The sequence below is a fragment of the Stutzerimonas tarimensis genome, assembly GCF_042648805.1.
Taxonomy (GTDB): domain Bacteria; phylum Pseudomonadota; class Gammaproteobacteria; order Pseudomonadales; family Pseudomonadaceae; genus Azomonas; species Azomonas tarimensis.
In genome coordinates this window covers 513,572-570,772 of sequence record NZ_JBHRXZ010000022.1, presented here as the reverse complement: position 1 = coordinate 570,772, position 57,201 = coordinate 513,572, and the positions used below count along the sequence as shown (strand labels likewise).

51 protein-coding genes and 1 tRNA gene (1 of these 52 running past the window's edge) are annotated in these 57,201 nt (G+C 63.6%); 26 read left to right on the top strand and 26 right to left on the bottom strand.

Annotated features, from left to right (window positions below; all coding sequences use genetic code 11):
• The 14 genes from ACFOMF_RS11810 to ACFOMF_RS11745 all read left to right on the top strand — a co-directional run.
• Window positions 1–1,365, top strand: the 3' portion of a protein-coding gene (locus ACFOMF_RS11810) for a conjugal transfer protein TraG (protein ID WP_386365032.1). The gene continues 636 nt to the left of window position 1, outside the view; the window shows 1,365 of its 2,001 coding nt (coding positions 637–2,001); its start codon lies off the left edge, out of view; it ends in the stop codon at window positions 1,363–1,365.
• Window positions 1,362–1,838: a CopG family transcriptional regulator gene (locus ACFOMF_RS11805; RefSeq protein ID WP_386365030.1), complete on the top strand. Its 477-nt coding sequence runs from the start codon at window positions 1,362–1,364 to the stop codon at window positions 1,836–1,838. The genes ACFOMF_RS11810 and ACFOMF_RS11805 overlap by 4 nt, the downstream gene beginning before the upstream one ends.
• Entirely contained in the window at window positions 1,835–2,881 is a 1,047-nt protein-coding gene (trbB, locus tag ACFOMF_RS11800; RefSeq protein ID WP_386365028.1) for a P-type conjugative transfer ATPase TrbB, read from the top strand. The genes ACFOMF_RS11805 and trbB overlap by 4 nt, the downstream gene beginning before the upstream one ends.
• Entirely contained in the window at window positions 2,878–3,261 is a 384-nt protein-coding gene (locus tag ACFOMF_RS11795; RefSeq protein WP_386365026.1) for a TrbC/VirB2 family protein, read from the top strand. The genes trbB and ACFOMF_RS11795 overlap by 4 nt, the downstream gene beginning before the upstream one ends.
• Window positions 3,258–3,527, top strand: coding sequence for a VirB3 family type IV secretion system protein (locus ACFOMF_RS11790; protein ID WP_104644398.1), 270 nt, complete (start codon window positions 3,258–3,260; stop codon window positions 3,525–3,527). The genes ACFOMF_RS11795 and ACFOMF_RS11790 overlap by 4 nt, the downstream gene beginning before the upstream one ends.
• Before the next feature lie 12 nt (window positions 3,528–3,539).
• Window positions 3,540–6,008, top strand: a complete 2,469-nt coding sequence (gene trbE, locus ACFOMF_RS11785) for a conjugal transfer protein TrbE (protein WP_386365024.1) — start codon at window positions 3,540–3,542, stop codon at window positions 6,006–6,008.
• On the top strand, window positions 6,005–6,733 hold the full coding sequence (gene trbJ / locus ACFOMF_RS11780) for a P-type conjugative transfer protein TrbJ (RefSeq protein ID WP_386365022.1): 729 nt from the start codon (window positions 6,005–6,007) through the stop codon (window positions 6,731–6,733). The genes trbE and trbJ overlap by 4 nt, the downstream gene beginning before the upstream one ends.
• A gap of 12 nt (window positions 6,734–6,745) precedes the next feature.
• Complete coding sequence (gene trbL / locus ACFOMF_RS11775; protein ID WP_386365020.1) at window positions 6,746–8,122, top strand: P-type conjugative transfer protein TrbL; 1,377 nt, start codon at window positions 6,746–6,748, stop codon at window positions 8,120–8,122.
• A gap of 18 nt (window positions 8,123–8,140) precedes the next feature.
• Window positions 8,141–8,845, top strand: a complete 705-nt coding sequence (gene trbF / locus ACFOMF_RS11770) for a conjugal transfer protein TrbF (RefSeq protein WP_386365019.1) — start codon at window positions 8,141–8,143, stop codon at window positions 8,843–8,845.
• Window positions 8,842–9,834: a P-type conjugative transfer protein TrbG gene (gene trbG, locus ACFOMF_RS11765; protein WP_386365018.1), complete on the top strand. Its 993-nt coding sequence runs from the start codon at window positions 8,842–8,844 to the stop codon at window positions 9,832–9,834. The genes trbF and trbG overlap by 4 nt, the downstream gene beginning before the upstream one ends.
• Window positions 9,835–9,836: 2 nt before the next feature.
• A complete protein-coding gene (locus ACFOMF_RS11760; RefSeq protein WP_386365016.1) occupies window positions 9,837–11,129 on the top strand; it encodes a TrbI/VirB10 family protein in 1,293 nt (430 codons plus the stop codon).
• Window positions 11,126–11,350 (top strand): DUF2274 domain-containing protein, encoded by a 225-nt coding sequence (locus ACFOMF_RS11755; protein WP_386365014.1) that lies wholly within the window; start codon window positions 11,126–11,128, stop codon window positions 11,348–11,350. Before ACFOMF_RS11760 ends, ACFOMF_RS11755 begins: the two co-directional genes overlap by 4 nt.
• 117 nt (window positions 11,351–11,467) lie before the next feature.
• The gene (locus ACFOMF_RS11750) at window positions 11,468–12,100 is read left to right on the top strand and encodes a DUF5677 domain-containing protein (RefSeq protein ID WP_386365013.1); all 633 of its coding nucleotides are present in this window, start codon (window positions 11,468–11,470) and stop codon (window positions 12,098–12,100) included.
• Window positions 12,101–12,139: 39 nt separating this feature from the next.
• The gene (locus ACFOMF_RS11745) at window positions 12,140–12,679 is read left to right on the top strand and encodes a hypothetical protein (protein WP_386365011.1); all 540 of its coding nucleotides are present in this window, start codon (window positions 12,140–12,142) and stop codon (window positions 12,677–12,679) included.
• 438 nt (window positions 12,680–13,117) lie between these two features.
• Here ACFOMF_RS11745 and hisF read toward each other — a convergent pair whose 3' ends face one another.
• The 4 genes from hisF to hisB all read right to left on the bottom strand — a co-directional run bounded on the left by hisF (window position 13,118) and on the right by hisB (window position 16,029).
• Window positions 13,118–13,888: an imidazole glycerol phosphate synthase subunit HisF gene (hisF, locus tag ACFOMF_RS11740; protein WP_386365009.1), complete on the bottom strand. Its 771-nt coding sequence runs from the start codon at window positions 13,886–13,888 to the stop codon at window positions 13,118–13,120.
• A gap of 102 nt (window positions 13,889–13,990) precedes the next feature.
• Entirely contained in the window at window positions 13,991–14,734 is a 744-nt protein-coding gene (hisA, locus tag ACFOMF_RS11735; protein WP_386365007.1) for a 1-(5-phosphoribosyl)-5-[(5-phosphoribosylamino)methylideneamino]imidazole-4-carboxamide isomerase, read from the bottom strand.
• A 63-nt stretch (window positions 14,735–14,797) separates the two neighbouring features.
• Entirely contained in the window at window positions 14,798–15,436 is a 639-nt protein-coding gene (gene hisH / locus ACFOMF_RS11730; protein ID WP_386365004.1) for an imidazole glycerol phosphate synthase subunit HisH, read from the bottom strand.
• On the bottom strand, window positions 15,436–16,029 hold the full coding sequence (hisB, locus tag ACFOMF_RS11725) for an imidazoleglycerol-phosphate dehydratase HisB (protein ID WP_386365002.1): 594 nt from the start codon (window positions 16,027–16,029) through the stop codon (window positions 15,436–15,438). The genes hisH and hisB overlap by 1 nt, the downstream gene beginning before the upstream one ends.
• A gap of 117 nt (window positions 16,030–16,146) precedes the next feature.
• Between hisB and panM the strand changes: the two genes are divergently transcribed.
• The 6 genes from panM (at window position 16,147) to ACFOMF_RS11695 (ending at window position 21,749) form a co-directional block, all read left to right on the top strand.
• Window positions 16,147–16,545, top strand: a complete 399-nt coding sequence (gene panM / locus ACFOMF_RS11720; protein WP_386365000.1) for an aspartate 1-decarboxylase autocleavage activator PanM — start codon at window positions 16,147–16,149, stop codon at window positions 16,543–16,545.
• A gap of 51 nt (window positions 16,546–16,596) precedes the next feature.
• Window positions 16,597–18,795 carry an AsmA family protein gene (locus tag ACFOMF_RS11715; protein WP_386364998.1) on the top strand — a complete coding sequence of 733 codons (2,199 nt, stop codon included), beginning with the start codon at window positions 16,597–16,599 and terminating at the stop codon, window positions 18,793–18,795.
• Window positions 18,792–19,859 (top strand): A/G-specific adenine glycosylase, encoded by a 1,068-nt coding sequence (gene mutY / locus ACFOMF_RS11710; RefSeq protein WP_386364995.1) that lies wholly within the window; start codon window positions 18,792–18,794, stop codon window positions 19,857–19,859. Before ACFOMF_RS11715 ends, mutY begins: the two co-directional genes overlap by 4 nt.
• Window positions 19,856–20,128, top strand: coding sequence for an oxidative damage protection protein (locus ACFOMF_RS11705; RefSeq protein ID WP_386364993.1), 273 nt, complete (start codon window positions 19,856–19,858; stop codon window positions 20,126–20,128). The genes mutY and ACFOMF_RS11705 overlap by 4 nt, the downstream gene beginning before the upstream one ends.
• A 185-nt stretch (window positions 20,129–20,313) precedes the next feature.
• Window positions 20,314–20,389, top strand: a tRNA-Phe gene (locus ACFOMF_RS11700).
• Window positions 20,390–20,831: 442 nt separating this feature from the next.
• Complete coding sequence (locus ACFOMF_RS11695) at window positions 20,832–21,749, top strand: DUF389 domain-containing protein (RefSeq protein ID WP_386364992.1); 918 nt, start codon at window positions 20,832–20,834, stop codon at window positions 21,747–21,749.
• 234 nt (window positions 21,750–21,983) lie between these two features.
• On the opposite strand, the gene ACFOMF_RS11690 is transcribed toward ACFOMF_RS11695, so the two are convergent.
• The 9 genes from ACFOMF_RS11690 to ACFOMF_RS11650 form a co-directional block, all read right to left on the bottom strand.
• On the bottom strand, window positions 21,984–24,002 hold the full coding sequence (locus tag ACFOMF_RS11690; RefSeq protein ID WP_386364990.1) for a polysaccharide biosynthesis protein: 2,019 nt from the start codon (window positions 24,000–24,002) through the stop codon (window positions 21,984–21,986).
• A gap of 59 nt (window positions 24,003–24,061) precedes the next feature.
• Window positions 24,062–25,087 (bottom strand): MraY family glycosyltransferase, encoded by a 1,026-nt coding sequence (locus ACFOMF_RS11685; protein WP_386364988.1) that lies wholly within the window; start codon window positions 25,085–25,087, stop codon window positions 24,062–24,064.
• Entirely contained in the window at window positions 25,084–26,040 is a 957-nt protein-coding gene (locus ACFOMF_RS11680) for a UDP-glucose 4-epimerase family protein (RefSeq protein WP_386364985.1), read from the bottom strand. The genes ACFOMF_RS11685 and ACFOMF_RS11680 overlap by 4 nt, the downstream gene beginning before the upstream one ends.
• A gap of 200 nt (window positions 26,041–26,240) precedes the next feature.
• Window positions 26,241–27,503: a lipid IV(A) 3-deoxy-D-manno-octulosonic acid transferase gene (gene waaA, locus ACFOMF_RS11675; protein WP_386364982.1), complete on the bottom strand. Its 1,263-nt coding sequence runs from the start codon at window positions 27,501–27,503 to the stop codon at window positions 26,241–26,243.
• A gap of 51 nt (window positions 27,504–27,554) precedes the next feature.
• Window positions 27,555–28,991 carry an oligosaccharide flippase family protein gene (locus tag ACFOMF_RS11670; RefSeq protein ID WP_386364980.1) on the bottom strand — a complete coding sequence of 479 codons (1,437 nt, stop codon included), beginning with the start codon at window positions 28,989–28,991 and terminating at the stop codon, window positions 27,555–27,557.
• A complete protein-coding gene (locus ACFOMF_RS11665; protein ID WP_386364978.1) occupies window positions 28,988–30,547 on the bottom strand; it encodes a hypothetical protein in 1,560 nt (519 codons plus the stop codon). Before ACFOMF_RS11665 ends, ACFOMF_RS11670 begins: the two co-directional genes overlap by 4 nt.
• A 101-nt stretch (window positions 30,548–30,648) precedes the next feature.
• Window positions 30,649–33,786 carry a hypothetical protein gene (locus ACFOMF_RS11660; protein WP_386364975.1) on the bottom strand — a complete coding sequence of 1,046 codons (3,138 nt, stop codon included), beginning with the start codon at window positions 33,784–33,786 and terminating at the stop codon, window positions 30,649–30,651.
• Between the two features lie 164 nt (window positions 33,787–33,950).
• The gene (locus tag ACFOMF_RS11655) at window positions 33,951–34,940 is read right to left on the bottom strand and encodes a glycosyltransferase (protein WP_386364972.1); all 990 of its coding nucleotides are present in this window, start codon (window positions 34,938–34,940) and stop codon (window positions 33,951–33,953) included.
• 66 nt (window positions 34,941–35,006) lie between these two features.
• Window positions 35,007–35,963: a glycosyltransferase family 2 protein gene (locus tag ACFOMF_RS11650; protein WP_386364970.1), complete on the bottom strand. Its 957-nt coding sequence runs from the start codon at window positions 35,961–35,963 to the stop codon at window positions 35,007–35,009.
• Window positions 35,964–36,406: 443 nt separating this feature from the next.
• Between ACFOMF_RS11650 and ACFOMF_RS11645 the strand changes: the two genes are divergently transcribed.
• The 4 genes from ACFOMF_RS11645 to ACFOMF_RS11630 all read left to right on the top strand — a co-directional run bounded on the left by ACFOMF_RS11645 (window position 36,407) and on the right by ACFOMF_RS11630 (window position 39,892).
• Entirely contained in the window at window positions 36,407–36,739 is a 333-nt protein-coding gene (locus ACFOMF_RS11645) for a DMT family transporter (RefSeq protein ID WP_386364968.1), read from the top strand.
• Window positions 36,740–36,874: 135 nt separating this feature from the next.
• The gene (locus ACFOMF_RS11640; RefSeq protein ID WP_386364966.1) at window positions 36,875–38,047 is read left to right on the top strand and encodes an FAD-dependent oxidoreductase; all 1,173 of its coding nucleotides are present in this window, start codon (window positions 36,875–36,877) and stop codon (window positions 38,045–38,047) included.
• The gene (locus tag ACFOMF_RS11635) at window positions 38,044–38,850 is read left to right on the top strand and encodes an aldo/keto reductase (protein WP_386364964.1); all 807 of its coding nucleotides are present in this window, start codon (window positions 38,044–38,046) and stop codon (window positions 38,848–38,850) included. The genes ACFOMF_RS11640 and ACFOMF_RS11635 overlap by 4 nt, the downstream gene beginning before the upstream one ends.
• A gap of 136 nt (window positions 38,851–38,986) precedes the next feature.
• Window positions 38,987–39,892, top strand: a complete 906-nt coding sequence (locus ACFOMF_RS11630; RefSeq protein ID WP_386364962.1) for a metal ABC transporter ATPase — start codon at window positions 38,987–38,989, stop codon at window positions 39,890–39,892.
• 109 nt (window positions 39,893–40,001) lie between these two features.
• Here the strand turns inward: ACFOMF_RS11630 and ACFOMF_RS11625 are convergent, their stop codons facing one another.
• Together ACFOMF_RS11625 and hldE are read right to left on the bottom strand one after the other, a co-directional pair.
• Window positions 40,002–40,940 carry a ketoacyl-ACP synthase III gene (locus ACFOMF_RS11625; protein WP_386364960.1) on the bottom strand — a complete coding sequence of 313 codons (939 nt, stop codon included), beginning with the start codon at window positions 40,938–40,940 and terminating at the stop codon, window positions 40,002–40,004.
• 189 nt (window positions 40,941–41,129) lie between these two features.
• The gene (gene hldE, locus ACFOMF_RS11620; protein WP_386364958.1) at window positions 41,130–42,551 is read right to left on the bottom strand and encodes a bifunctional D-glycero-beta-D-manno-heptose-7-phosphate kinase/D-glycero-beta-D-manno-heptose 1-phosphate adenylyltransferase HldE; all 1,422 of its coding nucleotides are present in this window, start codon (window positions 42,549–42,551) and stop codon (window positions 41,130–41,132) included.
• A 199-nt stretch (window positions 42,552–42,750) separates the two neighbouring features.
• Here hldE and ACFOMF_RS11615 point away from each other — a divergent pair, with 199 nt between their 5' ends.
• A complete protein-coding gene (locus ACFOMF_RS11615; RefSeq protein ID WP_386364956.1) occupies window positions 42,751–43,917 on the top strand; it encodes an O-antigen ligase family protein in 1,167 nt (388 codons plus the stop codon).
• Here the strand turns inward: ACFOMF_RS11615 and ACFOMF_RS11610 are convergent.
• The 3 genes from ACFOMF_RS11610 to ACFOMF_RS11600 form a co-directional block, all read right to left on the bottom strand.
• The gene (locus ACFOMF_RS11610) at window positions 43,885–44,856 is read right to left on the bottom strand and encodes a polysaccharide pyruvyl transferase family protein (RefSeq protein ID WP_386364954.1); all 972 of its coding nucleotides are present in this window, start codon (window positions 44,854–44,856) and stop codon (window positions 43,885–43,887) included. The genes ACFOMF_RS11615 and ACFOMF_RS11610 overlap by 33 nt on opposite strands.
• A gap of 31 nt (window positions 44,857–44,887) precedes the next feature.
• Complete coding sequence (locus tag ACFOMF_RS11605) at window positions 44,888–45,832, bottom strand: glycosyltransferase family 2 protein (protein WP_386364953.1); 945 nt, start codon at window positions 45,830–45,832, stop codon at window positions 44,888–44,890.
• A 442-nt stretch (window positions 45,833–46,274) separates the two neighbouring features.
• On the bottom strand, window positions 46,275–46,532 hold the full coding sequence (locus ACFOMF_RS11600; RefSeq protein WP_386364951.1) for a DUF6625 family protein: 258 nt from the start codon (window positions 46,530–46,532) through the stop codon (window positions 46,275–46,277).
• 71 nt (window positions 46,533–46,603) lie between these two features.
• On the opposite strand from ACFOMF_RS11600, the gene ACFOMF_RS11595 reads away from it, so the two are divergent.
• The gene (locus ACFOMF_RS11595) at window positions 46,604–47,203 is read left to right on the top strand and encodes a phosphotransferase (RefSeq protein WP_386365821.1); all 600 of its coding nucleotides are present in this window, start codon (window positions 46,604–46,606) and stop codon (window positions 47,201–47,203) included.
• A 9-nt stretch (window positions 47,204–47,212) separates the two neighbouring features.
• On the opposite strand, the gene msbA is transcribed toward ACFOMF_RS11595, so the two are convergent.
• From msbA to rfaP, 8 genes are all read right to left on the bottom strand, one after another.
• Window positions 47,213–49,033 (bottom strand): lipid A export permease/ATP-binding protein MsbA, encoded by a 1,821-nt coding sequence (gene msbA / locus ACFOMF_RS11590; protein WP_386364950.1) that lies wholly within the window; start codon window positions 49,031–49,033, stop codon window positions 47,213–47,215.
• A gap of 228 nt (window positions 49,034–49,261) precedes the next feature.
• Window positions 49,262–50,158 (bottom strand): DUF6625 family protein, encoded by an 897-nt coding sequence (locus ACFOMF_RS11585; protein WP_386364948.1) that lies wholly within the window; start codon window positions 50,156–50,158, stop codon window positions 49,262–49,264.
• A gap of 41 nt (window positions 50,159–50,199) precedes the next feature.
• On the bottom strand, window positions 50,200–51,321 hold the full coding sequence (locus ACFOMF_RS11580; RefSeq protein WP_386364946.1) for a glycosyltransferase: 1,122 nt from the start codon (window positions 51,319–51,321) through the stop codon (window positions 50,200–50,202).
• A complete protein-coding gene (locus ACFOMF_RS11575; RefSeq protein WP_386364944.1) occupies window positions 51,308–53,062 on the bottom strand; it encodes a carbamoyltransferase family protein in 1,755 nt (584 codons plus the stop codon). The genes ACFOMF_RS11580 and ACFOMF_RS11575 overlap by 14 nt, the downstream gene beginning before the upstream one ends.
• A 101-nt stretch (window positions 53,063–53,163) precedes the next feature.
• A complete protein-coding gene (locus tag ACFOMF_RS11570) occupies window positions 53,164–54,624 on the bottom strand; it encodes a lipopolysaccharide kinase InaA family protein (protein ID WP_386364942.1) in 1,461 nt (486 codons plus the stop codon).
• On the bottom strand, window positions 54,621–55,367 hold the full coding sequence (locus ACFOMF_RS11565; protein ID WP_386364940.1) for a lipopolysaccharide kinase InaA family protein: 747 nt from the start codon (window positions 55,365–55,367) through the stop codon (window positions 54,621–54,623). Before ACFOMF_RS11565 ends, ACFOMF_RS11570 begins: the two co-directional genes overlap by 4 nt.
• A complete protein-coding gene (locus ACFOMF_RS11560) occupies window positions 55,364–56,098 on the bottom strand; it encodes a lipopolysaccharide kinase InaA family protein (RefSeq protein WP_386364938.1) in 735 nt (244 codons plus the stop codon). Before ACFOMF_RS11560 ends, ACFOMF_RS11565 begins: the two co-directional genes overlap by 4 nt.
• A complete protein-coding gene (gene rfaP, locus ACFOMF_RS11555; RefSeq protein WP_386364936.1) occupies window positions 56,098–56,904 on the bottom strand; it encodes a lipopolysaccharide core heptose(I) kinase RfaP in 807 nt (268 codons plus the stop codon). The genes ACFOMF_RS11560 and rfaP overlap by 1 nt, the downstream gene beginning before the upstream one ends.
• Window positions 56,905–57,201: the final 297 nt, after the last annotated feature.

The window sequence follows — 57,201 nt, the reverse complement described above, 5'->3', positions numbered from 1 at the left end:
CTGGAAGTTCGGCGCGGCGCGCATGAAGTGCGCGACGTGCAGAACGTGGCGGACATTCTGGTCGATCCCGATGGCGCGCTCGAACGCAGGAACCATTGGGAAAAGACCAGTCACGCGCTGCTGGTCGGCGCCATCCTGCATGTGCTCTATGCCGGCACCGACAAAACCCTGCGCGGGGTGGCGAATTTCCTGTCCGATCCGGCGTGCCCGTTCGAGCTGACGCTGCACCGGATGATGACGACCAAGCACCTGGGCGATGCACCGCATCCCGTCGTCGCATCCGCCGCCCGCGAGGTGCTCAACAAGTCGGACAACGAGCGTTCCGGCGTGTTGAGCACCGCCATGTCGTTTCTCGGCCTGTACCGTGATCCGACCGTCGCCGCAGTCACGTCGCGCTGCGACTGGCGCATCGCCGACCTGATCGCGTCCGCATCTCCTGTGTCGTTGTATCTGGTGGTGCCGCCTTCGGACATCAGCCGCACCAAGCCGCTGATCCGGTTGATCCTCAACCAGATCGGACGGCGGCTTACGGAATCGCTCGACGGCTCCGACGGTATCGAGCGCCGTCACAAGCTGCTGCTGATGCTGGACGAGTTCCCCGCGCTGGGCCGGCTGGACTTCTTCGAGACGGCACTGGCCTTCATGGCGGGCTACGGCATCCGCAGCTTCCTCATCGCGCAGTCGCTCAACCAGATCGACAAGGCGTATGGCCAGAACCACTCCATCCTCGACAACTGCCACGTCCGGGTGACGTTCGCCACGAACGACGAACGCACAGCGAAACGGATCTCCGAAACGCTGGGCACCGCCACCGAGCTGCGCGCGCAGCGGAACTACGCCGGCCACCGGCTCGCGCCGTGGCTGGGCCACCTCATGGTGTCGCGCCAGGAAACGGCGCGGCCGCTGCTGACGCCGGGCGAAGTGATGCAGCTTCCGCCCGATGAATCCGTGGTGATGGTGTCCAGCGTCGCACCGATCAAGGCGAAGAAGCTGCGCTACTACGCGGACGCCAATTTCAAGCGGCGCGTGCTGCCGCCGCCCGTGCTGGCGGCAGCACGCTATGCCGACGCACCACCAGCCCGCGCCGACGACTGGAGCGGCTTGGCGATCCCGGCCGTACCCGCCGCACCGGCGACGGTATCCGCCGATGCCCTGGGCGGCCCCGATGACGGCGGCCCGCGCCGCCAGCCGGAGCTAACCGAAGTCACCGAATACAGCCCCGAACCGCTGTCCGCAGGCAACGACCTGGGGCTGCTCGATGACGACGACGACTTGCCGCTGCCGCTTCCCGGCCAGCTCGACCCGGCCATGCAGCGCACGGCCCGGCTGGCATCGCTGAACCCCAACGACGGAATCGACCTATGAGCCAGTACCGCCTCAATCTGTTCATCCAGCACGAACACGCCAAACGCCTCGACGAACTGGCCGCCAAGAAAGGCGTGTCGAAGTCCAGCATCGTTGCCGCCGCCCTGGCGTCCTGGCTGTCTCCTGACGCGGGCGATCAGCGCGAGGCCGCCATTGCCAAGCGGCTGGATCGCCTGTCGCGGCAGACCGAACGCCTGGAGCGCGACCAGAACATCCAGATCGAGACACTGGCGCTGTTCATCCGCTACTTCCTGACCGTCAGCACGCCAGTGCCCGAGGCGCATCAGGACGCAGCCCGCGCCCAAGGCAAGGCACGCTTCGAGCAGTTCGTTGAACAGCTCGGCCGCCATCTGCTACGTGGCCGCAGCCTGGTGCGCGACGTGGTGGAAGAACTGCATCCCGACCCGATGCGGATGGATGACGCGGGGGCGCTGGCCGAAGCCCATGAACGTGCTGCGGAGCGTGCCTCATGAACGCCGTTCCGCAGATGCCGTCCGAGCCGCGTTCGTCGGCCGCGACTTCGCTGGATCGCCGTATCCAGATGCTGCGCACGGCAATGGGGCCGCTGATCGCCACCGCGCTGGAAGACCCGGACGTGGTGGAAATCATGCTCAACCCCGACCGCACCCTATGGGTGGATCGGCTGTCGTCGGGCCGCTCGCCGCTGGGCGTGGAGCTGCCCGAGGCCGATGGCGAACGCATCATCCGCCTGGTCGCGGCCCACGTCGGCGCGGAAGTGCATCGCGGCCAGCCGCTGCTGACTGCCGAGCTGCCCGAGACGGGCGAACGCTTCGAGGGCATCTTGCCGCCGGCCGCACCGGGGCCGGCGTTCGCGCTGCGCAAGCGCGCCGTGAGCATCATCGGCCTGGATCGCTATGTGGCCGACGGCATCCTGACCGCCGGCCAGGCGGACTTCCTGCGCCGCGCCGTGCGCGAGCGGCAGAACGTCCTGATCGCGGGCGGCACCAGCACCGGCAAGACCACCTTGGCGAATGCGCTGCTGGCCGAGATCGCCGCCACTGGCGACCGCGTGCTGGTGCTCGAAGACACCATCGAGCTGCAATGCGCGGCGCGTGACCATGTGCCGCTGCGCACCCGCGCGGGCGTGGTGTCGATGCACGAGCTGGTGCGCGCCACGATGCGCCTGCGACCCGACCGCGTGATCGTGGGCGAGGTGCGCGGCGGCGAAGCCCTCGACCTCATCAAGGTGTGGGGCACCGGCCATCCGGGCGGCATCGCCACGATCCACGCCGGTTCCGCGCTGGGCGCGCTGCTGCGCCTCGAACAGTTGATTCTCGAAGTGGCGGTGAACCCGCCACGGGCGCTGATCGCCGAGGCGGTCAACGTCGTCATCCACATCGCCGGCCGTGGCCGCAAGCGCCACGTCAAAAGCATTGCTCGCCTCAATGGCTTCGACGCTGCCGGCTACCGCCTGGCGGACGCGCTGGAAACGCCGTTTCCCGCGCTGGCGCCGCCTTCTTCCCCGTCCCCTGACCACCCTGGAGAACTGCCATGACGCAGATGAACGCTGTCGCTTTCCGTTTTTCCGTAAATCCGGCCTCAATCCTTGCGCGCCTGTGGCGCCTGGCCGCGCCGGCACACCACGGCCTGCTGCTGGCCGCCGTCATGCTGATGACGGCCGGCACGGCGAAGGCCGCCGGTTCCTCGATGCCGTGGGAAGGCCCGCTGCAATCCATCCTCGATTCCATCCAGGGGCCGGTGGCGCGCATCGTCGCGGTCATCATCATCATCGCCACGGGTCTGGCGCTCGCTTTCGGCGACACGTCGGGCGGCTTCCGAAAGCTCATCCAGATCGTGTTCGGGTTGAGCATCGCGTTCGCCGCGTCCTCGTTCTTCCTGTCGTTCTTCAGCTTCTCCGGCGGGGCCGTCGTATGAGCACGGCCAGCGATCTTCCGGGCTTCGAGGTGCCGCTGCATCGCTCGCTGACCGAGCCGATCCTCATGGGCGGTGCGCCGCGCACCGTGGCGATTGCCAACGGCACGCTGGCCGCCGCCGTCGGGCTGGGCCTGCAACTGTGGATTCCTGGTGCGGTGCTGTGGATCGTCGGTCATTCGCTGGCGGTCTGGGGCGCGCGCGTCGATCCGCAGTTCATGCAGGTCTTCGCCCGGCACATCAAGCACAAGCCGCTGCTCGACGTGTAGGGGGATGCCGCGATGCTGAACCTTGCCGAATACCGCCAGCGCCCGGCCTTGCTCGCTGACTGGCTGCCGTGGGCCGGGCTGGTCGCGCCCGGCGTCGTTTTGAACAAGGACGGCAGTTTCCAGCGCACGGCACGATTCCGCGGCCCCGATCTGGACAGCGCCACGCAAGGCGAGTTGATCGCCGCGTCTGCACGGCTCAACAACGCGCTGCGCCGGCTGGGTTCTGGCTGGGCCTTGTTCATCGAGGCAGAGCGCCAATCCGCCGCCGACTATCCGCATTCCGACTTCCCCGAACCGTTGTCCTGGCTCGTCGATGAAGAACGCCGCGCCGCCTTCGAGGAATCGGGCCATCACTTCGAGAGCGCCTATCACCTGACGGTGGCTTTCCTGCCGCCGGAGGAATCCCGCGCCCGCGCCGCCAAGCTGCTCTACGAGAACTCGCCCGGCGATGGCGTGGATTGGGACGGCCGCCTCGATGCCTTCGTGGCGGAAACCGATCGCGTGTTCGACCTGCTCGACGGCGTGATGCCGGAAATCGCCTGGCTGGACGACAGCCAGACGCTGACCTACCTGCACGCGACCGTCTCGACGCGGCGCTATCGCATCGGCGTCCCCGAAGTGCCTTTCCATCTGGACGCGCTGCTGGCCGACTCCGCGCTCGTCGGTGGCCTGGCGCCCACGCTGGGCGACCAGCACCTGCGTGTGGTGTCGGTGCGCGGCTTTCCGACCTCGACCTGGCCGGGCCTGCTGGACGACCTCAACCGGCTGGGCTTTGGCTACCGCTGGAGCACGCGCTTTCTTTGCATGGACAAGGCCGAAGCGGAAAAGGAACTCGGTCGCCTGCGTCGCCAGTGGTTTGCGAAACGGAAGAACGTCGTCGCGCTGCTGCGCGAAACCATCTTCCAGCAGGAAAGCCCGCTGGTCGATACAGACGCCAGCAACAAGGCGGCCGACGCCGATGCCGCCTTGCAGGAGCTGGGCAGCGATCAAGTTGCTTTCGGCTACCTCACTGCCACGGTGACAGTGCTCGACGCCGACCCGGACGCAGCCGATGAAAAACTGCGCATGGTGGAGCGCGTCATCCAGGGCCGGGGCTTCGTGACCATCCCCGAAACGCTCAACGCGGTCGATGCCTGGCTGTCGTCCATCCCCGGCAACGCCTATGCGAATGTGCGCCAGCCTATCGTTTCCACGTTGAACCTGGCGCACATGATGCCGCTGTCTGCGGTATGGGCCGGCCCGGAGAAGAACGACCACCTCGACGGCCCGCCGCTGATCGTCACCCGCACCGATGGCGCGACGCCGTTCCGGCTGCCGCTGCACATCGGCGATGTGGGCCATACGCTCGTGGCCGGGCCGACAGGCATGGGCAAGTCGGTCTTGCTCGCCATCCTGGCGATGCAGTTCCGACGCTACTTCGGCTCGCGCATCTTCGCCTTCGACATGGGGCGCTCGATGCGCGCCACCATTCTCGGGCTGGGCGGCGAGCACTACGACTTTGGGGCCGATGGCGCAGGCCGTGCAGACGGCTCCGCCGTGGCCTTTCAGCCGCTCGTCCGCATCGAGCAGGAGGGCTACCGCACCTGGGCGGCCGAATGGGTGGAAGGCCGTCTGCTACATGAAGGTGTGACCGTCGGCCCGGACGAGAAAGCGGCCATCTGGTCGGCGCTGGGGAGCTTGGCCGGTGCGCCGGTGGAACAGCGCACGATGACGGGGCTTTCCGTGCTGCTGCAATCGAATGCGCTGCGGCAGGCGCTCTCGCCTTATGTGCTCGGCGGTGCCCACGGCAAGCTGCTGGACTCGGACGCCGACCGCCTGGGTGCCGGCGACGTGCAGGGTTTCGAGATGGAAGAACTGATGCACAGCCCTGCCGCCGTGCAAGCGGTGCTGCGCTACCTGTTCGCCCGCTTCGACGAACGCTTCGACGGCGCACCCACACTGCTGATTCTCGATGAAGCGTGGCTGTTCCTCGATGAGCCGTCCTTCGCCGCACGTATCCGGCAATGGCTCAAGACGCTGCGCAAGAAGAACGTCAGCGTCATCTTCGCCACGCAGAGCCTGGCGGACATCAAGGATTCGACCATCGCCCCGGCGATCATCGAGAGCTGCGCGAGCCGGATTTTCCTGCCCAACCCGCAGGCCACCGAGCCGCAGATTCGCACGATCTACGAGGGTTTCGGCCTCAACAGCCGGCAGATCGAAATCGTCGCCACCGCGCAGCCCAAGCAGGACTACTACTACCAATCGCGCCTGGGCAATCGCCTGTTCGACCTCGACTTGGGGCCAGTGGCGCTCGCCTTCGCGGGCGCATCCACGCCGCAAGACCAACGCGACATCGACCGCGTGCTGATGCAGGCCGGAGCTTCCAGCTTCGCCGGTGCGTGGCTGCGCCATCGCGGCCTCGATTGGGCCGCCGACCTGCTGCCGTCCTCGCCGGCGGCGGCTTCCTTCCTGTCCCCACCACCGGAGAACCAACCATGAAAAAGCGTCTTCTCGCCGCCACCGTGGCGGCCATGCTCTGCACCGCTTCCACCGTCCAGGCGCAGTGGGTCGTGGTCGATCCCACCAACCTCGTGCAGAACACGTTGACGGCAATCCGCACGATGGAGCAGATCAACAACCAGATTCAGCAGCTCCAGAACGAAGCGCAGATGCTGATGAACCAGGCGCGCAACCTGGCGAATCTGGACTTCAACATCGTCAACCGCCTGCGCTCCACGCTCGCCACCACCGAACGCCTGATCGCCGAGGCGCAGGGGCTCGCCTACGACGTGCAGAACCTCGATCGTGATTTCGCACGGTTGTACCCGGAGCAGTACGCGGCCACCGTCAGCGGCGATCAGATGTTCCGCGATGCCCGCGAGCGGTGGAAGAACACGCTCGACGGCCTGCACACCGCGATGCGGATGCAGGCACAGGTGTCGCAGAACCTGGCGCAAGACGAAAGCGCACTGGCCGACCTCGTGAGCCAGAGCCAGTCCGCGACCGGCGCGCTGCAAGCGATGCAGGCGACGAACCAGCTTCTGGCCTTGCAGGCCAAGCAGTCGATTCAGTCGCAGCAGCTCCAGATCACGCAAGACCGCGCGGCCTCGCTCGAACTGGCGCGGCAGGCGGCGGCCACCGAGCGCGCCCGCGAAGTGCGGCGGCGCTTCCTGGGTGAAGGCACGCCGTACACGCCACACCGCGTGGATTTCTACGGCAACTGACGGAGCCAGATCATGAACGACGTGACGGTCATCGACCGCTTTCTGGATACGTTCTCGCGCTACATCGACTCCGGGTTCGGGCTGCTGCAAGGCGAAGTGGCGTTCCTGACCGCCACGCTCATCGTCATCGACATGACCATCGCCGGTTTGTACTGGGCGATGAGCCACGCCACCGGCCAGGGCGAGGACGTGATCGCCAAGCTGCTGCGCAAGGTGCTCTACGTCGGCGCCTTCGCCTACATCATCGGCAACTTCAACTGGCTGGCCGGCATCGTGTTCCGGTCGTTCGCCGGGTTGGGGCTGACGGCCACCGGCTCGGCCATCACGATGGAGAACTTCCTGCAACCGGGCCGGCTGGCGAAGGCCGGCATCGACGCGGCCGCGCCGATTCTGGAGCAAGTCGGCGACATGGCCGGTTTCCCCGAGGTGTTCGTCAATCTCGATGCCATCGCGGTGATGTTCTTCGCCTGGCTGGTGGTCGTCCTGTGCTTCTTCGTCTTGGCGATCCAACTTTTCATCACGCTGATCGAGTTCAAGCTGACCACGCTCGCCGGCTTTGTGCTGGTGCCGTTCGCACTGTGGAACAAGACCAGCTTCCTCGCCGAGAAGGTGCTGGGCAACGTGGTGTCGTCGGGCATCAAGGTGCTGGTGCTGGCCGTCATCGTCGGCATCGGTTCGGGCCTGTTCGCCGAGTTCCAGGTGCATCCCGACGAACCATCCATCGACCATGCGCTGGTCATCATGCTGGCGTCGCTTTCGCTGCTGGCGCTGGGGATCTTCGGGCCGGGCATCGCCACCGGCCTGGTGTCCGGTGCGCCGCAGCTTGGCGCGGGCGCGATGGCCGGTGCCGCTGTCGGCGCTGCCGGCACGGCCGTCGCCATCGGCGCCGCCGCGACCGGCGTAGGCGGTGCCGTAGCCGCCGGGGCGCGCATGGCGCCAGCCGCCGCGAAGCTGGCCGGCAGCGGCGCGCGTGCCGCGACTTCTGCTGCCGGCAGCGCCGGTGCGGCATTCCGGGCCGGTTCCGCCGCTGCGGGCGGCGGGGCCAAAGGGGCGATGGCTGGTATGGGCAACGTCGCCAAGACCGGCGCGCAGGCGGCGGGCCGCCGCGCCGCGTCCGGCGCTTCCGCTGCTGGGCAGAAGATGGCCGGCCCTTTCCGCGCCGGATGGAACGGCGCGGAGGCCGACGGCGGCGCAGGGGCCACATCCGGCGCCGGTGCAGCCGCAGACGATGCCGCCGGCTCGCAGAAGCAGGAGCAGCCCGCCTGGGCCAAGCGGATGCACCGCCGCCAGCAGATCACCCATGCCGCCACCACCGCCGCCCACACGCTGCGCGGTGGCGACGGCGGCGGCTCCGGGCAAGGCCCGAGCCTGCGCGATTCCGACACCTGACCTTCAAGGAGAACACCCATGCGATTCAAACGACCGCAGGTGCGCTACGCCGACACGCCGCAGCCTACCACTCCCTATCAAGCCGCCGCGCAGGTGTGGGACGACCGTATCGGCTCGGCGCGTGTGCAGGCGAAGAACTGGCGGTTCATGGCCTTCGGCTGCCTGGTGCTCGCGCTGCTGATGGCCGCCGGCCTGGTGTGGCGCTCGGCGCAGTCCATCGTCACGCCCTATGTCATCGAGGTCGATCAGGCCGGGCAGGTGCGCGCCGTGGGCGAGGCCGCCACGCCGTACCGGCCCGCCGACGCGCAGATCGCGCATCACCTGGCGCGCTTCGTGACGCTGGTGCGTTCGCTGTCCATCGACCCCATCGTGGTGCGGCAGAACTGGCTCGATGCCTACGACTACACCACCGACAAGGGCGCGGCGGTGCTCAACGACTACGCCCGCACCAACGACCCCTTCACCCGTGTCGGCAAAGAAACGGTGACGGTGCAGATCACCAGCGTCGTGCGCGCAAGCGACACGTCGTTCAACGTGCGCTGGACGGAACGCCGCTACGTCAACGGCGCGGCCGCCGGGCTGGAGCGGTGGACGGCCGTGGTGTCCATCGTGCTGCAAACCCCGCGCACCGAAGAACGCCTGCGCCGCAATCCCCTGGGCATCTACGTCAATGGTCTGTCGTGGAGCCGAGAACTGGATTCTTCCGATGGAGCCAAACCATGAAATCGCTTATCCGTTTTTACGCTTTCCCTTTGATGCTGGTGGCCCTGGCGGGCTGCGCCACGCAGGGCAAGCCGCCGCCCGTGATCCCCCTCGACGAGCCGGTGGAAGCGCAATTCATTCCCGAGCCACCGGCGCCGGTGGAAGTCGTCGCCTTGCCCGAGCCGTTGGCGCTGCCGGCGCAGTTGAAGCCGCTGCCGGATGGCGAGGACGCCGAGCCTGCACCGGAACCGGCCGACGAAACCGTGCGCGTGTCCAAGGCCAACAGGGAGGCGCGCGTCGCGCCCACACGCGAGGGCTATGTCAATGCGATTCAGGTGTGGCCCTTCACCGATGGCGCGCTGTACCAAGTTTATGCCGCGCCGGGGCGTGTGACCGTGGTTTCGCTCCAGCCGGGCGAGGAACTGGTGACGGTGGCCGCCGGCGATACCGTGCGCTGGATCGTCGGCGACACGTCCAGCGGTGCCGGCGACGAACTGCGCGTCAACGTGCTGGTCAAGCCCGTGCGTTCGGGCCTCAAGACCAATCTGGTCATCACCACCAACCGTCGCACCTATCTGCTGGAGCTGACTTCGACCGAGCGCGCGTGGATGGCATCCGTCTCTTGGGATTACCCGCGCGACCGGATGCTGGCGTTGCAGCGCCAGGCACAGGCCGCTCAGACGGCCGCGCCGGTCGATACCGGGCTTTCGCTGGAGCGCATCCGCTTCCGTTACGCGATCAGCGGCAGCAATCCGTCATGGAAGCCGCTGCGCGCCTTTGATGACGGCGAGAAGGTCTATATCCAGTTCCCGGCAGGCATCGCCCAGGGCGAGCTGCCGCCCTTGTTCGTCATCGGCGCGCAAGGTGACGGGCAACTGGTGAACTACCGTTTCCGCTCGCCGTACTACATCGTGGATCGCCTGTTTGGTGCGGCCGAACTGCGCCTGGGCGGGGACAAGGGCGACGTGGTGCGAATCGAACGCACCGATGGCGTGGCGCGGAGGAATTGAGCATGAGCCAGGACGACACTCCCGACCTTGCCATCCCGCAGGCGGACAAGGTGGCCCCGGAAACGGTGGCGCTGCGCGCCCAGCCGCGCTCGGTCACACGGTTGAACCGGCGCGTGCTGGCGATCATCGCCGGCGGCTTCTCGGTCGCCGTGCTGGGCGCGCTGATGTGGTCGCTGCAACCACAGCGGCGCGGCTCAGGCGAATCCACCGAGCTGTACAACGTGGATCGCGTCTCGCGCTCCGAAGGGCTGGAGCGGCTCCCAACCGACTATTCCCAACTGCCGCCCGCCTTGCCTCCCGAGGTGCCGGAACTGGGGCCGCCGCTGCCGGGCGATCTTGGCCCGGCCATCGTCAATGCGCAGCAGCAGCCGGCCGCCGGCTATGCGCCCCCCGGCCACGACCCGGCCGAGGCCGAGCGCCTGGCCCGCTTGAAGGAGGCCGAGGAAGCGGCCGCATCATCCGTGTTCTTCCGCTCGGGCACGCAAGGCGCCGCGCCGGTGGCCCAGTCGCAGGTCGCCGCTGCGCCTGGCTTCTCTGCCAATGCGGCCTTCGATCCGATGGCCGCCGGGCCGGCCTCGACGGCGGCCCAGCCCGCCGATCCGACCGCCATGCAGAACCGGCAGGAGCAGAAAGAGGCGTTCCTGCAAGACGCTTCTACGGAAACCCGTAATTCCGGCAACCTGACCCTGCCGGCCTCGCCGTATCAGGTCATGGCCGGAACGGTGGTCGCCGCTGCACTGGTGACGGGTATCAAGTCGGACTTGCCGGGCGACGTGATCGCCACGGTCACGGAGCCGGTCTATGACACAGCCACCGGCAAGTTCCTGCTGATCCCGCAGGGCTCGCGCATCCTCGGCCGCTACAACAGCCAGGTGAGCTACGGGCAAAGCCGGGTTCAAGTCGTCTGGAACCGGATCATCCTGCCGGACACGTCTTCGCTCACGCTCGACAACCTGGTGGGCACCGATCCGGCCGGCTATGCCGGGCTGGAAGACGACGTGGACTGGCATTGGGATCGGATCTTTGCCGGCGCCGTGCTGACCACGCTGCTGGGCATCGGCGCCGAGCTGGCCGCGCCGGAGAACCGTCAGGACGGCGATCGCATCATCATCGCCGGGCGCGACAGCGCGCAGGACAGCATCAACCAGGTCGGGCAGGAGATGACCCGCCGCAACATGAACATCCAGCCGACCTTGAGCGCAAGGCCCGGCTTGCCGGTGCGCATCATCGTCAACCGTGGTCTGGTGCTGCGGCCATACCAGCCGCTGTTCTTCAACAAGGGGACTTCCAGATGAGCACGACCAGGAAACTGCGGCTGGGGCCGCTGCCCAAGACCGAGAACGTCAAGCTGACCTTTGCCTGCCCGGCCAGCCTGAAAACCGACCTCGACCGCTACGCCACGCTACACGCACAGGCATATGGCGAGGCGGTCGATGCCACGACGCTGATCCCGCACATGCTGGAGGCGTTCATGGCGGGGGATCGGGGATTTAAGAGAACAAGCACCAAGACCTGAATTGGTTGATATTTTAGTATAGTGAAACACCTGAAATACAGGTGCCGTTAACCGAATGAACACATATTGCGAGACCAATAGTGCCAGAGGGTATTTTTAATACAGGTAGAAGTTTAAATGACAGACGAAACCCCAGAAGCGCTCACACACGATGAGATAGTTGACTTCTCCTCCTTGGGTGGTAAGCCAAGCGATGACTACATGCGCGTTGTCGATATGCTGGACAATGTTGTTCGAGAGTGTATGTACGTGTCACGGAGCTATAGTGGCGTAGCATCCCCAAGTGCCAAGCACTACGATTCGTCGGTCTTGTTCACGGCACTTGTGACCAAGGGAGTGACTCTTGCTCAGATCATGCCCTTCACTCCTTGGGTGGATAAAAAAATCGAGCACTGGGATTACGCTTCTGCTGCTGGAATTACTCGAACGATGCTGGAGCTTCGGATCGCGTTTTACTATTTGTGCACTGAAGAATGTGACGAAAAAGAATGGGAGTGCCGTTGGAATATATTTAATCTCCACGACTGCACCTCTCGCATCCGCATGTTCACAGCAATTGAAAACAATGAAGAAGTAGAAAAGTTGTCGCAGGCGGCCGACGAAATACGTGAGCGAATCAGGGTGAACCCATTCTTTGATACCCTGCCAGAGAAAAAGAAGAAAACTGCATTGCATGGGCAATCAGCTTATCTTTTTCCGCTTGAGGATATAGCTGAGAAGGCTGGAATTGAGAAGGCCCAATTTAGGTGACTGTACGTTCTCCTTTCATCTCACGTCCATGCGTTGCCGATGTCTTTCTTTCGTATCGGTGAGGAGCGGGGCAGAGGGTTGCCAACGCCTGTAGAGGAAGGTTATACGTCAATATGTTTGTCACTTGCATCCACATTCCTCGTGAAAACACGTGATGAGGTTCATTCCTTATTCCGAGATTACAAAGCAAGGGCTGATGAAATAATTGAGCGCGAAAACCGGGAAGCCATAGAGGCCATAGAAACCTTGGAGGCTAAGACAAAGGTCGCAGCTTCTGACGGCATGAAGGTTGGCGAGACGAAATTATTGCTCTCCACTGAGACTATGACCATTGAAGCCACTCTGGTACAGGAGGACACAGTAGAGGTACGTTACCGAGATGCTAAAACAGGGGCGATTGTGCTGCAAAGTACCGAGTCGGAAGCGGGAACATATCTCGATCTTTACGATCTCTACTACTGGACGTTTATGCTGAATGGCGAGCGTGTAACTAACGACCAAATGAGCTTCATGGACGGAAACGATTTTGCGTTCAAAGCTGACCCACACACTAGAACGCTACATTTCAAGCACGGCTAATAACCAAGGCTCCCATGCCCCTTTGTGGTAGGGGCTAGTGAGGAACTTGGTTTAACGTCTGATGACAGCATGCGCATAGGTGGGCTAGGCTTGCTGAGGTAGGCCCATTCTTAGCAAATGTCTGCACCGCCTCAGCGCGCCCCGGCTTGCTTTCCACAGGCTCTCATGTGGCTCCCAGCCCACAACGCCGCATCCGCTGCAAGCGACATGAAACAGAGCTAACCTATTGCCCTGTATGTGGTTTCAAGCCTAGCGTGATTTCCACGAAAGTCTTGACACCGGCCCTTTTTTGGGCGGCACCAGGACGGCTTACAGCGTTGAGGCCCGCCGGGCGCGGCCGCTCCACGCTTGTTGTCGCAGGGGCAGACCGGGCTCTCGAGGATATAACTGAAGCCGGAGCTCGCCAGCGGCCAGAACCTGGCGCTGCCCCATCAGCCTTCAGCGCATGACGATGCCACGGCTGGCCATGTAGGCCTTGGCTTCGGGCACTGTGTATTCGCCGAAATGGAAGATGCTCGCCGCGAGCACCGCGTCGGCCTTGCCCTCGAGCACGCCGTCAGCCAGGTGCTGCAGGTTGCCGACCCCTCCCGAGGCGATCACCGGGATGCTGAGCGCCTCGCTGATGGCGCGGGTGACGCCCAGGTCGTAGCCGCTCTTCACGCCGTCCTGGTCCATGCTGGTGAGCAGGATTTCGCCAGCGCCGAGGTCTTCCATCTTCTTTGCCCAGAGCACCGCATCCAGCCCGGTAGGCTTGCGTCCGCCATGGGTGAAGATCTCCCAGCGCGGGGTTTCCCCAGGGCCTGACACCCGCTTGGCGTCGATGGCGACGACGATGCACTGGGAGCCGAAACGCTCGGCGGCCTCACCGACGAATTCGGGGTCGAACACCGCGGCGGTGTTGATCGACACCTTGTCCGCACCGGCATTGAGCAGGTTGCGAATGTCGCTGACGCTGCGCACCCCGCCGCCCACGGTCAGCGGGATGAACACCTGGCTGGCCATGCGCTCCACGGTGTGCAGCGTGGTATCGCGCCCTTCATGGCTCGCCGTGATGTCGAGAAAGGTGATCTCGTCGGCACCCTGCTCGTCGTAACGCCGGGCGATCTCGACAGGATCACCGGCATCGCGGATGTTCTCGAACTTGACGCCCTTGACCACTCGACCGTTTTCCACGTCGAGGCAGGGGATGATGCGTTTGGCCAGCGCCATGCTTTTCTCCGAAAAGAGCTGCAAGCGGCAAGCTTCAAGTAAAAGCGAAAAGACCCTTCCGTGTCGCTTCCAGTCTCGGACCTGTAACTTGCAGCTCGCTGATTATTCGTCTTTGACCCTGAGATCACAGAGGGCCTGCGCCTCGGCCACATCCAGGGTGCCCTCGTAGATCGCCCGGCCGGTGATGGCGCCGATGATGCCCGGGGCGTTGGCATCGAGCAGGGTCTGGATGTCGCCAATGTTGTGGATGCCGCCGGAGGCGATAACCGGGATCCTGGTGGCGCTGGCCAGGGCCGCGGTGGCCTCGACGTTGCAGCCCTGCATCATCCCGTCCTTGGCGATGTCGGTGTAGACGATGGCGGAGACGCCGTCGGCCTCGAAGCGCCTGGCCAGGTCGATGACCTGCACGCTGGACACTTCGGCCCAGCCGTCGGTGGCGACGAAGCCGTCTCTGGCGTCCAGGCCGACGATCACCTTGCCGGGGAACGCCCGGCAGGCCTCGCCGACGAACTCGGGCTGCTTGACTGCCTTGGTGCCGATGATCACGTAACCCACGCCGGCACGGACGTAGTGCTCGATGGTCTCCAGCGAGCGGATGCCGCCGCCGATCTGGATCGGCAGTTCGGGGAAGCGCCGGGCGATGGCGGTGACCACTTCACCGTTGACCGGTTGCCCCTCGAACGCGCCGTTCAGGTCCACCAGATGCAGCCGCCGGCAGCCGGCCTGCACCCACCTGGCGGCCATGCTCACCGGATCGTCGGAAAACACCGTGGAGTCGTCCATGCGGCCCTGGCGCAGACGCACGCAGGCACCGTCCTTCAAATCAATTGCCGGGATGATCAGCATTACCTTTTCCTTCGGAAAGAACTTCAGGCTACAAGCGGAACGGCTTGCGGCTTGCGGCTCGAATTACCAACGCCCATCCCACGCCGCGAAGTTCTGCAGCAGCTGCAGCCCATTGGTATGGCTTTTCTCGGGATGGAACTGCACGGCGAAGCGCGAGCCGTCGGCCAGCGCGGCGGCGAAGTCACGGCCGTAGTGGCCACGGCCGACGACCTGGCGCGGATTGGTCGCCTCGACGTAGAAGCTGTGCACGAAATAGAAGCGATCGGAATCGGCGATGCTGTGCCAGAGCGGGTGGTCGACGGCCTGCTTGACCTCGTTCCAGCCCATGTGCGGCACCTTGAGGGATTCGCCATCCTCCTCCAGATCCTTGCCGAAGTAGCGCACCTGGCCGGGGAACAGACCGATGCAGTCGACCCCACCGTTCTCCTCGCTGCGCTCCATCAGCGCCTGCATGCCCACGCAGATGCCCAGGAACGGCCGGTCGACGCTGACCTCACGGACCAGCTCGTCGAAACCGAGGCGGCGGATCTCGGCCATGCAGTCGCGGATCGCACCGACGCCGGGAAAGACCACCCGGTCAGCCTCGCGGATCACCTGCGCATCGCTGGTGACCAGCACCCGGCCGGCCCCCACGTGCTCGAGTGCCTTGGCCACGGAATGCAAGTTGCCCATGCCGTAATCGATGACGGCGACCGTCTGCATTACAGGCACCCCTTGGTCGAGGGCATCTGCCCGGCCATGCGCTCGTCGAGCTCGACGGCCATGCGCAGGGCACGGCCAAAGGCCTTGAACACCGTCTCGATCTGGTGGTGGGTGTTGGTGCCGCGCAGGTTGTCGATGTGCAGGGTGACCTGGGCGTGATTGACGAAGCCCTGGAAGAATTCCTGGAACAGGTCCACGTCGAAGCGGCCCACCACGGCGCGGGTGTAAGGCACATTCATGTGCAGGCCCGGACGCCCGGAAAAATCGATCACTACCCGCGACAGCGCCTCGTCCAGCGGCACGTAGGAATGCCCATAGCGGGTCATGCCCTTCTTGTCTCCGACAGCCTGGGCGAACGCCTGGCCAAGGGTGATGCCGACGTCCTCGACGGTGTGGTGGTCGTCGATGTGCAGGTCACCCTTGCAGACGATGTCCAGGTCGATCAGACCATGGCGGGAAATCTGCTCGAGCATGTGCTCGAGGAAGGGCACGCCAATATCGAAGCGAGCCTTGCCGGTACCGTCCAGGTTGACCGTGGCGGTGATTCGGGTTTCCAGGGTGTTGCGCTCGACGGATGCCGTACGTTCGGCCATCACCAGCTCCACAAAAACGATCAGGAAAAGGCGCTCATTATAGGCGTGCGGCGCAGCACCCGGCTACCGGCGTTCGGCGGAGCGGACTACACTGACCCGCCCAGCCAGGAGCCTGCCATGCCTGTTCTCATCGAAGCGGTCAGCGATCCCAGCTCCCAGGACCTGAGTGACCTGGCGAAAATCTACGCCGACGCCCCGGACTGGCTGCTGCAGCCCTACCAGAACGCCGCTGAGCTGATCGAGGCGGGACTGCGCGACGGCCGGCTGTTCGCCGGGCGTTTCAATGACCGCCTGCTCGGCGCCGCGCTCCTGCAGCGCGGCGAGCCCGCCTGGCGGCTGTCGCACCTCTGCGTTCGCAAGGTCACCCGTCGTCGCGGGGTGGGCAAACGCCTGCTGGAGGAGGCCACGCGCCTGGCCATCGAGTCGGGACACCCGCTGCATCTGGCGGCACCGGCGGACCATCTCGAGGCTCAGGCACTCGCCGCGCGCAGCCACCTGCCACTCGAGCCGCTCTGAGCGAGCGCCAGCGTTATACTTGCCCCCTGATTACAACGACAAGGATTCGGCATGAAAGCGCTGGGCAAAATCCTGGGGCTGGTGCTCCTGGGGCTGCTGCTGATCATCGTGGCACTGGGCTTCGCCCTGACCCACCTGTTCGACCCCAACGACTACAAGGACGAGATCCAGCAACTGGCCCGCGAGCGCGCCGGGCTGGACCTGGCGATTGGTGGTGACATCGGCTGGAGCCTGTTTCCCTGGCTGGGCCTGGAGCTGCACGACACCAGCCTGGCCAGCGTCGCCACGCCCGAGCAGCCCCTCGCCAACGTGCGCATGCTTGGCCTTTCGGTACGGGTGATGCCGCTGCTGCGCCGGGAAGTGCAGATGAGCGACATCAGCATCAACGGCCTCAACCTGACCCTGGTCCGCGACGCCCAGGGCCGGGGCAACTGGGAAGGCATCGGTCAGCCCGAAGGCGCTGCGGCACGAGCACCCGCCGAGCCGGCCGAACCCTCGCCTGATGGGCAGCGTCGCCCCGTGGCGCTGGACATCGACAGCCTGACCGTCCGCGACGCCCGCGTCAGCTACCAGGACGCCAGCACCGGCCAGCACCTGAGCGCCGAGAGCATCGAACTGAGCACCGGCGCGATCCGCGAAGACACCCCTGTCGACATTCAGTTGAAGGCCTTTTTCGGCGTCAACCAGCCCGTGGTTCGCGCACGCAGCGAGCTGCGGGCGACCCTGCACCTCGACACTGGCGCGCAAGGGTATCGCCTCGAAGACCTGCGCCTGAACGGCGAGGCGTCGGGCGAGCCCTTCGATGGCCAGACGCTGAATTTCTCTGCCCAGGGCGAACTGCTCGCCGACCTGGCGAGCCAGCAGGCGGAGTGGCGCAACCTGCGCTTCAGCGCCAACGAGCTGCGCGGGCTCGGGGAGCTCAGGGTAGAAAATCTGGACAGCGTTCCGCGCTTCAACGGCACGCTGTCGGTTGCCCGTTTCGACCTCGCCGCCTTTCTGCGCGGCATCGGCCAGACCTTGCCGGAAATGGCGGATAGCACCGCCCTTGGCAACGTGGAGCTGGTCTCGAAGATCACCGGAAGCCAGAACAGCCTGGCCCTGGAAGACCTCGACCTGAAGCTCGATGGCAGCCAGCTGCGCGGGCGCATCGCCGTCACCGATCTCTCCGCCCAGGCCCTGCGCGTCAACCTGACCGGCGACCGGCTGGATCTGGACCGCTATCTGCCGCCGCCGAGCGAGGAGCAGCAGGCCGCCACCGCAGCACGCGACAGCGAGGTGCAGACCGAGGCCATCCTCGCCGGCGGCGGCACCACACCGCTGCCCGAGCAACCGACCCGCCACGCCTGGAGCGAGGAGCCGGTACTGCCCCTCGACAGGCTGCGCCAGCTCGACGTCCGTCTCGATCTGGGCCTGAACGAGCTGACGGTAGCCCGCCTGCCCCTGCAGAAGTTCAGTCTCAAGGCACGTGGCGCGGGCGGCCAGCTGCAGCTCGAAGAACTGCGCGGCGGCCTCTATGGCGGGCAGGTGAACACCAGCGCCAACCTCGATCTGCGCCCGGCCGTTCCGCTGCTCACGCTGCGCCAGCGCATCGCCGAGGTCGCCGTGGAGCAGTTGCTCGAGGCGCAGAACGAGCAGGTGGTCGTCCAGGGACGCCTGACTCTCGACGCCAACCTGCGTACCCGTGGCAACAGCCAGCGCGCCTGGGTCGACGCGCTGGCCGGCGACATTAGCTTCAACATCGCCAACGGGGTGCTGGTCGAGGCCAATCTCGAGGAGCAGATCTGCCGCGCCATCGCCCTTCTCAATCAGCGGGAGCTCACCACCCAGCCGAGCGGCCGCGACACGCCGTTCCGCCAGCTCGGCGGCAGCCTGACGCTGCAGGACGGCGTAGCCAGCAACCGCGACCTGCGCGCAAGCATTCCAGGTCTGACCGTCAACGGCCGCGGCGACGTCGATCTTCGGGTACTGGGCATGGATTACCGTATCGGCGTGGTCATCGAAGGCGACAAGAGCGACATGCCGGACCCCGCGTGCCAGGTCAGCCAGCGCTACGTCGGCCTGGAATGGCCCCTGCACTGCCGCGGGCCGCTGGAACTCGGCGCACGCGCCTGCCGGATCGACCAGAGCGGCCTCGGCCAGATTGCTGCCCGGCTCGCCGGCGACAAGCTCAACGAAAAACTTCAGGAGCAGCTCGGCGACAGGGTCAGCCCTGAGTTGCAGGAGGCCCTCAGAGGGCTGTTCCGCCGATGAGTCCCGAGACCTTCAGCGATGCCGTGCTCGCCTGGTTCGACCGCCATGGGCGCAAGGACCTGCCCTGGCAGCAGGACATCAGCCCGTACCGGGTCTGGGTGTCGGAGATCATGCTGCAGCAGACCCAGGTCGCCACGGTGCTCGCCTACTACGAACGCTTCATGGCCGCCCTCCCGGATGTGAGGGCGCTGGCCGACGCCTCGGAGGACGAAGTACTGCACCTCTGGACCGGCCTCGGCTACTACAGCCGCGCACGCAACCTGCACAAGACCGCCAGGCTCGTCGTCGAACGGCATGACGGGGAATTCCCCCGCTCGGTAGCGGCGCTGGCCGAACTTCCCGGCATCGGCCGCTCCACCGCTGGCGCCATCGCCAGCATCGCCATGGGCCTGCGCGCGCCCATCCTCGACGGCAACGTCAAGCGCGTACTGGCCCGCTACCAGGCCCAGGAAGGCTACCCCGGCGAGCCCAAAGTGGCCCGCGCCCTGTGGGACACCGCCGAACGCTTCACCCCAGATCAACGGGTGAACCATTACACCCAGGCGATGATGGACCTCGGCGCCACCCTCTGCACCCGCAGCAAGCCCAGCTGCCTGCTGTGCCCATTGCGCGGCGGCTGCCAGGCCCACCAGGCGGGCCGCGAGACGGCCTACCCCACGCCCAAGCCACGCAAGGCGCTGCCGCAGAGACACACCCTGATGCCGCTGCTGGTCAATGGCGAGGGCCACATTCTGCTCTACCGGCGACCGTCCAGCGGACTCTGGGGCGGCCTCTGGAGCCTGCCGGAAATCGAGCGGATCGACGACCTCATCCCCCTCGCCGAACGCCACGCCCTGGCGCTTCAGGAGCGTCAGTCCCTGCCCGGCCTCAGCCATACCTTCAGCCACTTCCAGCTTGCCATCGAGCCCTGGCTGATCAGGGTCGACCAATTCCGGAGCCACATCGCCGAAGCCGACTGGCTCTGGTATAACCTCGCCTCCCCGCCGCGCCTGGGTCTCGCCGCCCCGGTCAAGACACTGCTCGAACGCGCGGCCGCCATCCTGCATACAGGAGAACCCGCATGACCCGCACCGTGAACTGCCGCAAGCACAAGCAGGAACTACCCGGCCTCGACCGCCCGCCCTACCCCGGCCCCAAGGGTGAAGACATCTACAACAATGTTTCCAGGCAGGCCTGGGACGAATGGCAGGCGCACCAGACCATGCTCATCAACGAGCGCCGCCTGAACATGATGAACGCCGAAGACCGCAAGTTCCTCCAGGCCGAAATGGACAAGTTCCTTTCTGGCGAAGAGTACGCCCAGGCCGAAGGCTACGTACCGCCAAGCGAATGACCAGAGCACTCGGCGCGCCCGACCTGCGGGCACGCCGAAGCCGTCTCGAAATGGCGGAGCCGGTATCCTGACCATCCAGGCCGTGCATCGGATCCCCACCCTGATCGCTAAGCGCCCGCCGCAGTTAAATTTTTTTGCCGCAGCGCTTGACGCTGCCGACGGAAGTCCGTTTAATACGCGCCGTTGCCCAGGTAGCTCAGTCGGTAGAGCAGGGGATTGAAAATCCCCGTGTCGGCGGTTCGATTCCGTCCCTGGGCACCACCTTTCGTTTTCAGGTGGTGCCAAAACCACCCGAAAGCCCACAAGAAACCCGCCTGGTGCGGGTTTTTTGTTGTCTCTGATTTTCACAGACCTCCCTGGCCATGGATCTGCCCTAAGCGATTCCCCTGACCCGCTCAACCCCAGGCCCCAACCCGGCTTGTCGCCGCCCTCGGCACTACAGTGATGATGTCGCAAGATCATCCAGCGTGTCGCTATCAAAGTCCTCGGTTCGCACCGCTCTATCGCACCCGCCAGCGGAGTTCGAAGGTCATGGGTGAGCGATTCACAAGGGACGGGTAACCGGGCAGGTTGTCTGCTTCGCTGCCCGGCCGGCGCCTGCAGAGGACTGGACACGAACTTCCCAGCCCGACTGCCGCTCACAACTGCGGACGCCTCTGGATGCGCCCTACTGCCTGCCCATCTGTGCACCCGGGAATCAAAGATGCCTCGAACCATACGTATCGCCACCAACGCCTCCAACATCGAGGCCATCCTCCAGGGGGCCGAGTCGGTCGAGGGCATCCTGGGCATTTCCCATCAACCAGGGGCCTCACTGATGCCGCCCGGCGATATCCTCTCGCTGACGGTGACCAACGAAGCCACACGGCCGCTGCTCGCCTTGCTGAAAGCGTTGCGAATAAGCGACAGCGGCAGCGTGGAGATGAGCGAACCGACCAGTCTCGCGGTGGCCGGCAAGCAGCACGAAATCAATAACGAGAGCAACGAGACGGTCTGGGACGAAATGGCCTTCTTGCTGCGCGGCGATACCAATCCTTCGCTCAACTATCTGGTGGCGATGGGCATGGCCGGGGCGATCGCCGCGGGCGGCCTGTGGACAGATACCTTGCACCTGATCGTGGGGGCCATGATCATTGCCCCGGCGTTCGAGCCGCTGGCACGCCTGCCCTTCGCCATGATTACCGGGGCCCGCGACTTGATCTCCACCGGGGTAACCTCGGTACTGGCGGGAAATGCGGTGCTGGTGCTGGGCGCCGCGCTGGCGACCCTGCTGCTCGAAATCTGGGGCACACGCCCTGCCGTTCCCCTGGCCGAGCAGCAATGGATGACCTACTGGTCGACCCCGACCTTCGCCGGCGTACTGATTTCTGCCTTTGGAGCGGTGGCAGGCGCGGTGATCATCGGTGGCCAGCGAGCGGTCCTGACCACCGGCGTGATGATCACCCTGGCGCTGATCCCCAGCATGGCCCTGGTCGGTATGGGCATCGCCACGGCGGACTTCGCCATCGCAGGCCAAGGGCTGCTTCGCTGGCTGCTCGACGCCCTGCTGGTCATCACACTGAGCGCCGCCGTGTTTCGCTTGAAACACCGCTACCTGCACGGTGAACGGACGTTGAGCTGAACCCGCAGGCGAGAGCAGCGACCATTGTGGCCGTATCCGGTGCCCTGGTGCTTTCGCTCCAATTACGGAGGGCAGGGCGTCGATAGCTGACGCTGCTGATTTATGATCACCTACCTGAAGGCTGAACAGTTACAGATAGGGTCGGTAGCAGGCCCAAGAAGCGTGCAGTGAGCAGGCCTGCCGACCTGATCTCATGAGTTGCGACGCCACTCTCGGTCGTCGACGGTGGGAGGCTCAGCCCAGGCCGTGCTCGCCTGGCTGCGGTGGGATCACCGCCTGTTCGCGCTGCTGGTGAATCCAGTCGACGATCTCGCCTTCAGGAACGTAGCCGTTCACCTCGGCACGCAGGATCTGCCGCACCCGGACGAAATCATCCGCTTCCACGGCGCGCACCAAGTCCTTGAGCACCTCGCGCAACGGGTCCCACGGGAGGTGCTCTTCATGGGCGCTCATGATCATGGGGTGGTCGGTCGGCGTTACGTTGTCGCCGATCAGCAGCTCCTCATACAGCTTCTCGCCCGGGCGCAGACCGGTGAACTCGATGGCGATATCGCCCTTGGGGTTCTGTTCGTTGCGCACTGAAAGACCGGACAGGCGGACCATTTTCTCCGCCAGTTCGGCGATCCGTACCGGCTCACCCATCTCCAGCACGAAGACGTCGCCGCCCCGCCCCATCGAGCCTGCCTGGATGACCAGCTGCGCGGCCTCGGGGATGGTCATGAAGTAGCGGGTGATGTTGGGATGGGTCACGGTGATCGGCCCACCCCGTTTGATCTGGTCCCTGAACAGGGGTATCACCGAGCCGGAGGAGCCCAGCACATTGCCGAAGCGCACCATGGTGAAGCGGGTCTTGTTGACGCGATGAACGCCGCTGCGATCACCAAACAGGACGGGAGCCGATTCCTGGCTGAGCGCCTGTAGCACCATTTCGGCGAGCCGCTTGGTGCTGCCCATCACATTGGTCGGTCGCACCGCCTTGTCGGTGGAGATCAGTACGAAGTTTCTGACACCGCCCATGATCGCTGCCTGGGCGGTATTGAGGGTGCCCATGACGTTGTTGAGCACACCTTCGGCCACATTGTGCTCGACCATGGGGACATGCTTGTAGGCAGCCGCGTGGTAGACCGTCTCGATCCGCCAGGTCCGGATGACGTCGGCGACGCGCACAGGGTTGCGAATCGAGCCCAGGATAGGCACCAGGACGGTGCTCAGCGCCTTGCGGCGGATGAGCTGTTCAAGCTCCTGGTGGATGCTGTAGAGGTTGAATTCGCTGTGCTCGAACAACAGCAGGGTGGTGGGCTGCTGGGTCAGGATCTGGCGGCACAGCTCGGCGCCAATGGAGCCTCCGGCGCCGGTGACCATCACCGACTGGCCACGTATGCACCGCTCGAACAGGTCCTTGCGCGGCAGTACGGCATCGCGGCCTAGCAGATCGGCGATATCGACTTCCTGCAGGTCCTGGACCTTCACCTGGCCGCTGGCCAGGGCCATCAGGTCCGGCACCGAGCGAACCCGCAGAGGATAGGCCTCGAGGGTGGTGAGGATTTCACGGCGCCGGCCCCGGCTGGTCGAAGGCAGCGCCAGCAGGACCTCCACGGCCCCGGTTTCCCTGATCATCTGCTGGATGTGCTTGGGCTTGTAGACCTTCATGCCGGCGATCATCTGGGTGGCGATGTTGCTGTCGTCATCGATGAAGGCCACCGGGCGCATGGACTTGCCCATCCGCAACGCCGCCACCAGCTGGTTGCCGGCAGTGCCCGCGCCATAGACGGCCACCCGCGTCAGGCCATCGTCGCGAGACATGAAGGGAATCGACATGCCGACGTACCAGTCACCCAGAAAGTACTGGCGCATGACCAGGCGCAGGCCACCAATCAGCATCAGGCTCAACCACCAGTAGTTGAACACCATCGAACGGGGTACCAGGGCGGGCACGTCCCGGTACCAATACACGGCCAGTGCAAGCAGCAACGAGGCCAGCGTCACGGCCTTGACGATGGCCAGCAAGGCATCGTTGCCGAAATAGCGCATGACCGCGCGATACATGCCGAACCTGATGAACAGCGGAATGGATACCAGCGGTGCCGTGATGAACAGCCACGCATGGCCATCGAACGGCTCGATCCTGAAGCTCGAACCCAGGCGCACGTAAAAGGCCATCCACAAGGCTATCCAGATCAGGACGAGATCGGCGGCCAGCTGCGACAGGCGCTTCTGTCGGCGGGATAGCTGCTGAAGCTTTTCACGAAGCATGGGCGGACCTCCCAGCCAGTACGACTGTGACAGCGGACGCCCTGGCTGACGTCCGCACCCTACGGAGCCTCACGGCCACCCGCTCCGTAGCGGATGGCGAGCAAAACCAGCGGTACATAAGCGACGATCAGGCCGAGCATCCCATCGAGCCCACCCCAGGCCACCCAGACAGCGATGGGCAGCAGCCAGGCGAGGTTGATCACCATCACCCCCAGGGTCACCGGCAGGTGGCCGCCGTGACGACGGGACGCTGCCTGGTAGGCGTGGCTTCGATGAGCCTCGTGGACTCTCTCTCCACGCATCAGACGTCGGAGCAGGGTAAAGGTGGCGTCGACGATGAAAACGCCGAGCAGAATCAGCCAGCTCCACAGCAGCACGGGCGCCTGCCAGGCGGCATGGAGCGAGAGAATGCCGAACGCCATGCCGAGAAAGCCGCTCCCCGCATCGCCCATGAACAGGCGTGCCGGAGGGAAGTTCCAGTACAGGAACCCGGCGACGGCAGCCGCCAGCAGCAGCAGGATGGTCGCCGATCGGCTGGCCGCCTCGGTCGCCAGTAGCGCGAACAGCAGGGCGCCCCCCAGGCACAGGGTTATGGCTTGCACACTGGCGATCCCGTCGATGCCGTCCATGAAATTGTAGAGATTCAGCAGCCATACGAGGTAGACCGCGGCGCCGATGTGGCCGAACCAGCCGAGATCGAGTTCCATGCCCAGCACGACCAATGGCGGAAAGCCACCCAGCCAGGCCAGCGCCCAGGTCGCCGCGCAAAAGTGCCCCAGCAGACGCCACCCGGCGGGGATGTGTCCGTGGTCGTCGAAAAAGCCGAGCGCGGCCACCGCCAGCCCTCCGCCAAGCAAGGCCCAGGCGAGCGAGGGCTCCACCGTGCCTCCCAGGAACAGCGCCAGGATCACCAGCAGAAAGCTCACCACGATGGCAACTCCGCCACCGCGTGGGGTCGGGGTGGAATGCGAGCTCCGGGCATTGGGTACATCGACCAGATCCCGTGCCTGGGCGTAGTGGCGCAGGCTGCCCGCCAGCATCAGCGAAAGCCCGGCAACGGCGGGCAGCCACCACCAGGACATCATCGTGGCTGCTCCGCGAGAAAGGCGTCGGCGGTCTTTTTCAGGGCCTGGTTCACGCCTACTGGCGGCTGCCAGCCGAGCAATCGCCGGGCATCGCCGATATCCACCTGCAGGGACCCGCACAGCCGTCGCGCGATATCCTCCCGGCGGGCGAATTTTGCCCCGGCCATCAGCCAGGCTGCGGGCACCGGTATCAGCCGTGGCGAACGCCCCATGGCCAGGGCCACCCGCTGCAGCAGTTCGGTGGTGGACAGATCGTCACCATCGCTGACCAGAAACGTCCGGTTTGCCGCAGCCGGGTGGAGGACGCAGACGCGGATCAAGTCGACCAGGTTATCCAGCGCCACCAGGCTGCGCTTGTTATGCAACGCACCGAGTGGCAGCGGAACCCCCTTGCTCACCCAGCCGAGCAGGCTGCGGAAGTTGGCCTTTACGCCTGGGCCGTACACCAGTACCGGGCGGATCACGACCACGTCCATTCCGGTCTCGCGGCCCAGCGCCAGCAATTGCCTTTCGGCCTCGCACTTGGAGATACCGTAAGGGTCGCCAGGGGCCGGTCGATCCTGAGCGGTATAGGCATGCCCGGGCTCGGTGGCCTCACCATTGACCTTGATGGAGCTCAGGAAAATGAAACGCCTGACACCTGCGTTCGCTGCCTGTCTCGCCAGATGCAAGGTGCCCGCGACATTGACCTTGCGGAATTCGGCAAGCGGATCCGCCGAGGTGTCTTGCATGACATGCGCCCGACCGGCGCAATGGATCACCACCTGAACGCCTTCCAGGCCCACCTGCCAATCATCGGCCAGGTCGCCGATGATGAGCGCGCGGACACCGGGCGGCGCGGCAGTTCCGGGCCGGCGATAAGCCGCTACGGGCTCCCAGTCCGGCTCAGCCTGCAAGCGCGCCAGCACGGCTTGGCCGACGAAGCCACCAGCTCCAGTCACCAGCACCCTCATGCGTCAGAGAACGCGACAGAATGGGGGCGTCATGGCAACCCGGACCGTCAAGCCGTTGTGAAGGGCGCGGTCTTGGGGAGAAAAAGAGGTCCTGCGGGGGGAAATACGCTCCATGGAGGCCACATCTGGTCCTTGCTGCCCGAGACCTTTGAAAGACAGCGCAGAAGCGGCCGAATTCCATTGGGGCAGCGCGGGCAGGCTCAGTGCAACCTTTGGGAGATACCTCTTATCAGGCGCTCCAAGGCCCCCTGGTTTCTGCCGAGCACCTGCCTGCCGGCGGTGGCGAGGGCGTCCCGATGGCTCGCATCTGCCAGCAGATCGCTCACTGCCGCGTGTAACTCCTCGGCCGTCTGCAGGACGCGCAGGACGCCGGGCTCACGCAACTGCTCGGTAATCTCCGCGAAGTTGAACAGATGCGGCCCCGTCAGGATGGGAAGCCCGAGGGCGACAGGCTCCAGCGGGTTATGGCCGCCGATGGGCACCAGGCTGCCGCCGACAAAGGCAACGTCCGCCAGGGCATAGAGATACAGGAGCTCACCCATGGTATCGCCCAGCAACACCTGATGGCTCTCGGTCACCGCATCCCCGGTGGTGCGCCGCTGGGTGGGAAACGAAGCCCGCTGGCAGAGGCCGAAAACGCTGTCGAAGCGCTCGGGGTGCCTTGGCACCAGGATCAGCAGGGCGTCCTGCCGCTCGGTCAGCAACCGGCGGTGAGCCTCCAGAACGATCTCGTCCTCCCCCGCATGGGTGCTGGCAGCGATCCAGACGGGCCGGCTGCCCCAGCCCTGCCGCTGCGCCGCCGCACGGGCAGGAAGCTCCGGGTCGACACTGATGTCGAACTTGATCGAGCCGGTGACGCTGATGCTGTCAGGCGAGGCCCCCAACTGCCGGAATCGCTCGGCTTCGGTTTCGGTCTGCACCGCGATCCAGCTCATCTCTGCCAGCATGGGGCCGGTGAGTTTCGCCAGCCTGGCATAGCCCCGAGCCGAGCGTTCGGAAAGCCGGCCATTGGCCAGGATGGTCGCAATGCCCCGCTTGGAGCACTGGTGAACATGATTCGGCCAGAGTTCGGTTTCCATGATGATTGCGACCTTCGGGCGCAGGCGGTCAAGAAAGCGTGCCGATGCCCAGGGAAGGTCGTAAGGCAAATAGCAATGCTGGACCTGGTCGCCGAACAGCGCCCTGATTCGATCCGAGCCAGTGGGGGTCATGCAGGTGACGGTGACCGGTAACTCGGGGTAGCGCTCCATCAGCGCGCGAATCATCGGCGCCGCCGCGATGCTTTCACCCACCGACACCGCATGCACCCAGATCCCGCCGGGCTGGAATGCAGGCAGCCCGACCGCAAAACGCTCACCGATGCGACGCCGATAGGCCGGGGCCCTGCGCCCGCGCAGCAACAGGCGCAGGGCGATGATCGGAAGGGCGAGATGGAAGAGGATGCTGTAGAGGGAGCGATTCATGGGCGCGGAGAATACCAGCTGGCAGGCTCCTGCGCAGAGGCGGAAAACGCTTCAGCCTGCCCGCTCGCGGACTCCGGCTCTGTTCCAGGCAGAATGACGAAGCAGCAGATACCCGGCAAGGGCGCATGCGGCCCAAAGCGCGGCAGCCAGCAGACCACGCGCCTGAACGCCCAGGAAGGACGAACCAAACACTACGCCAGCCGCCGCCATGGCGATCCCCAGCGGCAGCCAGTGCTGGCTGGAGGGCAGTTGCAGCCAGCGCAGCATCCAGCCCATCGCCAGGGCATCGCCCACGACCCGAAGGGTCCAGACCCAGGCAACTCCGGCGATGCCGTACCAGCGTAGCGCCAGATACAGCGCGGGAAGAAACAGGATGAGTTCGATCAGGTGCAGGCGCGCCATCCAGAACGCCTTGCCGCGACCCAGCAGGTAGGTCTGGTAGATCTGCGCCAGGCAGTTCACCAGCACACCCAGGGACAGGATCCGCAACGGCAGCGAGGCATGTTCGCCGAAGGCCGGCGATATCCAGCCCTGGAGAATCTCGGTCGAGAACAGCACCAATGTGCCTACGACAGGCAGGACCGCAACCAGCACCGCCGAGCAGCCCAGCGTTAGCAGGCCGCTGTGGGCATCCTCGACCTTGCCACTCCTGGCCATCAGGGGAAACAGCACGCCACTGAGTGCCGAAGGCAGGATGAACAGCTTGGTGACGAATTCGTAGGGCGTCGTGTAGTAGGCCAACGATGGAGCGTGCGGCCCTGCGGCCAGGACGAAACGGTCAAGATAGAGCATGACGGCGCTGACCAGGTTCGACACCGTGACCCAGCCGCCAAAGGTCAGCATCCGCCTGAGCTCTGCCCATCGGCGGCCGCGGGTCCCGCGTCCCTTGGCCAGATAAGCCCTGCAGGCCCAGCCCATCACGCACAGCCCGAGGATCCGCGCGGCGAGCATGATGGCGATGATCACGTCGAGGCGCGGCGCATGCTGCAGGGCATATACCGGCGCGATAAAGGTGACCAGTCCAAAGGCGAGACGCACCGCCGACACCACGCCAAAGCGATGGAGCCCTTCAAGCGCCCCTCGCAAACCGCCACCCACTATCACCAGCGGCACGCTGAGCGCCAGCAGCAACGCGCCGTTTCGGTGTTCCTCGCGCTCCAGACCGAAGCGCTGGTGATCGAGCAGCGAAGCGCCAGCCAGCGTCAGCAGCCCCATGAGCAGACCCAGCAGGAGCATCAAGCCGATGCCTGACCTCACGGCCGTGCGAAGCCGGGCAGGCAGTGCGTGCAGCTCCGCGACCCGCTTGGTCAGCGCACGCGAGATGCCCAGGTCGAACAGGCTGGCATACCCGATCACGGCCCACACCAGCGTCAGCACACCGAAACGCTCGAGCCCCAGCGCCTCGATGATCAAGGGCACGGTCAGCAGCCCCACCAGCAGAGGTATGGCCAGCGAGGAAAGGCTCAGCAGGCTGTTGCGCAGGATCATCGCGGCTCGAGACTACGACGATCTCGCCAGCGCCACGCAAGTACCATCATGGCCGCAACCAGGAAGGATAACGCCAGGCCGGCGGCGGGATAGGCCAGGGTGTCGAGATTGGCGTAGAGCCGGGGAAGCTCACCGAGGCAGGACACATCGTCGAAGGAATAGATTCTCCGCTCTGCTGTCTTGAACGCACATCCGCTGAACAGGGCCAGCTGTAGCCAGGCGACGGTCAGGCAGAAGCAGAACGCATAGCCGATCCAGACACGGGCAAGCAGCGGCGCCAGCCGAACCCGCTCCCGGATCAACGACCAACCGCCGGCCAGCAGCAGGCTCAGAGGCCCGACCAGGGTATGCAGGTACCATCCGGGCGCTCCGGCCCCTACCCCCGTGGCCGCAACCCGCACCAGCAGGTAGTAGACCAGCCCGGCACCAACCGCGCCCACCATCAACAGCGCCAGCACCACCGCCTCTGACGCCGGCCGGCGCAACAGCAACAGCGACAGCGGCAGCAGCACCAGCACCGGCAGCACCAGAGGTAGCACCGACCAGACAGGCGGGTAGGCGCTGGAGGCCGAAGCGCCCCAGACAAAGGTCATCAGCATGCCCAGCAGGCCCTTGATCAGCTCGAACGGGTGGGCGAACGCGTTGAGCCAGAACAAGGCTCCGCCCGTCCCCTCTTCCGAAAGCTCGACCAATCCGGTCAGCGAACCCCGCTCGAGCAGGTTGCGCAGATACCAGCCTGCCGAGAACAAGGCGAACAGCAGCCCGGCCAGCAGCGCGCCGCCCCAGGTCCGCCAACGCTCGCCCGAGCCGCCACAACGCCAGCCGAGCCATCCCAGCCAGGCCAGGGCGGCAACTGCCACCGGCAGGAAGGTCACCTTGGTCAGGGCGCCCAGGCCCAGCAGGATTCCGAGCAGCCCGTACCAGGCCCAATGCATGGGCGACAACGCACGACGCAGCAACACCGCCCAGGCCAGCCCCAGTAGCAGAAGAACCAGCGAGTCGTTGCCCAGGCGCGCGAATTCCGGGAAGAAGCCGGGAAACACCAGTGCCCAGGCCCCGGAGATCAAGAAGAAATCCCGCTCAAGATCCGGGAAGCGACGACGCAGCAGATGACGAGTCGCAAGGATCGACACGGCAAAGCCTGCAAAGGCCACCGTCCAGGACGCCAGGCGCAACACCAGCAACTGGCCGGCCCAGGAAAGGCCGGCGGTTTGCGCCACCAAAGGAGCGAGAAGGCTGTAATACAGTGGCGGATGCTGCGCCTGCCAGTTGCTCGCCTCGCCTGGCGAGAAGGCCCTGCTCGTCAATGGCTGGACGTGCACATGGGTGCGTGGGGTCGTATCCCTGCCGAACCATTGCCGATAGGTCCAACCCTCGTTTTCATCGAAGGGCGGGGTCGTGCTGTAGGGCGTCGGCGTAGCCCGCCTGTAGGCTTCCACATCCGTCGACAGCCTGCCTTCCTGCAGGGACGGAGCAGTTCCGGTGTCCGCCAGCTGCTGCGCATACGAGTAATGGGCGAACTCGTCGTAGCCCTCCCAGGGGGGGAGCAGCAGCATGAACGAAACACCCAGAAGATACATGCCCGCCCACAACCCGTACGCAGCCCTCTGCTCTCTGGCAGCCCCGGGAGCAGGCATGGAGTCCCTGGGTATTTCGATCACAGGCATACGCTGTCAGCTGAGCGACCCGCTACCGCCGCGAGGCGTTCCGTTGGCAAGTCCAGCCTGCGAAAACGAACCGAAGTGACCTCGATTCGGGTATCTACCCCAAACGGCGCAATCGACTTGATCTGAATACGGGTGCCCTCGCCGGTGGGAAAAACAGGGAACCGCACCCTCTGCTCGTTCGGATTGAATGTCAGCGGAACGCCCAGGCTGTCGTCGATTAACGCCGCGTGCCGGGTGCTGGCTCCGATCAGCGGCAGCGATTTCTGCCAACCACTGATGAGGTAGTCCATTTCCACGACATACCCGGTTACCTGGCAGACACCCGAGTCCGCGACGGCTCCTTTTGTGGGCAAGACGAACTCGCGCTGCCCGTCCAGGTAGACCTCTTGCCAATCCGCGGTGGACACCTGGGTATCTCCCTTTGCCCAGAACGATTCGAATTTCGACCAGCCAACCGGATCGTAGTGGGTGAGGAGCTGCTCAAATACTGGCCATCGCGCTCGGACGAGCCAGTTGTCGTACCAGATGAAGTTATTCACATGGCGGCCCGAAGGGACTGTCACCCACTCGGGGTCCGCAGCCTGGAAGCCTCGAAGATAATCCTCGAGGAGCCGGGTACTGAATGTGTGAAAGTAGAAATCGATGTTGGAGCCAGCAGCTCCGCTTTCAAACGTCTTGGCGCTGAGAATTCCTTTCATCAACTGGAACACTGGGGGAATTTCCCCGACAGTCTCGAAACGGGATAGGTCCAGCTCGCCCAAGTGCAATCCATAGGCCAACTGCTCAGGGTCCAGCGCGCCCGCCAGGGTGACGATGGCGCGTTCAAAATCAACATCGATAATTTCCGCAGCCTGATTCGTTCTCGCTACGAAGAGTTGATTGTGATCCTCGATCTCGGCCAACACCCTATGATCATTGATAATCACCTGAGTGACCGCCGACTCTGTATACGCAACCCGCAGGCGCAGAGCGAAGCTGTTACCCGTATTGACATGCAGCCGAAGCTGATGGGATGCGCCTCGCTCGAAGGCAAAAGGCAACGGAGACGCCGCCGAATCCAGTACGGCGACACCGTTGGCATGGGCCTCTTCGATCCGGTATCGAGCTCCATCCAGGGTGATCTCGTCGCCTGGTCGAATTTTATTCCTTTCGTCCGCCCTGAACCTGACCTGCAAACTACTACTCCTGAACAAACCTCCGTGGAAGTAGCGGTCGAATATGTTCTGCTCAAGGCGCAGCGTCTGCCCATGGAACGCCATGTAACGTTGCGCCTGCTTTCGGTAGCAGTCGATGTGACTACTGCGGGAATCCCCCCTGACCTGAGTCGGGGAGTCGAAATAGAGCTTGAGTCCTTGCCGATCGATAGCTGTGACCCGGCGTTCTTCTGACCCAAACAGGCAGAAATCGCCAATCGCCAGCGCATCAGGTATGGCTTGGGTAGCTCGGACCTCGAAGAGAACCTTTATCCCCTCCTCGAACCCATGCGCATAAGTGAACTCTGGATAAATCACCCGGGCAGCGGAATCCCCCTGGGCGTGGGCCAAAGCGAGAAACTGCGAGGCATGAAATCGCTGATCTGGCGCAAGACTCAGCGGATAATAGGGAAGCTGAACCCCAAGATCGGGCTGAGACATCAGGATAGGGTTGCCGATGTATTTGGCAAGGCGCAAATTGCTGGCCGGGTTCAAGGCAACCAGTGTGGCTGTCAGGCTCCCGATGAGCGCCACGATCAGCACTAGCGGCGATGCTGAAAGCAGATCCTTTATCACTCGGGACGTTCGAGAATTCGTTGACAGGCGCACTTTCCAGAAACTGGACTGAACCAACAGAACGATTCCGACAATCAACATAACCTTGATCGCGTTGTCGGCGTACTGCTCACCAGCATAACTCGCCAAAAGCGAGGTCAAACCGACCAAGCCGTATGCCCCCGCTGTGAGCGTATATATGAAAAGAGGCCGACCGAGACTTGAACGGAGCCGCCAAGTCATGCCAAGCAATACCGGCAGGCCTATGACACAAACCATGAATTTAGCAGAGGCCTTGAAGGTCGAGCTGCGATAGCGTGAGAAATCCAGTGGACTATGCAGAAACTCGTTCGGATAGCTGCCATAGAACCAGGTCTGGTTTTGCGAAGTTTCCGCGAGGTACAAGAGAGGCTTCTGCGAACCGAACAGAACGGCATTGGCGGCCATCAAAATCAACACAGATAGAGTTACGAGGCATAATCCCATCAGCAACCAGCGTAGAGGGCGCGCTCCCGCACCTATCATGTTTGCCAGAATCATCGCCCCTAACAGATAAAAGGCCTGTTCACCACCCAGATAGAAGGCGAGAGTGAAGACCAGAGCCTGAACCAAGACAATTTTCCGGTAAAACAATCCAGCGAAATTATTCAGGTACCGATCATCACCCAGCCTGACTGAAATGTAGGCTAGGTATAAGAGAGGTATTGCCGATCTAAGAGCATAGATGTGGATTCCATCAATAGGATTCTGTGTACCAAAGGTGAACCGATTGGTCACCAAGAGACCTACCAACAGCAGGGTGGCGAGTAACGATCTGCCTTTCCCCAGACCCAGCCAGCGAAAAATGAAAAAATAAGCGAGCGGGAGTGCCAGGTCGACAAGTTTTGCCGCCAGTTGTGCAGCAAAGAAATCCGACCCTAATATCTTGAACAGCGGATAGACTATTGCCGGTATGAGTTGCCCATGAAAATAGAAGAAATCTCGACCCGGCCACTCCCCTCCATCCATACGCCTCAAAGGAAAGTAAAGCTGAAAGGCTCCATCATACTGAGAGCCATTATAGATACGTGCACTAACGTAGGCATTCAGGATGCCCAGCAGCACATATGCAACGACCGCACCGAAACCCAACAGCCGGATCCAAGTCTTATAGTTAATAACTCCAGCCGCAACCTGAAAGTACAAAACCCCAACGATACCCAGAATGGCGAGCGGAGCAAATCTGACGAACCCGGCATAGGTTTCAGAAAAAACAACGCCTATGAACGCCAGCGCCAGTAGGCCAAGCGCAGCGTAAAGCGCGGCACCTCTTAAAGTTGACGCGACTTGTCTGTCCGAAGCCAGCCAACGGGTCATCCTGTTAAAAATCGTTTTATCCATTTCCCACCCGAGTCCAACGTGGACAAGGGAAGCGCCAGATATACTCCGGGCCGCCCGTACCGCCAGTTACCATTGTTGATTCCGCCCGTGGGTCGATCAACTATTGACTGACCTATCGTCTGTATGAAGATTTCTGCCCATAGGCCGAGCGAGTCGCTGGCTCATCATCCCACTCGGCCATCCACTTCCTCGATGTTCAATTTCTCGCGGCGCGACATCTTCACGCTGGTGAACTCCTGAGTGACGTGATAAGGCGGGCCCTCGTTGGAGAGGCTGGCCATGTGCAGAATGTATTCGCCCAGCACCAGGAGCACGCCGGATATCAGAAAGAACATGCCCGACTGTTGCAGGGAAAGGCTCACCCAGCCTGGCGCGACGTTTTCCTTGAGCAAACCTACCAGCACCACGTAGATCGAATACAGCAGGCTGGCCAGAGCGCCGAACAAGGACAGTGAGGTAACTATCCGCATAGGCGCCCGGGTGGTCGAAACAAGCAACCGGATGCCTCGATCGATGCTTTCTCCAAGCCTCTTGGTGACATTGGATCTGGGTGCCGCGCTGTACTCGAGGTTGGCCTTGATGAAGCCTGCCGTCGCCGGCAGGTATCGATAGGCGACAGCGGGCTGGGGATGTTGAAGAATGAAATTGATGATCTTCTTGTTGATCACCCGAAACTTAGGCGCATCCTTGCTGAGATGAATTCCGTGGAACGACTTGTAGAGCAGGTCGAAGGCCGCGCTGGCCATTCGATAGGAGAGGCTCTGGGGCGGCTTTTGCCGATTGCAGGCAAACACCACATCCGCACCTTCTACCGCACGCGACAGCATGCTCGGCAGGAATTCGACATCGTCCACCAGCGGATCGATGATCGCCACGTAGTCGCCCAGCGCATTCTCCAGGCCGACCCAGGAAGCGGTGTCCGCGTCGACCTCCTTGGTCAGCGCATACACCTGAAGGTTGGGCAACCCCTGCTCCTCGGTGAGCCTTTTGAGCATGGCGACCGAGTTATCCTCCGACGCGTTGTCTATGATGATCAGCTCGTAATCCTGAGCCATGCGCCCGATCCGGGCGCACAGGCTACCGATGAGCTCTTCGAGCAGCGCCGACTGGTTACGCACCGTTACGACGAGGGATAAAAAGATCGGGTGATCCATGAACGAACCTCTACCAGAGCTGCTGGTGTCGCGATCATTGAACAAGGAGCTGCGGGCGGCACGTCTTCAGATCTTGCCCATGCCGGCAGCGAGCAAGAGGCCGATATTTCCGGACATGGTCTGGCGGTAGAGGCCCGCCTTTCTCAACAGCCGGACCCGAGCCAATGCGCTGCTCTTCCGGGCCATCATGAACTGCCTGAGGACTTGCCGGTTTTCCGGGGTGAACAGCGGCTGCGCCTGCCGGATGGCCTTGAGATTGTCTCGGTTCCAGTCCCTGAAGGTGCCCGACATCATTTTTCTGATGCGCTTGAACCTATCGGTCAGGCTGGCGTTGGAGCCAATGATGTTGCCCCCGTGCTGGCGGTAGTCCAGGGTGGGCTGCGCGTCGTAGAACACTTCCCCGCCGCAGCCGGTGACCAGGATGTAGGTCAGCCAGTCGTGGGAAACCACGCGCGCGCCTTCGGGAACACCGATCAGCAACTGACGCGCCGCGGCGTTGAGTAGCATCGTGTTGGCGCCAGCGAGGCTCTGAACCAGTGCATTACGAAAGCTCGGCAGCTTGGAGAAAAGTGGTGAGTAGCCAAGCACTTGCCCCGCCTCGTCCACCAGCCGCGTGCGCGCGCAGAACAAGGCGGGCGTGCCCGCAGGAATGCGCTTCAACCGATCCAAGCCGCGGGCGAGCTTGTCGTCATGCCAGATATCGTCCTGATCGGAAAACGCAAAAAAATCAGCTTCGATCGAAGGGTTGCGCACCAGGGACAGGAAGTTCCAGGCAAAACCCTTGCGGGGCCCGTTCAGCATGACCAGCCGGTCTTCGCCGAGCCGCGCCTGATAGCGCCTCAGCAGGTCCAGGGTCTCGTCGGTGGAGCCATCGTCGGAGGCGTATATCACCCAGTCGCGGTGTGTCTGACGCTCGAACGAGTCGAGCTGTTCACCCAGATAGCGGGCACCGTTATAGGTGCAGAGCAGAATCGCGACCCGCCGAGAAGGCACTTCGGGGCCACTGCGGCTGTCCTTCGTCACGACAGGGCCCTCCCCTGCCAGGGCGCCGGCGGCAGAGAGACCTCCGTCCTGGCCTGCTCGTTACCAAGGCTCGCGCAAGTGGTCGCGAGCATCCATCTGCCACGTTTGAAGTGCTCCATTCAGACACCGCTATCCAAGATGAACAGATCCTTTTGCCCGACTGTGCCGAACAGAACAAAAGAAGAAGGTTCAGTGAGACGCCAGGCTCTGGCACAGCACCGAGGTTACTGCCCGGTCACCGAAGATCAGGCAGACCTTAGGACCTGCAGGGAAATGGCAAGGTTCCGTGGAGACCGTGGCGACAATCCGGACCGATGGCTTTCCCTTGCAAGGACCCAGGGGCCCAAGGTGTCGTTTATAAGAAGCTGCCAAGCGGTTCCGGACTGTCTCGGCGGCACGTTCCGGGGCACACTGCCGGCACCTCCAGCTATCGGAAGCCGCACATGCACGCCTACCTCTATCTCGCCATCGCGATCCTTTCGGAGGTGATCGCCACTGCCTCGCTCAAGGCCGTCGAGGGATTCAGCAAGCCCCTGCCGCTGCTGCTGGTCGTCGCGGGATACGGGCTGTCGTTCTGGATGCTCAGCCTGGTGGTCAGGACGCTCCCGGTCGGCATCGCCTATGCGATCTGGGCCGGGCTGGGAATCGTGCTGGTCAGCGTTGCCGCTGCGGTACTGTACGGGCAGCGGCTCGATGTGCCGGCGATGCTGGGCATGGCGCTGATCGTGGGGGGCGTGGTGGTGATCCAGTTGTTCTCGCGCAGCGTGACACACTGACGAGGCAGGACAGTGCGTGAACCAGTTCACGGCATGCCTGCCACGCGGCATTCGGACGCCCATTACGCGGCGGTGCCTCTTAACCTGGCGGGCAACCGGTTTATACTGCTGATCTAATTGCAAAAGAGGTCAGCCATGTACCCTCCCATCAGCACGGATGTCCTCATCGTCGGCGGCGGCGTGGCGGGGCTCTGGCTAAATGCGCGGCTGCGGCAGCTGGGCTATGCCACGCTGCTGGTCGAGCGAGGCGCACTGGGAGGCGGCCAGAGCGGGAAGTCGCAGGGCATCATCCACGGCGGCGCCAAGTACGCATTGCACGGCGCGCTGACCGGCTCGTCCGAAGCCATTGCCGACATGCCCAGACGCTGGCGCGCCGCGCTGGCGGGCACCGGTGAACTGGACCTGAGGGGCGTTCGGCTGCTGTCGGAGGCGCATTACCTCTGGTCGCCCGGCGGGCTGGCCGGCAATCTGACCAGCTTTTTCGCCAGCAAGGCGATGCGCGGCCGGGTCGATCAGGTCAAGGGCAAGGATTTGCCGCCAGCGCTGCATCACCCTGACTTCAAAGGACGTGTCTACCGACTGTCCGAGTTGGTGCTTGACGTACCCAGCCTGATCGCGCGACTGGCGGATCTGGCCGAGGGGTCTCTACTGGCCGGCGAACGGATTTCGCCGTTGATGGAAAAGGACAACCTGATGGGATTGCATGTTGATGGGCAGGACATCACGGCCAAACGGGTCGTTCTGACGGCTGGAGGCGGCAATCAGGCTCTGCTGGACGAACTCGGCCTGCGACAACCGGCAATGCAGAAGCGCCCGCTGCACATGGTGATGGTCAAGGCTCCGGGGCTGAAACCACTGTATGCGCATTGCCTGGGCGGCGGCTCGAAGCCCCGGGTCACCATAACCTCGCATCCTGCGGCGGACGGCGAACTGGTGTGGTACCTGGGTGGTGAGCTGGCCGAGGCGGAGGGCGTCGCCCGCGACGAGGCCGCACAGATCCGGCATGCACAACGAGAGCTGGCCGAGTTGATTCCATGGATCGACCTGGGCGGGGCACGCTGGGCCACGTTGCGCATCGACCGCGCCGAACCGGTGCAGTCGAGCCTGGTCCGCCCCGACAATGCCTTTCTTGCCGAAGACGGCGCGCTCATGGTGGGCTGGCCGACCAAACTGGCGTTGTCGCCAGACTTTGCCGACCGGGTCATCGCCGCCCTCGAACGCGATGCCATTCGGCCGTCGACGCCGCCTCCGCTCCCGGCGCTGCCAGCGCCTGCCGTGGCCTCGCCCTTCTGGGAGGTGCTGCAATGAGCCTCGCCGATCATCTTCGCCCGCTGGGTGCGACAGGCATCAGGGTATCCCCCATCGGACTCGGAACGGTCAAGCTGGGCCGCAACGAGGCGGTAAAGTACCCTGCCGGATTCCGCCTGCCGGACGACGCCGAAGCCGCCAGCCTGCTGGCCCTGGCGCGCGATCTGGGCGTCAACCTGATCGACACCGCACCGGCCTACGGCAGCAGCGAGGAACGCCTCGGCAAGCTGCTCAGCGGCCAGCGTGACGACTGGGTACTGGTGACCAAGGTCGGCGAGGAGTTCGTCAACGGCCAATCCCACTTCGACTTCTCCAGCGGGCACACCCGCTATTCGATCGAGCGCAGCCTCAAACGCCTGCGCACCGATCGCCTCGATGTAGTGATGGTGCATTCGGATGGCAATGACCTGGCCATCCTGGAGGACAGCGAAGTCTATCCGACGCTGGCCGAGCTCAAGCGCGAAGGCAAGATCCGCGCCTTCGGCTTTTCCGGCAAGACCCCGGAGGGCGGGCTGCGTGCGCTGCAGGCGGGGGATTGCGCGATGGTCACCTACAATCTCGACGATCGCAGCGAACAACCGGTCATCGACTATGCGGCCGTACGCTCCAAGGGCATCCTGGTGAAAAAGGCCCTGGCCAGCGGCCATGCCTGCCTGAAGCCGGGAGAGGACCCGCTACGGCGCACCTTCGAGTTGTTGATGCGACATCCTGGCATGAGCAGCGCGATCATCGGCACTATCAATTCGTCGCATTTGCGCGAGAATGTCTCCTACGCCTTGGCTGCCATACAACAACGTTTGTGAGGTGTCCCTTAGGCGGCTGAATCGGTCGGCAGTGCTGTCTGGCTGCCTTTGAATCTCCCCGGGCCTGTCGCACGGGCACCGTTCCCATAACGGGCCGGTCAGCCGCTTTTCGGGTCGCCGAAGGGAGACTACTGCCATGCCGAAAGTCCTGGATCGCAAGAACCCGCGCACCTTCAAGACCCTTCCGCTGTTCGTCGAAGCCAACCCCGACAGTCTCTGCTACCAGAGCCTGGGCATGCCGCTCAACTTCGCCCAGATGCTCGAACGGCGGCGCCCGGTGCAGGTTTGCGATACCCGCCACTTTGCCATCGAACTGGCCAACCTCGGCGTTTCGGTTCGCCTGACGCTGGCCTGGCAAGGCAAGGAATACTGGGTTCTGGTGCGCCAACAGCGACAGGACCGGGGCGATATCGTCCTCAAGCTGATTTCGGGCTATGTGCCAGCGCAGGAGCTCAACCTGCCGCTACTGACAGCTATCCAGGAAGTCGCCGAGGAATGCCTCCTGGAAACGCCTGAAGGCTGGCTCGCCGGCCGCTTTGGTGACACCTGGCTGCCGACGCCCTATGACGGCAGCCTGCGCTACCGCGAAACGGTACATTTTTCGCTCGCCTCCCGAACCGGGGCGGCGCGGCCAGTGCTCTGCGGGAATATGCCGCTGATGGAACGGCCTCGCGCCTATGTCCATCTCCCCACGGCATCCCTGCAGCTGGTCTACGACATGCGCATGGAGCTACCGCGCGACTGTAGTCAACTGAGCCTGTTCCACGTCGATGAGCGACTCGAAGACGGTGAGCTGGCCGCCCGCCTGGATCGTAGCCGGCCTGACCTCTACCTGATCCCGCTCGAGCAGGGGCGCCCTGTCGCTGAGCTGCTGATGCTGCGCAAGGGCCAGCTCAGCCCGGTCAGCACCCGTGGGCTGTGGCTGGCGGAAAGTTTTGCCGAGCAGCACGGCTGGGTCGTGGAAGACGAACGCATACGCTGGAAGGACTGGCTGGCCCGTCCCGCCGTCGCCGTTATCAGCCCGCGCCGGATGGCAAGCTGACGGATTGGCAGGACGCCGTCATGAGGGCAGGCCACGCTGACGGAGCAGAACCGGGAATGGGCGAGCGCAGGCAGATCCCGCGCTGCGGCCAAGGCCCGAGCAAGGACCGCTAAGCCTGGCCTCGGCGGAACAGCAAGGCAGAGCCCCACGAGAGGCCCACACCAAAGCCACTCATGACCAGGTTGCGCCAGTCGGAATCGAACCCATAGCGTTCGATCAGCAGCGGGATGGTGGACGATACCGTGTTGCCAGCCCCGAACATGTCCTTGATGACCTTGGGGCCTCCCTCCTCGCCCAGGCGCTTGGATATCGCATCGACAATGGCCCCGCTGCCCTGGTGCAGGCAGACCGCGTCCACGTCTTCCAGGGTCATGCGGGCGTCGGCGAGCACTTCCTGCATGTGCGGGATGATCTTCAGGCTGGCGAAGTTGAACACCTGGCGGCCGTTCATGTGGAAACAGCCGTCCTGGACGAACAGGTGATCGGCGCCAGCGCCGTCGGTACCGAAGCGTGCCGGCCCCAACTCCCACTCGGGGTCGCAGCCCAGCCAGGTGGCGGTGGCGGCGTCACCAAACAGCAATGTGGTGAGCCGGTCCTCACGGTCCATGATCTTCGAGTAGGGGTCGGCGGTGACCAGGATGCCGTTCTTCAACCCGGTTGCCTCCATGAAGCCTTTGAGCACGTAGAGGCCATACACGAAGCCGGAGCAACCCAGCGACACATCGAAGCAGGCAACATGGGTGGGCAGGCCGATCTTGCGCTGCGCGATCGCCGAGGTATGTGGCAGCCCTTCGGCATCGCCGTTCTGGGTCACCACCACCAGTGCCTGGACATCCTCCAGGCGCAGCTCGGGATTCCGGGCCAGCAGGTTGCGTACAGCGGCCGCGCAGAGGTCGGAGGTCTCTTCGTCTTCGGCCTTCACCGACAATGTCGGCGTGCCGATCTTGGTGCGTACGAAGGCCTCGTCCCGATCGAAACGAGCGGCCTGCTCGACGTTGTCGATGCGACCCGGCGGGATGTAGCTGGCAATGCTCTTGATTCCAATCATCTGTACTTCCAACAATGAAAATCCGCTCATGCCAGCTTAAGCGAGGCTGACCGGGCCGATTGATGGGAGGTCGTCGCCCGTCGAGTCATCCGCAAGCCGGGGCGATCGATGCAAAGGCGTCGTCAAGTTATCTATCGACGACGCCTGAACGCTTCACGTCACGCAAGTGGGCCGGTGCCGACAGGCGGATCAACGACTGCGTATCTTGTTGACGATAGCCGTGGTGGAACTGTTTTCAACCAGCCCGAGCACCTTGACCTCTCCGCCATGCGCCCTGACCCGCTCGGCGCCGACCACCTGGTCGACGCCATAGTCGCCGCCCTTGACCAGAACGTCGGGGCGGACCTCGGCCAACAGGGCCTCGGGCGTATCCTCGGCGAAGCTCACCACCCAGTCCACCGCGCCGAGCCCCGCCAGTACCGCCATACGTCGATCGACGCTGTTGATCGGCCGACCCGGGCCTTTGAGACGGCTGACCGAGGCATCATCGTTGACCGCCACGATCAACCGGTCGCCAAGGGCACGCGCCTGCTCCAGGTAGGTCACGTGGCCCGCGTGGAGAATGTCGAAGCAGCCATTGGTGAACACCACCTTCTCTCCCTGCGCACGGGCATCCTCGATCACCGTGACCAGTTGCTCGAGACTGACCACACCTCGCTCCGAGCCCTGCTCGCGCTGCACTGCGCGGCGCAGTTCCGGCGCGCAGATGGTGGCGGTGCCCAGCTTGCCTACCACGATGCCGGCGGCCAGATTGGCCAGCGCCACGGCACAGGGCAGCTCCTCGCCAGCCGCCAGGGCCGCGGCAAGGGTCGAGATCACGGTATCCCCGGCGCCGGTGACATCGAACACCTCACGGGCCCGCGCGGGCAGGTGCATTTCAGGATGGCCTGGGCGCAGCAGCGTCATCCCGTATTCGCCGCGAGTGACCAGCAGGGCCTGCAGCTCCAGCCGCTCGATCAGGGCCACGCCCTTGGCGACCAGCTCCGCCTCGTCCGCGCAGGGGCCCACCACTGCCTCGAACTCGCCCAGGTTCGGCGTGATCAGGCTGGCGCCCCGGTAGATCTCGAAATCCTTGCCCTTGGGATCGGCCAGGACCGGAATGCCACGACGTCGTGCCGCCATGATCAGCGCCTGGTGATTTCTCAGCGCGCCCTTGCCATAGTCCGAGAGTACCAGCACCTTGACGCCCTGCAGCAATGCCTCGACGTCCCGCGCCATGACCTCGGCATCGGTGTCGAAAGGCTCTTCGAAATCCATTCGCAGCAATTGCTGATGTCGGCTGAGCACACGCAACTTGACGATGGTGGGCTGCCGCTCGATGCGCTGGAAGCGCGCGTCCACGCCAGCGGCCAGGAGCCGCTCGGCCAGACTGTCGGCAGCCTCGTCCGCGCCGGTCACCCCGACCAGCCAGGCCGGCGCGCCCAGGGCCGCAATGTTCAGCGCCACGTTGGCCGCACCACCGGGCCGATCTTCGATCTGCTCGACCCTGACCACTGGCACAGGGGCCTCGGGAGAGATCCGCGTGGTCGCGCCATGCCAGTAACGGTCGAGCATGACATCACCGACCACCAGTACGGGGGCGTGATCGAAACGGGGCATGGACAGCTTCATGGAGGCTCCGCTAATGAAAAACTGCGGAGAATCATAGCACGGGCAACAGAGCGGCCCGATGAGCACGACTGCGAGGCAACCAGCGACAACCAGGCTTCGGACCATCTCGATTGAATCGAACGCCGCCCATAATGGTCGTATGTCGAGGCGGCCTGATGAAGCCTGCCCGTCTCGATGAGCTATCAGGAAGTATCAGGTCTTGCGACACCTCAGATATGGATTTCCCGCCGCGTCCCTTCTTTTCTTCTGCGTCGCCTTCTATCTGCCCCTTTCTTCGAAGGCGATCAACAACATTTTCTACATTGGCCTGGCCGCGCCCGCGCTAGGCTGGCTGCTCTGGCGACCCAGAGCGCTCGACGTCCTGGCCAGGGGCTTCGCCTGGGTGATCTTCCCGCTCATTGGCATGTCCCTGCTGGCAGCCGGTAGTCTCGCTGATCTCAAGGCAGGCCTGTACTTTCTGCTCTTCCTGTTCGGCCTGCTGATGCTCGACGAAGGACAATATGCCAAGCGCAGCATTACCGCATTCGCCATCCTCAGCGTGCTATTGCTGTGCTATCTGTCTTTTGACTGGGCCATGATTCGGCTCGAAACAGGCCAGTGGATTCGCTACCACCACTTGCTCGGCGAAGTGATCAACCCTGTGCACTTCGCTTTGCTGATCACCACGGCGCTGGCGTTTCTCTGGCTGTTCCACGCCGAGCCCTGGCTGAGTCGTTACGACAAGCGTTATGTGATGGCGGGATTCACCGTGCTGACGTGCCTGGTGTTGCTCAGCGCAACCCTGTTCCAGGCGCGCTCTGCACTGCTGGGGTTTGGCCTTTTCACGGCCGCCTACCTTTTCCAGCGCAAGATGCTGCTGCCCATGGGCGCTGCCCTCTTGGTAGCCGGGCTTTTGCTGCTGCCCCTGCTGAGCCTCGATGAATTGCTAGCCGAACGTGGTACGAGTTACCGCCCGGAAATCTGGGCCGACACCTTGCACCGACTGCGCCATGATTGCGGGCTGATCGCCGGCTGCGGTACCGATGATCATCTCTTTGCCGGCCGCTTCCCCCACCCCCATAACGGCTACCTGGCAACGCTCTATCAGATGGGTTTGCCGGGCTTCGCCTTGTTCACAGCATTCGCTGCCGTGTTCATCTGGCGCTCCAGTAAGGCGCGGTCGCGCTGGGCGCTGATCGCCTGGATCGGGTGGGGGGCGTTACTGACCACCAGCAACGGCATGTTCACATCGCCCAAGCCCCTGTGGATCTACTTCTGGCTTCCGACTTTCCTGGCAATCCTGGAAAGTCAGCCGAACACTGTCCGCGACTATTTCGCCAAACGCCACGCCCTGTCAGCCGAACAGCGCGCGCGCCGGGCCGGCTAGAGGCTCAGCATCCTGCTGCAGATGCCGCTGGGCCAGACTGTTCAGCCGGGCGTACAACTCATCCACCCGGCTGCTCAGGATGTGGTCCGAGCTGAGGTAGCCCTCCTGGCGCGCCAGACCTTCGAGGAAACCCACCATCCGGGCGCCAGCGGCACCCTGGGAATCACCCGGCGGAACGATCTTCTTCCACTTCGCGCGGCCGAGCCCCCTGTCGACCGCCAACCGCTTAAACTGCCGGCCCAGGTGGAAGGCGCGGCCTCGGTTCGTCCAGTGCAAGCGCGGATCGTAGAAGGCCTCAGCCGCAGCGATCTCCACCTTCAGATCGAACATCTCGGTCCAGTCCAGCCACTTCCACTCCAGAAAATCCTGCCCATAGCGAAAGGGGACCCAGGGGATCCGGCATACATCTGCCAGTATCGCCCCGTGCATCGCTTCGGCAAGCACCAGGCGGGCGCCGGTGAGGCGCTGGAAAAACTCACTTGCCGGCAGGGTCGGCGAGAGAAATGTCAGGCCCGCCTCGGCGCACAGGTGCGCCCAGTCCACATAGCCCAGAGTCGAATGGTGCGGGATAACGACAACCCCAGCGCTGGTGTCAGCCTGCCGGGACCAATCCAGGGTTGCGAGCAGATAGGCAGCATCGGCCACCGCCAGGTCATCGTCCAGGCCAAGCAGCCGGCTGGTGTGGCGCCCCCTGACACAGGCAAAGTGCCAGCGCGCATCGAACGCGGGGGCGCGTCCGTAGCCTGCCCCGCTGCCGAAAACCAGCACCTTGTCGCAGTCTGCGGTGCGTCGGTTGAAATCTTCACTGAGCAGCGTGCCAACTCCCAACAGGGCCGCTCGGTCATCTTCTTCCATCACGCTACCGAGTACCGCCGGCCAGATGTAGCGATTGAGCTCATCGCCTATATTGCTGATACCGCTGAAATAGACGTTTTTCATCTTCTCCCTGCAATTCGCAGCTGGTGTGAGCTCAAGTCACACGACTTGGCTTGAACAGAAAGTACCGCAGACGCTTCAATAGCTGCCGATCCCACTGGCGCAGCGGGACCTGCCGGAACAGAGACCAGGCAAATGATTTGTCATCCACCACCGCCATGCGAAGCGCCTTGGTAACCAGCCGTGCGCGACCCGATTCATAAGAGGGGTGGTTCCGGTATGGCTCGATGACTTCCAGGCCGAATCGAAACTCCGCCTTGTAGTCGCTCGACAGGCTGCCAGGGTGCTTGCGGTAGAGGGTGACCACCTCGGGCAGGATATCGACTAGATAACCCGCATGCGCAACCTTGAGCGTCATCTGGAAGTCCTGAATCCTGATCGCGGGGTCGTATCCCCCCGCCCGATCCATCGCCTCTCGCCGGTAAACTGCAATATTGCCGCCCACCACGAGCGCCTTGGCCAAGGCCCTGGCGAAATCGTATCGTTGAACTTGGCGGTCCTTGTCCTTCTTCGGCAGGAGGGAACCCTGCTCGTCAATGCGAACAGCGACGCCTCCAAGACAACCCACCTCAGGATGACGAGCCAGATACTCGGCCTGAAGGGCCAGTCGCCCCGGTGGCATCACATCGTCCGCGTCGAAGGTGGCAATCAACTCGCCCTTTGCCAGCGCCAGCCCTGCATTCAGCGCGGCACTGACGCCCCGGTTGGGCTGCTGGACGAACGCCACCCGCTGGGCACCGCCCTCCCCTTTACCTAGCTCTCGCTCGATGACCGCAGCACTGTCGTCAGTGGAGCCGTCATCGACCACGATGAGTTCGTAGTGCGGATAGCCCTGTGCAAGCACGCTGGCGATTGCCTCACCGACGAAGGCACCGTAGTTGTAGCAGGGGATGACGACTGAGATCAGCGGCTTGCCTGTGCCTCGCATGCTCAGCTGTCCCTGTCCAAAGACCGCCAGCCGTCCCTGCTGATTTCCCACGCACCGCACTCGGCCAATCCAGCCGGGCCGGCAAGCTGCCCTGACGGCACGGCTTTCCAGCCACGGGTTTTCCAGACCATGAAACGGAGATAGGGCAATGACTCGTCACCATGCAGTGAGCTGGTGAGACGCCCGTCGCACCAATACCAGCGCTCGGACAGTACGCGCTTTCCATCAGGAAGCGGGGTAAAGGAGCTATGTGCCTCGGTAAATTCACTGCGCTTTCGCCAGGGGTTGAAGCGGTCAGCGAATCGTCCCAGGGCTTCAGGCCAATTCTTGGGGCTGATAAAGAGGCGTCTGAAAGCGCCCTCGTCCAATGCCTGATGTCGATGATCGCTGTAGCGCTTCTGCCAATTGGGAATCAATCGAAACGCCTCGCACATCCGCGAGTCATTTCGGAGCAGGCACAGGTGCCCGGAGACGCGCCTGTTGTGTTGGCGAACTAATCCTTGCTGCATAGCTTCTTTGTCGTGAAATACGCCCCTGGATTTCCGTAAATCACGTCGATATCGCCGAAGCCCCAGAAATCGATACCCTGCAGCTCTTCCTGATGAACGAACCCAAGTGCCGGCTTTATATCGCCAAGCTTGTAAGGGAATTCAGGATGGAAATCGATGCCGAATCGCTCGGAAACACGGTCGCAATAAGCGGAGAAGGATGCTACCACCCTGACAGACCTCTGCTCCAGGCCAAGGCTCACGAGCCAAGGGCACCGGCTCGCTGGGAAGGTATGAGATGATTCGTTCGGGGCGACGAAGAACAGGGGAACAGATGCGCACCGTTTCAGAAGACGAACTGCAGCAGTGGCTGGCGGACGGCAAGATGCTGGAACGCGATGGCCGTGGCCCCAAGGTGGTTTCGCTAGCCGACGGCCTGTTCCTGAAGATATTCCATACCCGCCGGCATCCCCTGCTCGCCCGCCTCGAACCGGCAGCGCTGCGCTTTACTCGTAATACCGAAGCATTGAGGGAGCGTGGGATTGCTGCTCCGCAAGTCACCGAGACTTTCTGGCTGGACCATAAGACAGGGTTGAGTGGATGCCTGTATACACCCTTGGCCGGCGAGTCCATCGATCGGATCTTCCGCCAGGACGCTGAACAGGCACAGCGACTGATACCCGACCTCGCCAAGTTCATCCGCAGATTGCACCAGAGCGGAATCTACTTCCGCTCTCTGCATCTGGGAAATGTGCTCCTGCTCCCGGACGGGCAGTTCGGACTTATCGACGTGCTGGACCTGAAGGCCAGGCGAGGCCCTCTCAACCGCTGGCTCGTTCGCCGTAACTTCAGCCATTTGCGAAGGTATCTGGAGCGGACGCGCTTTCAGGGCTTCCCCCTCGAAAGGCTGGAGCACTGCTACTGGACTGAATGACGGGAACCTCTAACGCTCAGCAGACCGGTCTTCGATAGCAGCATCCTGATCGTCGTCCTGGAACTGGCGGGCGTGCAAGCGCGCGTAATACCCATTCAGGTCGAGCAATTCGGCATGGCTACCGCTTTCGACGATGCGCCCGTGATCCATGACCAGAATAAGGTCTGCTTTTTCGATGGTACTAAGACGATGCGCAATGACAAGCGTAGTGCGACCTTTCATGACGGTGTCGAGAGCGGCCTGTATATGTCGCTCGGACTCGGTGTCCAGTGCCGAGGTGGCCTCATCGAGGATCAGCACCGGCGCATCTTTCAGCAGCGCCCGAGCGATTGCAAGTCGCTGGCGCTGACCTCCGGATAACAAGACGCCATTCTCTCCTACCAGCGTCTGATAACCGTTGGGCATCTGGACAATGAATTCATCGGCAAAGGCGGCCTCGGCTGCCTTCTTGATATCTTCGAGAGGGGCCCCAGCGAGATCGCCATAGGCAATATTCGCAGCCACCGTATCGTTGAACAGGGTAACCTGCTGGGTCACCAAGGCGATATGGCGACGTAGATTACGCAACCGATAGTCTTCGACTTCGACATCATCGAGCAAAATCTTCCCCTGGTCATGGTGATAGAACCTGGGAATGAGATTGGCCAAGGTGGACTTTCCGCTGCCAGACCGACCGACCAACGCGACCATCTGACCAGGCTCGACGGTAAAACTGACATCGTGCAATACCTGCTTGTCAGTGCCGGGGTATACGAAATTCAGATTACGGACTTCGAGGCGCCCGGTTACCCTTTCCCGCTCCGCGCTTCCTCTGTCGACTTCCGGCTGTTCATCAAGTTGTTCAAAGATGCTTTCCGCCGCAGCCAAGCCTTTCTGGATGGTGGCGCTGACCTCCGATAATTGACGAATAGGCTTGGGTAGCAAACCCGCGAGAGTTATATAAGCCACCATATCGCCGGGCGACGCGTCGCCGCGCATAAGCAGGACAAGGAACATCAGTATCGCCATGGCGATGTAGATCACCAGCTGCAGCATCGGTGTATAGACGGCGCCCGTCTTTATCATGCGCAACTGTTTTTCCCTGTTGCCTTCACTGGCCGCCAGGAAACGTCTCTGCTCGTAAGGCTCGCCCCCAAAACTGCGAACTACCCGATACCCCTGGATCGTCTCCGAAGCCACGTGGGTGACATCGCCCATCGCCACCTGAATTTTCTTGCTCTGCTTGCGAAATTTTCGGCTGGCACTGGTCACCATGAACCCGATCACCGGGAGGATGGCGAGCATGACGAATGTCAATTTCCAATTCATCCATAGGAGTGTGGCGAACAGAAAAATAACTGTCAGCCCTTCGCGTATCACCACTTTGATAGCGTCAGTAGCCGCCCCGGTCACCATGGTGACATTGAAGGTGATCCGCGAGATAAGATGCCCGGAGTTATGGCTGTCGAAGTATCGGTTGGGCAAGGTGAGCAGGTTGTCGAACAAGGAAACTCGAAGGTCGTGGACGAGTCCGAGAGACACGCGGGCCAGGAAGTAGTTGCCCAAGTAGGAGCCCAACCCCTGCCAGACCGCGATAAAGACGATCAATAACGGCACGGCCTGCAACAGCTGGAGATTCTCCAGGGCAGGCACTCCGGGAAACAGACGGGCATCCGGATTGGCCAGGCCGTCGACAAAATACTTGAGGATGTACCCCAGCATGGGCTGGCTGGAGGCGAAGATAGTGAACCCAATGATGCTGATCGCAAACAACCCGATATAGGGCCTGACGTAGGTCAGCAGACGAAGGTAAATCTTCAGGCTGGAAGCGGGCCCGGCATGCTGTGACATTGCGACTCTCGCCTTGCAAGGGGGCGCTATCTTAACACCCTGCACCACAACGTCCTGCCAGCTACGGAAAAAGCGGCCTTCCGCGCTTGGGCCAGGCCCAACCATTGGGCCGGCACCTGAATCACGACCGGCAAGTCATTTCCTACTCATTGCTACCGTCTAGGCGCCACACATCCGGAATCACGGCCACGTAAAAGTGAGCACAGGTGGGCCCTCAACACCTCGGCATCACCAGTGCTCGCCCCTCAGCAGTCGCCACCCCTCAGCGGTAATCTGCCACTCTCGCTCGCGAGCCAGCCCCGGCGGCCCGGCGAGATCTTCCGCTGATTGCTCGCGCCAGTTCTCGTTTTTCCAGACGAGGAAGTGCAAGTAGGGCATCTCCCTGTCGCCATGTTCGCTGCTGGTCAAGCGGCCGTCTCGCCAGATCCAGCGCTCCGGAACGATCCGCGTACCGTCAGGCCGCAGGGTGAAGGTACTGTGCGCCTCGATGAACTCGGCACGGCGGCTCCAGTGATAGAAATTGGCGGCGAACAGGCGTAACCGTTCCGGCCAGTTCTTGTGGCGAATGAACAGCCGGCTGAAGGCCCCTTCATCCAGCGCCTGGTGGCGGTGATCGCTGTAGCGCGCCTGCCAGTGCGGTATCCGGCGAAAGGCTTCGCGCAGCTCCGGGATGTTGCGCAACAGGCACAGGTGCCCGGATACCCGTCGGTGGTGAGTGGCGAAAAGATCCTTGCGCGCCAGCCGTTCGGCGGTGAAATAGCCACGCAGATTGCCATAGATGACGTCGATGTCACCAAACGCCCAGAAGTCGTAGCCCTGGATATGCTCGACATGGATCTCCCCGAGGGCCGGCTTGATGTCGCAGAGCTTGTAGGCCGTATCAGGATGGAAGTCGATGCCGAGGCGCTCCGAAACGAGGTCGCAGTAATCGACAAAGCGGGTCTCGATGAAGCGGACGTTGCCTGGCGCATCCGCAGGGATGCCACAGTCGGTGAAGAACAGCCAGTCGATGCTCGGATTGCGCCGACAGCTTTCCAGAAAGAAGGAAAACCAGAACGGCCAACGGCCGAAGTAGGGAATCAGGAAGCGGATGCTCGGGTCAGGAATGGCGTCGTGCTTGGTCAAGGCTGTACTCGATCTGAAAACCGGCCGCAATGGCCGAAAACTCATGGGCGCGCAGGGGCGGCATCGGCCGGCAACCGGAAGCACCGGCGAGCAGCCGCATCGGAAAAACGCTGCGCCAGCTCCTCCCGCTGCCTCTCGCGACACGCCTCCAGCCGGGCGGCATCCCAGCCTGCGACATCCCGCAGCGCCTGGCTAAGGCCGCTCACGTCGCGCAGGGCAAACAACCTGCCATTGCGGCCTGCAACCTCGCGTCCACCGCCACAGTCCGAACACACCAGCGGCACTCCAGCCGCCATCGCCTCCAGCAATACCATGCCGAACGGCTCATGGTCGGAGGTCAGGGCAAACAGGTCGAACGCCTTGAAGTAGCGCCGACCGTGGGGGATCTGACCGAGGAAGCGCACCTGTTGCTGAACCTCCAGCGAGACAGCGAGGTGCTTCAGTTCACCCTCCAGTCGTCCACTGCCCATGATCGCCAGCAGGCTGCCCCGAGGCAGTTGCGGCAGGGCTTGGGCGAAGCCGCGGATCAGCGTGGCCTGGTCCTTGTCGGGGTGCAGCCGGCCAACATTACCGACGATCCAGACATCACGGGGCAGTCCCAGCGCGTCCCGGGCGGCCTCCCGGTCGATCTGCTCGCGCTGCACCGCCTCGACATCGATCCGGTTATACAGCGTCTCGATGCGTTCCGCCGGCCAGGCCGGCAGCCGCGAGCGGATTTCGTCGCGCACGGCATTGGAAACGGCAAGCAGGGACAGACGATTGCGAAAGCGATTGGCGAAGAGCCGCCGCATCGGCCGGTCGTAGTCGCCGAAGGCGTGGTGCACGCCGATCACCGGTAGCCGGGTCGCCAGCAGCGCCACGTAGATCGGCTTGTTGCGATGGGCGATGCAGACGCGGAAATTTCGGCCCTGAACGAGGCGCCTCATGTCGCGAATGGCGCCTAACTTGAGCCCACGGATGTCCTTGCTACGGTAATTCAGGAAGATTACTTCGTCGGAGGCCGACTCCTGTCTCACCTCTTCCCGAGGCTCTCCGGTGAGATAGACAGTGGTGACCTTGTACTCGGTGCCCTCGAACAGCACGGCGTACTGGCGGGCGCAGTCCAGGAAGGGTCCGTCGTAGCCGTGGCAGAACTGCAGGACCCGGGGCTCAGACGAGCTCATACCAATCCACGCCGTCCTTCACCACCAGCACGTCCTCCATGATCAGGTACTGCAGGTCCGAGCCGAAGAACATGTTCAGCGCATCGGTAGGCGAGCAGACCATGGGTTCGCCGCGACGATTGAGGGAGGTGTTCAGCGAGACGCCGTTGCCGGTGAGCTTTTCCAGTTCGAGCATGAGGTCGTACCAGCGCGGGTTGTGGCGGCGTTCGAGGACCTGGGCGCGGGAGGTGCCGTCCTCGTGGACGACTTCGCCGACCCGACTCTTCCACTCCTCATTGACCTCGAAGGTGAAGGTCATGAAGGGGCTCGGGTGGTCGACCTTGAGCATCTGCGGCGCCACGGTGTCGAGCATCGACGGGCAGAAGGGGCGCCAGCGTTCGCGGAACTTGATCTGCTCGTTGATGCGGTCGGCCACGCCGGGCACGCTGGGGCAGCCGATGATGGAGCGCCCGCCCAGGGCGCGGGGGCCGAATTCCATGCGGCCCTGGAACCAGGCCACCGGGTTGCCCTCGACCATGATCCTGGCGATGCGCTCGGACACGTTGTCGATCTGCTTGAACACTGGCTTGTCCGGGTGACGGGCGCAGGCGGCGATGACATCCTCGTTGGAGTAGCGCGGGCCGAGGTAGACGTGCTCCATCTTCTCCACCGGCACGCCACGCTGGTGCGAAACGAAGGCGGCCGCGCCAACAGCGGTGCCGGCATCGCCGGAGGCGGGCTGGACGAACAGCTCCTTCACCTCCGGACGGGCAATGATCTTCTGGTTCAGCTTGACGTTCAGCGCACAGCCGCCGGCAAAGGCGATCTTGCCGGTCTGGCGGATGATGTCGCCCAGGTAGTGGTCGATCATCTGCAGCGCCAGCTTCTCGAACAGCGCCTGCATGCTGGCGGCGTAGTGGATGTAGGGGTCGTCGGCGATGTCCCCTTCGCGCTTGGGCCCCAGCCACTCGATGAGTTTCGGCGAGAAGTAGTAGCCCTTGCCCTTTTCCTTGTAGCGGCGGAAGCCGATGACGTTGGCGTAGTCGGTGTTGATGGTCAGCTCGCCATTCTCGAACGTGGCCAGGCGCGAGAAATCGTACTTGGCGGCGTCGCCGTAGGGCGCCATGCCCATGACCTTGAACTCGCCGTCGAGCATCTCGAAGCCGAGGTATTCGGTGATCGCGCCGTACAGGCCGCCCAACGAATCCGGGTCGTAGAATTCCTTGATCTTGTGGATCTTGCCGTTCTCGCCCCAGCCGAAGAAGGTGGTGGCGTATTCGCCCTTGCCGTCGATGCCCAGGATGGCTGTCTTTTCCTTGAATCCGGAGCAATGGTAGGCGCTGGAGGCATGGGCCAGGTGATGCTCGACGGGCTCGAGCCGGACCTTCTTAAGGTCGAAGCCGAGCTGCTGCAGGCACCACTGGATGCGCTTCTTGTAGCGGTGGAAACGGCGGTTGCCGGCCAGGATGGCATCGAGCGCACGGTCCGGGGCGTACCAGTAGCGCTTCGCATAATGCCAACGGGCCTTTTCGGTGATGCTGATGGGGGCGAAGGGAATCGCCACCACGTCCACGTCGCTCGGCTTGATACCGGCGAATTCGAGGCAGAACTTCGCCGATTCGTAGGGCATGCGATTCTTGGCGTGCTTGTCGCGCACGAAGCGCTCTTCTTCAACGGCCGCGATCAGCTTGCCGTCGATGTACAGAGCAGCGGAAGGGTCGTGACTGAGGGCGCCGGAAAGGCCGAGGACGGTCAGGGACACGGTGGGAAAGCCTCTTCAAAAATCAGCCTGAAGCCTGAAGCCGGAAGCTTGAAGCAACAGTGGTCTGTTCCTGTGCCCCGGATGGGGCCTGTCTTCCAGCTTCAAGCTTCCGGCTTCAAGCTGCTTTTGGGTATTCGTGCATCCAGCAGGCGATGCAGGGGACTGTCTGCCGACCAGTTGCGCATGAAGCGCGCCCGGTCGCGCTGGTAGGCGCGTTCGAAGCCTCGCGGGCCAGCGTGCTGGCGCATGGAGTCCAGATCGATCAGCACCCAGCGGCCACCCTCCTCGGCACCTTGCCAGAACAGGTTGGTGCCCTTGAAGTCACCGTGACTGATACGCGCAGCGATCAGCGCAGCGAAGAGCCGGTCCAGCGCGGCGAGCATGGGCCCGGGCGGCGGTGTATCCAGATAGGGCCGAAAGCAGGTGATTATATCCTGCCCGGCAAGGTAATCGGTAACCAGGAAGGCTCGGCCCCGCAGCCCATGCCAGCGTTCCTCGATCACCGCCAGCGGGGCCGGGGTGGCGATGCCGAGCAAGGTCAGGCGGTGCGCCTCGCGCCAGCTGTGCCAGGCGCGACTCGGCCGCCAGCAGCGTGACAGATGATGGCGAAGGTGTTTGATGTTGTAGCGTTTGACCACCAATGAACGGCCGCCCAGCTCCACCCGCGCCACGGTTGCCGTCCCGCCGCCCTTGAAGCGCTCGCCCTGCTCGACGAAGGCATCCGGCTGCGCCAGCAGCGGCGCCAGGGCAGGTTCGAGGGCGCGCACCACGGCACGCCAGCTCGAGGCGTCGCGCGTGACGCTGAATAGACTGCAATCGCGTCCGGCCTTGTCGAGGTAGTCACGGACGCGCCACCGCCGCACCCTGGCCTCGGCCTCGCGTATTGCCACGGATGACAGCTCATGGATGGAATTGACTTGAAGGTAGGCCGGCAGCAGGGCCTCCAGATGGCTCAGCACCTGGGGCGGCAGCTGGGCGAAAAACACCCCGAGATTGTCCAGAACGCGGCTGCGTGACAGCGGTTCGCCCGGGGTTTCTGCCCGCACGCCGCCGCCATCGATGAGAAACAGCTGGCCCTCGTGGCGCAGCAGGTTGTCCAGATGCAGATCGTCCTGCCACAGTCCTCGCGCATGCAGGCGGGCAATGGCTGCCAGCGCTTCGCCAAGCACCTCGGCCTGACCTTTGGACAAAGGCACCTTGGCTTCTACCTCCTGCCAGGCTTTGGCCAGGCTCTGGGCATCCTCGAGAAACTCGAACAGCAGCCAACCCTCCTGCCCATCCAGTCCGTCCGCCAGCAGGTGGGGCGTGGTCAGCTCCTGCCCGGCCAGCAACCTTGCGCCGTCGAGTTCGCGCCGGTACTGCTTCGCTGCCCGGGCACCGACCAGCAGCTTGGCCAGCACGCGGCGGCCTTGCCAATCGGCCAGAGCCACATAGCGCTGACCCGGCAGCACCCTCAGCCAGGCGATCAGCGTAAGGGTGGTCGCCTCGTCGCCCCCCCCCAGCTCGAGCTCCAACGGCAGTGCCGGGTCGCGTCCGGCCTGGGCCAGTTGACCAGGTTTCACCCCTGCGCTTCCTTGAGGGAGCGGCGCCGCAGCAACTGCCGGCACCAGTCATCGACCGCAGCGCCACCCGGCAGGTAAGCGCTGAGCAGACGCTGCAGATCGGACGGGCCCCAGCCGCTGGCCCGCCGCACCAGCGGCTCCAGATCGCGAATTCGATCACGACGCCCCCAGCGCAGTGGCCGGGTTTTCTCCAGGTCGATCAGGCAGGCCTCGAACCCTTCGCCCCGCTCGCGCAGGAAGATGTGCTTGGGGTAGAAGCAACCGTGCACCTGCCCCTGGTCATGCAGCCGCCGCGCCAGTTCGCCCACCGCGTCGAGGATGGCCTGGCGCCGGGCAGCGGGAAGCCGGGCCCAACCGGCGAGCCAGGTATGCAGATCGCGCCAGCCGTCGAGGGCGCGGGTCATCAGCATCGCCCGGGTTTCCCGACCAGCCTTGCGCTCACCGTAGAAGGCAGCGTCCAGGGCCGGAATCCCCCGCTCGCGGTAGAGTCGGATGTTGCGGAACTCGCGGGCGAAGGTCGGCTCGCCAAAGGGTCGCGTCAGGCTGCGCGTCAGGTGATTGGTCTGCCGCTTGAGGTAGTAGGACGCCTCATCCAACTCCAGCCGGTAGACGCAGCTGATGCCACCGCGCTCGACGTTGGGCTCGTCCACCAGGGTGAGGTCGAGCTCCCAAAGCGGATCGAATCCGGCCAGGCCGTGCTTCTCCAGCAGCGGCCGATCCTCTGCCGCGATAAAGTCCTTCATTCGCGCCCCTCGAAGTAGCCAAGAATCCGCCGAAGCATGGGCCGGTCGGAGGCCTGGAGCCGCTCTCGGCCCTGGTAGTGCAAGTAGAAGCGCAGGCGCTGGGTTCGTGACAGATGGTACTTGGCCACCTTGTCCAGGCAGGCCAGGTCCTTGACGATGCGCCGCTTCAGGAAGGGTCCCCACCAGAAGCCACCCGAGGGGCAGTCGATGAGAAACAGCTCGGCCTGCGGATTGACCAGCAGATTGCGCCACTTCAGGTCGTTGTGGGCGAAGTGGTGGTCATGCAGGGTGCGAGTCGCCCGGGCCAGTTGACGGCTGACGCGATCGACCCAGACCGGATCTTGCAGACGCGGATCGAGCCGCGTGGCCAGAAGCGCCATGTCCAGCGTGTCCTGAACCTCCAGGGTGACCAGCGCGCCGCGAACAAAGGAGCCCGACTTTCGCTCCAGGCCAAACCCCACGATCGGCACCGTGGGCACGCCCCACTTGGCGAAATGCTTGAGGTTCTGCCACTCGGCCTTGATCCGTGGCCGGCCGAAGTAGCGGCGCACGCCCTTGCCCGCCCCCCAGTAGCGCTTGACGTAGAAGCGTCGGCCGCCACGCTCGACGCGAATCACCTCGGAGAGCGGGTCGCGGGTCAGTCGCTCCCCCTCCAGCGCGAACACCTGTTCGAGGCTGCCGAAATCTTCGCTCAGCCCCGTGTACGCCGGATCGAGCTTCCAGCCCGCCATCAGAGCGCTCCACCGTAGCGCAGCTTGCGTGCGTAGAGCTTGGCCGCCTTGCGCTCCAGGCGCCTGAGCAGCGCCGCCTCGTCCTGCAGGATCTGCCGCAGCGGTTGCCGGAAGTAGGCCTTGAGAAAGCGCAGCTTGTCGCGCCGGGTCAGACCGATGTCCAGCGCCGAAAAATAGAGGCCTGCCAGGTCCTTGTCACGCCAGCGTCGCGGGACCTCGTCACGGGTCTGCGCGCGATGCAGGTCGATCAGCGACAGGCTCACGCCTCTAGCGCCGATCGGCCGGTCAGTGTGCAGCAGGAAGTGACAGATATAGCAGTCCCGGTGATTGACCCCGGCACGGTGCATGGTGCCGGCCATCCGCGCCACTTCGTCGATCAGCTTGCGCTTGAGGCCTGGCGCGGGCGGTACCTCGGGCCAGGTGGCCGTGAAGTCCTCGAGGCTGACCGTTGGCGCCAGCTCCTCGGTGACGATGAACGAATGCTGAGTGGCCGGGTTGCTGCCGCGCTCACCATAGGCCACTGCGGTCATGGTCGGTACGCCGGCCCGATGCAACCGCTCCAGCGCCCGCCACTCTTGGCCGGCGCCGAGCACCGGGGCCTTGCCGGTGGCCAGGTTCTTGGCGATCTCGCCCCAACCGATGCCACGGTGAATCTTGACGAAATAACCACGCCCCTCCACCTCGGTGCGCAGGGTGCGGCGGTTTTCCAGCTCACGATAGACCACGCCCTGCAAGCGCTCGACTTCGACGAACGCATCGCGCTCGGCCCAGAGGGCCTTGAAGGGCTCGTGGAGAACCAGAGTCATGGCGCCAACCTTTGGCCGGGGCAATCGTAGGTCGGATTAGAGAAGCGTAATCCGACCACAGAGGTAATAGCCGGGCGCGTGGACGTCGGGTTACGCCTGCGGCTAACCCGACCTACAAGAGCAGTGTAGGTCGGATTAGCGAAGCGTAATCCGACCACGGAGGCAGTAGCCGGGCGCATGGGCGTCGGGTTACGCCTGCGGCTAACCCGACCTACAAGAGCAGTGTAGGTCGGATTAGCGAAGCGTAATCCGACAACGGAGGCAGTAGCCGGGCGCATGGGCGTCGGGTTACGCCTA

Coding starts and splice junctions, on each gene's coding strand:
- ACFOMF_RS11660 (WP_386364975.1), bottom strand. CDS start 33,786: ATGGATAAAACGATTTTTAACAGGATGACCCGTTGGCTGGCTTCGGAC.
- ACFOMF_RS11560 (WP_386364938.1), bottom strand. CDS start 56,098: ATGGCGGGCTGGAAGCTCGATCCGGCGTACACGGGGCTGAGCGAAGAT.
- ACFOMF_RS11745 (WP_386365011.1), top strand. CDS start 12,140: ATGTCTTTCTTTCGTATCGGTGAGGAGCGGGGCAGAGGGTTGCCAACG.
- waaA (WP_386364982.1), bottom strand. CDS start 27,503: ATGAATCGCTCCCTCTACAGCATCCTCTTCCATCTCGCCCTTCCGATC.
- trbG (WP_386365018.1), top strand. CDS start 8,842: ATGAAATCGCTTATCCGTTTTTACGCTTTCCCTTTGATGCTGGTGGCC.
- ACFOMF_RS11805 (WP_386365030.1), top strand. CDS start 1,362: ATGAGCCAGTACCGCCTCAATCTGTTCATCCAGCACGAACACGCCAAA.
- hisF (WP_386365009.1), bottom strand. CDS start 13,888: ATGGCGCTGGCCAAACGCATCATCCCCTGCCTCGACGTGGAAAACGGT.
- trbL (WP_386365020.1), top strand. CDS start 6,746: ATGAACGACGTGACGGTCATCGACCGCTTTCTGGATACGTTCTCGCGC.
- ACFOMF_RS11565 (WP_386364940.1), bottom strand. CDS start 55,367: ATGAAGGACTTTATCGCGGCAGAGGATCGGCCGCTGCTGGAGAAGCAC.
- mutY (WP_386364995.1), top strand. CDS start 18,792: ATGAGTCCCGAGACCTTCAGCGATGCCGTGCTCGCCTGGTTCGACCGC.
- trbF (WP_386365019.1), top strand. CDS start 8,141: ATGCGATTCAAACGACCGCAGGTGCGCTACGCCGACACGCCGCAGCCT.
- hldE (WP_386364958.1), bottom strand. CDS start 42,551: ATGAAGCTGTCCATGCCCCGTTTCGATCACGCCCCCGTACTGGTGGTC.
- ACFOMF_RS11685 (WP_386364988.1), bottom strand. CDS start 25,087: ATGATGTCCTGGTGGTGGCTGCCCGCCGTTGCCGGGCTTTCGCTGATG.
- ACFOMF_RS11595 (WP_386365821.1), top strand. CDS start 46,604: ATGCGCACCGTTTCAGAAGACGAACTGCAGCAGTGGCTGGCGGACGGC.
- ACFOMF_RS11760 (WP_386365016.1), top strand. CDS start 9,837: ATGAGCCAGGACGACACTCCCGACCTTGCCATCCCGCAGGCGGACAAG.
- ACFOMF_RS11635 (WP_386364964.1), top strand. CDS start 38,044: ATGAGCCTCGCCGATCATCTTCGCCCGCTGGGTGCGACAGGCATCAGG.
- ACFOMF_RS11690 (WP_386364990.1), bottom strand. CDS start 24,002: ATGCTTCGTGAAAAGCTTCAGCAGCTATCCCGCCGACAGAAGCGCCTG.
- ACFOMF_RS11695 (WP_386364992.1), top strand. CDS start 20,832: ATGCCTCGAACCATACGTATCGCCACCAACGCCTCCAACATCGAGGCC.
- ACFOMF_RS11790 (WP_104644398.1), top strand. CDS start 3,258: ATGAGCACGGCCAGCGATCTTCCGGGCTTCGAGGTGCCGCTGCATCGC.
- ACFOMF_RS11705 (WP_386364993.1), top strand. CDS start 19,856: ATGACCCGCACCGTGAACTGCCGCAAGCACAAGCAGGAACTACCCGGC.
- ACFOMF_RS11665 (WP_386364978.1), bottom strand. CDS start 30,547: ATGCTGCTGCTCCCCCCCTGGGAGGGCTACGACGAGTTCGCCCATTAC.
- trbJ (WP_386365022.1), top strand. CDS start 6,005: ATGAAAAAGCGTCTTCTCGCCGCCACCGTGGCGGCCATGCTCTGCACC.
- ACFOMF_RS11670 (WP_386364980.1), bottom strand. CDS start 28,991: ATGATCCTGCGCAACAGCCTGCTGAGCCTTTCCTCGCTGGCCATACCT.
- hisA (WP_386365007.1), bottom strand. CDS start 14,734: ATGCTGATCATCCCGGCAATTGATTTGAAGGACGGTGCCTGCGTGCGT.
- ACFOMF_RS11625 (WP_386364960.1), bottom strand. CDS start 40,940: ATGATTGGAATCAAGAGCATTGCCAGCTACATCCCGCCGGGTCGCATC.
- ACFOMF_RS11715 (WP_386364998.1), top strand. CDS start 16,597: ATGAAAGCGCTGGGCAAAATCCTGGGGCTGGTGCTCCTGGGGCTGCTG.
- hisH (WP_386365004.1), bottom strand. CDS start 15,436: ATGCAGACGGTCGCCGTCATCGATTACGGCATGGGCAACTTGCATTCC.
- ACFOMF_RS11755 (WP_386365014.1), top strand. CDS start 11,126: ATGAGCACGACCAGGAAACTGCGGCTGGGGCCGCTGCCCAAGACCGAG.
- hisB (WP_386365002.1), bottom strand. CDS start 16,029: ATGGCCGAACGTACGGCATCCGTCGAGCGCAACACCCTGGAAACCCGA.
- ACFOMF_RS11630 (WP_386364962.1), top strand. CDS start 38,987: ATGCCGAAAGTCCTGGATCGCAAGAACCCGCGCACCTTCAAGACCCTT.
- panM (WP_386365000.1), top strand. CDS start 16,147: ATGCCTGTTCTCATCGAAGCGGTCAGCGATCCCAGCTCCCAGGACCTG.
- ACFOMF_RS11610 (WP_386364954.1), bottom strand. CDS start 44,856: ATGAAAAACGTCTATTTCAGCGGTATCAGCAATATAGGCGATGAGCTC.
- trbE (WP_386365024.1), top strand. CDS start 3,540: ATGCTGAACCTTGCCGAATACCGCCAGCGCCCGGCCTTGCTCGCTGAC.
- rfaP (WP_386364936.1), bottom strand. CDS start 56,904: ATGACTCTGGTTCTCCACGAGCCCTTCAAGGCCCTCTGGGCCGAGCGC.
- ACFOMF_RS11795 (WP_386365026.1), top strand. CDS start 2,878: ATGACGCAGATGAACGCTGTCGCTTTCCGTTTTTCCGTAAATCCGGCC.
- ACFOMF_RS11580 (WP_386364946.1), bottom strand. CDS start 51,321: ATGAGCTCGTCTGAGCCCCGGGTCCTGCAGTTCTGCCACGGCTACGAC.
- msbA (WP_386364950.1), bottom strand. CDS start 49,033: ATGTCACAGCATGCCGGGCCCGCTTCCAGCCTGAAGATTTACCTTCGT.
- ACFOMF_RS11640 (WP_386364966.1), top strand. CDS start 36,875: ATGTACCCTCCCATCAGCACGGATGTCCTCATCGTCGGCGGCGGCGTG.
- ACFOMF_RS11680 (WP_386364985.1), bottom strand. CDS start 26,040: ATGAGGGTGCTGGTGACTGGAGCTGGTGGCTTCGTCGGCCAAGCCGTG.
- ACFOMF_RS11655 (WP_386364972.1), bottom strand. CDS start 34,940: ATGGATCACCCGATCTTTTTATCCCTCGTCGTAACGGTGCGTAACCAG.
- trbB (WP_386365028.1), top strand. CDS start 1,835: ATGAACGCCGTTCCGCAGATGCCGTCCGAGCCGCGTTCGTCGGCCGCG.
- ACFOMF_RS11750 (WP_386365013.1), top strand. CDS start 11,468: ATGACAGACGAAACCCCAGAAGCGCTCACACACGATGAGATAGTTGAC.
- ACFOMF_RS11645 (WP_386364968.1), top strand. CDS start 36,407: ATGCACGCCTACCTCTATCTCGCCATCGCGATCCTTTCGGAGGTGATC.